Raw genomic sequence first — 55,209 nt, forward strand, 5'->3', positions numbered from 1 at the left:
GGCCCCGCCGAACCGGGCGCCTTGCTCAAGGTGGCCGACCTTTTCGGCTATGTCCGCGAAACCAATTATGGCCGCTATTTCGAGGTGCGAACCGAGGTGAACCCCACCAACCTTGCCTATACCGGGCTGGGCCTTCAGGCCCATACTGACAACCCCTATCGCGATCCGGTGCCGACGCTGCAAATCCTCTACTGCCTGGAAAACAGCGCCGAGGGTGGCGATAGTATCGTCGTTGACGGCTTTCGCGCAGCAGAGCGGTTGCGGGATGCCAATCCCGAAGGGTTCGCGCTGCTTGCAGGCTATCCAGCGCGCTTCGAATACCGGGGATCTGGCGGCGTCTGCCTGCGCGCGCGGCGTCCGATGATCGAACTGTCACCCGACGGTCAACTGATGGCCATCCGTTTCAACAACCGCTCGTCGGCCCCCTTCGTGGATATCCCCTTTGACAAGATGGAGGCCTATTACGCCGCCTATCGCCAACTGGCCGAGCTCATCGACGACCCGGAGATGGGGGTCACGTTCAAGCTGGAACCGGGCGAGAGCTTCATCGTCGACAACACCCGTGTCCTGCATGCACGCACCGGCTATTCGGGCGCCGGGTCGCGCTGGCTGCAAGGATGCTATGCCGACAAGGACGGGCTCCTCTCAACCCTAGCCGCAATGGAGGCCGCCGGGCTGGAGGCCGCGGAATGAACCCTGATTTCACGGCTCTAAACCGCGACAACATCGTCGCGTTCCTTGCCGACATCTTCGCCCGACGGGGAGGCGAGGAATATCTGGGAGAGCCGGTGACCATGGCCCAGCACATGCTGCAAGGCGCTACCATGGCCGAACAGAACGGCCTGCCCGAAGAGATCATCGTCGGCGCTCTCTTGCATGATATCGGGCATTTCACCTCGGAATTCGGCACCTATCACCCCGATGACACCGAAGACCGCCACCACGAGGATGCGGGCGAGGCGGTGCTGGCGCCGTTCTTCCCGCCAGTGATCACCGATTGCGTGAAATATCACGTGGCCGCGAAACGCTATCTCTGTGCCACCAAGCCAGCATATTTCGCGCGCCTGTCACCCGCCTCGGTCCATACGCTGGAGTTGCAGGGTGGCCCGATGAGTACCGAAGAGGTGGCCGAGTTCGAAAGAAACCCGAACATCGAGGCAATCATTCAGGTCCGTTATCTGGACGAGGCCGGCAAGCGAGCCGATATGGAAACCCCAGATTTCGACCATTTCGCGCCGATGGTTCAGCGCATGGTCGACCGGCACTTGCTGGGGTCATAGGATGGAACTGGGGGCCAGCCCCCAGACCCCCGGAGTATTTTCAACCAGAAAGAAGCTATTTCGCTGCTGCTTCTTTCTGGTTTGCAAATACTCCCGCCGGAGGCTCCCGCCCGCACGACAAAGACCCGCGCGGACGAAGGCATGTTGTGCTGCGATCTACTCGGCAGCCCAGCCGCCGACAGCCTTGACCTCAAGGAAGTCTTCCAAGCCCCAGACGCCGCCCTCGCGCCCGTTGCCGGACTGTTTCATGCCGCCAAAGGGCGACCCGGCGGAACGGGATTGGCCGTTCATCTCGACCATGCCAGAGCGCAGCGCGCGCGCCATACGGTTTGCGCGGGCGGCGTCCTGCGTCTGCACATAGTTGGTCAACCCGTAGGGCGTGTCATTTGCGATCTCGATCGCCTCTTCCTCGGTATCGAAGGGGATCATGGTCAGGACCGGGCCAAAGATCTCTTCGCGCGCGATGGTCATCTGGTTGTTGGCATCCGCAAACACGGTGGGGCGCACGTAATAGCCCTTGTTCAACCCTTCGGGCCGACCGGTTCCGCCTGCGACCAGGCGGGCGCCTTCGTCGATGCCCTTCTGGATCAGGTCTTGGATCTTGGACCATTGCAGTTCGTTCACCACCGGGCCGATATGGCGACCTTCGTCCATCGCGTTGCCCACGGTGACCTTGCTGGCCACCTCGGCGGCGGTTTCAACCGCCTGATCGTAGATCGGGCGCTGCACCAGCATACGGCTGGGCGCGTTACAGCTCTGGCCGGTATTGTTCATCATGTGCAGCACGCCGCGCTTGACCGCCTTGTCATCGGCATCGGCAAAGATCACGTTGGCGCCCTTGCCGCCCAGTTCCAGATGCACTTTCTTGAGCGTATCGGCAGCCGCCTTGGAGATCGCGGTGCCCGCTCGGGTCGAGCCGGTGAAGCTGACCATGTCGATATCGGGATGCGATGAAAGCTGCGAACCCACGCCCGCGCCATCGCCATTCACCAGGTTGAACACACCCGGCGGGAAGCCCGCCTCGTCCATCATCTCGGCAAAGATCATCGCGTTTAGCGGGCTTTGCTCGGAGGGTTTCAGGACCATGGTGCAGCCCGCGATGGCGGCGGCGCCGACCTTGAGCGTGATCTGATTCATCGGCCAGTTCCAGGGCGTGATCAGCGCCGCGACGCCCACCGCCTCGTAGATGATGCGGTCATTGGGGGCATGATCGCCCAACGGGCGCTCGAACTGAAACGCCTTGGCAGCGCGGATGAAGTTCTTCAGGTGCCACGTGCCCGCGCCCACCTGTTGGCTGCGCGACATGTCGATGGGCGCGCCCATTTCCAGCGACATCGCCTGTGCCAGATCCTCGCCACGGGTCTGGTAGATCTCGATCAGCTTTTCGACCAGGGCGATGCGCTCGGCGACGGGGGTTGCCATCCATCCCGGCAGTGCTGCCTTGGCGGCGGCGACGGCGGCATTGGTATCTGCCTCGGAGCCGAGGGAGATGACGGCACAGGGTTCTTCGGTCGACGGGTTGATGACCTGGAAATCGTTGCTGACGGCAGGCGCAACCCAGGCGCCGTTGATATAGAAATCACGCTTTTCGATCATGTCTGCCTCTCCTGATCAGACGGTTTTCGACCGGACGGTCGAGAATCGGAGCAACTGTGTCACCCATGACAGCGCGCGGCAAGGGGCGGCCGCAAAATTTGATCAAATTTTGTCGCCGCACAGAATTCTAGTGGCGGCACCTTGTCGCGGGTGATGTAACCGGGTGGACCAGTCGCTAGATTGGACGCGACTGACTCGCACTCACAGCAAAGGAGATCCCCATGGGTTTGCGCATCAACGATATCGTTCCCAATTTCGAGGCCGATACCGACAAGGGGCGTATCGCGTTCCATGACTGGATCGGCGACAGTTGGGCCATCCTCTTCTCGCATCCCAAGGATTTCACCCCGGTCTGCACCACCGAGTTCGGCGCCGTGGCGCAACTGGCCGATGAATGGACCAAACGCAACACCAAGGTGATCGGCGTTTCGGTCGACGGCGTCGAAGATCACAAGAAATGGAAGGGTGACATCGAAAGCTTTGCCGGCGCCACCGCCGGCTTTCCGATCATCGCCGACGAAGGTCTGGCGGTCTCCAAGGCCTTTGACATGCTTCCCGCCGACGCCTATCTGCCCGACGGTCGCACCCCTGCCGACAGCGCCACGGTACGCTCGGTCTTTATCATCAGCCCCGACAAGAAACTGCAACTGTCGATGACCTACCCGATGTCGGTCGGGCGCAACTTTGCAGAGGTGCTGCGCGCACTTGACGGGCTGCAGCGCACCTATCAGCAGCCGCTGGCCACGCCGGCCAACTGGGAAATCGGGCAGGACGTGATTGTCTCGCTAGCGCTGGACAATGCCGCCGCCGAAGAAAAATACGGTGCGCTGGACATCAAACTGCCTTATCTGCGGTTTGCAAAGAACCCGGGCTAAGCCCATCGCGGGCGCGGGGTGACCCGCGTCCGTCAACGATAGAAAGACCTTTGCCATGGCCTCTTTGAAACGCTGGCTCGATCTGCGCCGCAACCCCTGGAAGGCCGAGCATTATGCCGGGCTCAAGGCCTGGCGCACCGACAATGCGCTGAAGACGCGGTTTCATACCTATGACGATCTTGCCCCCGGGGCTGTGGTTCTGGATGTGGGCGGGTTCGAGGGTGGCTGGGCCGATCTGATCCTGTCCGTTCAACCCCAGGCGCGGGTACATGTGTTCGAACCTCACCCCCGATTTACCAATGCGCTGAGGGCGAAATACGCCGACATGCCGAATGTTTCGGTGCATGATTTCGCCATGGGCGGGGCCGAGGGTACCCTGACGCTCAGCGACGATGGCGATGCCTCCTCGGCCTTTGGCGGTCAGGGCGGCGCGCTTGCGGCGCCGGTGCGTCCTGTCGGCGCGGTTTTTGCCGAACTGGGGTTGGACCGGGTCGATCTGATGAAGGTCAATATCGAAGGTGGCGAATACGATCTGCTGCCTGCCCTGCTGGACAGCGGGCTGATGCCCCGCATCGCGCGGCTGCAAGTCCAGTTTCACCTGTTCGAACCGGCGCTGATCGACACCCGCGCGGCGATCTGCGCGCGGCTGGAGGAAACCCATGACTGCGCCTGGTGCTACCCGTTCATCTGGGAGGAATGGCGCCTGCGCTAAGGCGCCTTCAGCCGCGTGACCGCCGCCGCACCGCCGCACGATAGCGCGCGCGATGCCATTCGCGGGTCAACCGCTCACCCAGGCTCTTTTTCGCACCGATAGTGCTGCCTCCGATAGCTCCGGTGCGGTCTGTGAGGCCCGAAGGGCTGACCACTCCCAGCCGCAGCCCGGTATGCCAGTGCATTTGCAGGAACGTGTCGACCGGCCGGTCAAACGGTTCGGTCAGGGCCAGCAGCCGTTCCGCCGCCCAGCGCGCCACCAGCTGGCCCGAGGTGCGCAGCGGTGTCAATTCGGGCTGCATCAACACGGATTGCCCTTGCTGATCTATCGCGGGCGCGGTCACCGGACGGGTTTGAAACTGGATATAGCCCATCTGCGCCACATGGCGCTGCGCCAGCGCCAGCGCATCGGCAAAGCCCGACTCCAACGCCATGTCATCCTCGATGATCAGTGCGGCCTCCGCTTCGCTCTCAACCAGCCGAGACCAGGCGGCGCGGTGGCTAAGGAAACAACCGATCTCGCCCGGACGCAGGTCAAAGGGATAAGCGGGTTGCAGGATCCCGGGCCGAAAGGCCCGGCCCCGCGCCTCTGGCGCCAGTGCAGCACCATCGACCGCAGGCAGCAGCGAAGCGTAGGGCAGTTGCGCCACCAGCGCCTCGGCCTGCGCGCGCCGGTCCTTGGCGCGTTCCAGATGAATGACGAAACCGATCAGATCCATGCCGGACCTCCCTGTCGCCGCCTGTCCAACGCGCGGCCCGAATGGAAAAGGCCCAGACAGGATGTCCGGGCCTTTCCGTCTCTGCAATACCAGAGGCTTATTCCGCCTCAGAGGCCTCTTTCTTTTCCGGAACGATCTCTTCGCCGGTTTCCTGATCGACAACCTTCATCGACAGGCGCACCTTGCCGCGATCGTCAAAGCCCAAGAGCTTGACCTTCACTTCCTGACCTTCCTTCAGAACGTCCGAGGGATGGTTCAGGCGGCGGTTCTCGATCTGGGATACGTGCACCAGACCGTCGCGCTTGCCAAAGAAGTTCACGAAGGCGCCGAAATCGACGATCTTCACGACTTTGCCGGTATAGATCTGACCCTCTTCGGGTTCGGCCACGATGGACCAGATCATGTCATAGGCCTTCTTGATCGAGTCGCCGTTGGGCGAGGCGATCTTGATGATGCCATCGTCGTTGATGTCGACCTTGGCGCCCGACACTTCGACGATCTCGCGGATCACCTTGCCGCCCGAACCGATCACTTCGCGGATCTTGTCGGTGGGGATCTGCATGGTCTCGATGCGCGGTGCATGGACCGAGAAGTCGGCAGCGCCCGACAGCGCCTTGTTCATCTCGCCCAAGATGTGCATCCGGCCGTCCTTGGCCTGCGACAGGGCTTTCTCCATGATCTCGGGGGTGATGCCCGCGACCTTGATGTCCATCTGCAACGAGGTGATGCCGTTTTCGGTACCCGCCACCTTGAAGTCCATGTCGCCCAGGTGGTCCTCGTCACCCAGGATGTCGGTCAGAACCGCATAGGATCCGTCGTCTTCCAGGATCAGGCCCATGGCCACACCGGCGACGGCGGATTTCAGCGGCACGCCCGCATCCATCATCGACAGAGACCCGCCGCAGACCGATGCCATCGAGGACGAGCCGTTGGACTCGGTGATCTCGGACACCACGCGGATGGTATAGGGGAAGTCGGTCGGCGCCGGCAGCACCGCCTGCAGCGCGCGCCAGGCCAGTTTGCCATGGCCGATCTCACGACGGCCGGGCGAACCCACGCGGCCAACCTCGCCCACCGAATAGGGGGGGAAGTTGTAATGCAGCAGGAAGTTGGATTTGAAGTTTCCGTGCAGCGCGTCGATGAACTGTTCGTCATCGCCGGTGCCCAGCGTGGTCACAACCAGACCCTGGGTCTCGCCCCGGGTGAACAGGGCCGAACCGTGGGTCCGCGGCAGCAGGCCGGTTTCGGCCACGATCGGACGCACGGTGGTGGTGTCGCGACCGTCGATCCGCTTGCCACCCTTGACCACGTCGCCGCGCAGGATGCCGGCTTCGAGTTTCTTCAGGGCAGAGCCGAGGTTGCCGTCCGCCAGCTGTTCCTCGGTCAGGGCGGCCTTGATGGCCTCGCGCGCGGCGGCAACGGCTGCGGTGCGCTCCTGCTTGTCGGTGATCGCGAAAGCGGCGCGCATCTGCTCTTCACCGGCGGCTTTGACGGCGGCGTAGAGGTCGGAATAGTCCGGCGGGGTAAAGTCGAACGGTTCCTTGGCGCATTGTTCGGCAAAGGCGATGATCAGGTCGACCACCGGCTGGATCTGCTCATGCGCAAAGGTCACGGCGCCCAGCATCTCGGCCTCGGTCAGCTCATAGGCCTCGGATTCCACCATCATCACGGCGTCCTTTGTCCCGGCGACAACCAGGTCCAGACGCTGTTCGGGGTTCAGGCGCAGGTCCTGCATGTCGTCAACCGTCGGGTTCAGGACATATTCGCCATCAACAAAGCCCACACGGCAGCCCGCGATCGGACCCATGAAGGGAACGCCCGAGATGGTCAGCGCGGCAGAGGCGGCAATCATCGCAACGATATCGGGATCGTTGACCAGATCGTGGCTCAGCACGGTGCACATCACCAGCACTTCGTTCTTGAAGCCCGGCACGAAAAGCGGGCGGATCGGCCGGTCGATCAGGCGCGCGGTCAGCGTTTCCTTTTCGGTCGGGCGCGCCTCGCGCTTGAAGAAACCGCCCGGCACCTTGCCGGCGGCATAGTATTTTTCCTGATAGTGGACCGTTAGGGGAAAGAAGTCCTGGCCCGGCTTCTGCTCGCGGGCAAAGGTCACGTTGGCCATCACGCGGGTCTCGCCCAGAGTGGCGACCACCGAACCGTCGGCCTGACGGGCAATCTTGCCCGATTCCAGTGTCAGCGTTTCCTCGCCCCACTGCATCGATTTCGTCGTTACATCAAACATGTGCGTATCCTAGATGGGAGCACTCCCAGGCGTATCCCGGGTCTCCCGTTTCAATGGCGGCCCCATTGCCGCCGACCCCGTTATCATTTCCTTCACGGTGCCGGGGTCGGGGCACCACGTCTCAGATTTTGCGCCCATACATGAGTTTGGGCCGGATTAAAAGCGAAATGGCGCGCGCCACAGGATGCGGCGCGCGCCTCGGTCTCGTCAAGATCAGGCCGGGCGCACGATCAGTTGCGGCTGGCCGTCCGAGGTGCGCCGGCTGGAGCGGCCATCCCATCCGATCTCTCCGCTGACCCGTTGGCGCAGGGCCGAGAAACTGTCGAACCGGACCACATCGACCGGCTGGTCGAAATGCAGCGTGATGCGACGGTGGCCACCATCGCCCAGCACGGACAGGCCCCGGATCTCGGCGGTGAAGGGCTGGCCCAGATATTCGCCGCGCACCCGATCACCAACGCTGAAATGCAGCCGGTTGCCGGCTTCGGCCACCAGTGTGTTCCAGTCGCGGACACCGTGTTGGTGGGCCACGAGTTCAAGCGCGCGGGAATGGCTGATCGGGGTACCCGCAGCGTGCAGATCGTCGCGCAGGCGACGGGCTTGCGCCTTGTACGCCTCGATGGGCGCGGTGGGAATTCTATGTGTCATCTTTGCCTCGTTTTCCAGAACGGGCGCATCAAAACGGACGGGGCTCGCATTGCCATCCAAGCGCCGGAAAAGGGCAAGGATCGTGATCAAGCGGGTTTCACCAAGGCCAAAAGGCCGCGAGCGGCAGGGAACCCGAACCTGGCGGTTAGATAGGTAAGGGAGCCCGAGCTGTCAACAAGCCCCCATTGAATGGCGTTTGATCCTACACAATTCATCACGGTTTCTTTACTAAGTGCCGAAACCAAGAAGTTTGCATCATGATCACCACCCGCCTGCACGGCCGCCTTGGCAACCAGATGTTCCAATATGCCGCCGCGCGCGGCCTGGCCGCCCGATTGGGCACGCAAGTCGCGCTGGACACCCGGCTGGCCGAGGCCCGTGGCGAAGGGGCGTTGACCCGCGTCTTCGAACTCGACCTAGCCCGCCCGGACCGTCTGCCGCCGCTCAAAGGCGACGGCTTCCTTCGTTATAGCGCCTGGCGGCTGCTGGGTCTGGCGCCGCAGTTCCGGCGCGAGCGCGGGTTGGGCTACAACCCTGCGATCGAGGGTTGGGGCGACGGCAGCTATCTGCACGGATATTGGCAGTCGGAACGCTATTTCGCCCATATCGCCGACCGCATCCGCGCCGATTTCACCTTTCCCGCTTTTTCCAACAGTCAAAACGCGGAAATGGCCGCGCGGATCGGCGAATGCCCTGCAATCTCGCTGCATGTGCGGCGGGGGGACTACGTGGCGCTGGCCGCCCATACCCTGTGCGACCAGCGCTACTATGAGGCCGCGCTGGCCCGGGTACTCGAGCGGGTCGCTGGCAATCCGGTTGTCTTTGTCTTTTCGGACGATCCCGGCTGGGCGCAAGACAACTTGCCACTGCCGGTGCAAAAGGTGGTGGTGGATTTCAACGGGCCCGAGACCGATTTCGAGGACATGCGCCTGATGAGTCTGTGCCGCCACAATATCATCGGCAATTCCTCGTTCTCGTGGTGGGCGGCATGGCTGAACGCAAACCCCGACAAGCGGGTAGCCGGCCCCGCCCGCTGGTTCGGCGATGCGAAGTTGCACAATCCCGACCTCTTGCCGCCCGACTGGCTGAAGATCGAGGTCTGAGCGCGCCGCACATTCGCGGCGGGGGGCGCTGCCCCCATGTCCCCCGGAGTATTTGCGGCAAACTGTAGGGGGTAACGGCGCTTCAGAAGGGCGCGGGCGCACGAAAGGTCATCGAACGACCGCTTTCAGGATGTTTGAGGCGCAGTTCCTCGGAATGCAGCATCAGGCGCGGAAAGGCCTTTGCAGCGCCGGTGGCATAGAACGGATCGCCCAGGATAGGGTGACCCAGCGCCTGACAATGCACCCGCAACTGATGCGACCGCCCTGTGCGCGGCAACAGGCGCACGCGGGTGGTATCCCCTTCGTATCGCAGCACCCGCCAATCGGTGACGGCGGGCTTGCCGGTCTCGTGACAGACCATCTGGCGCGGCCGATTGGGCCAGTCGACGATCAGTGGCAGATCGACGCTGCCCGTCTTTGGCTCCAGCCGCCCCCAAAGCCGCGCGACATAGGTCTTGCGGGTCTTGCGCTCCTCGAACTGGCGGCCGAGGTTGCGCTGCGCGTGGGGCGTCTGGGCAAAGACCATCACCCCGGATGTGTCCCGGTCCAGCCGATGCACCAGCAGCGCGCCGGGAAAAGCAGCCTGCACCCGTGACAGCAGGCAATCGGCCAGATGCGCGCCGCGCCCCGGCACCGACAACAGGCCGGCGGGCTTGTTCACCACGATCAGTTCGGCATCCTCGTGGAGCACGTCCAGCGGGTCTTGGGGCGGATTGTAATCGTCACTCATGGCCGCATGCCCTAGCGCAGACGACGGGTTCTCGCAACGTCGCGCTTGCGCCGGTGGGCGGGCGGCGCAAGGCTGCGCTCAAACCATCGAGAGGAGAACGCAGATGCACCCCACGATCGCACGGATGCAAGAGGTAGTGGCCAAGGGCGACGAAAGCCTGATCCACGCCCTGCTGGCCGAGGATGTCCGCTTCCTGCCGCCGACCTATTACAAAACCTGGACCGGTCGCGACCCGGTCGCCGCGGTTCTGGGCCATGTCGGACAGGTGTTTTCCGAGTTCCGCTATCGCCGCGTCATGGGCGAGGGCAAGGATTGGGCGCTGGAATTCCAGTGCAAGGTCGGCGATCTGGATGCGGTCGGCGTCGACCTGATCACCCTCAACGAGGACGGGCTGATCCAGGACTTCGAGGTGGTCATGCGCCCCTACAAGACCGTGGGCGCCCTGCGCGACGCAATGAACGCGCGGGTGATGACCGATGCACGTTTCCTCAAGTATCGCGAGGCGCTCAGCTGATCGGGATCGACCAGATTCTGCGCCTGCCCCTGTTGCCGGTTCTGGCCGCACAGGGGCTGGCGGTTCGGCGCAAGGCACAGCTCTTGCCCGAACCCGCAGGTCCGCGCGCCGGCAGGGCGGGCAGCGGCCCGCTACTGAGGTTGCTGATCGCGGGCGACAGCTCGGCCGCCGGGGTCGGTGCCGCGACCCAGGACGAGGCGCTGAGCGGCCGGCTGGTGGCGCGGCTGGCCGAGGAATATACGCTCGACTGGCGGATCGAGGCGACGACCGGCCACACCACCCGCGACACGCTGGACCGGTTGGTCCGTCTAACCGGATCGTTCGACATCGCAGTCACGGCGCTGGGGGTCAACGATACCACGCGCGGCACCAGCGCGCGCGGGTTCGCCCGGCGCCAAGCCGCACTGCTCGATCATCTGACAGGGCCACTTGGTGCGCGGATGGTCATCGTGACGGCGGTGCCCGACATGGCCTTGTTTCCGGCCCTGCCGCAGCCGCTGGCCTGGGTGCTGGGTGCACAGACCCGGCGGCTCGACCGAGCCTTGCAGCAGGTCGTGCAACGCAACCCGTCTGCGCTGCATCACCATCCGATCATCCCACCCGACCCGGCAATGGCGGCCCGCGATGGATATCACCCCAGCCCGCTGGCCTATGACCGCTGGGCCGAGGGGCTGGCCGGTCTGATCCGCGATCAGGCCGCGCGCCGCATCTGCCGCAGCATTGGCACCGAGTAGATCACCAGCGCGGCCCAGATCATCGGGAAGGCGATCATGCGGCCACGGTCGATCTCTTCTCCGAACAGGGTGATGGCGGTGATAAAGATCATCGTGGGCGCGATGTATTGCAGGATACCCATGGTCGACAGGCGCACCAGCTTGGCCCCGTTGGCATAGAACAACAGCGGCACCGCCGTCACCACACCGGCCCCGGCCAGCAACAGGCTGTCAGCCCCGAAGCCGCCGAAATGCCCCTGCCCCTGCGCCATCAGCCAGAGGACATAGGCCAGCGCAAAGGGCATCAGGATCAGCACTTCGAGCAGGAAACCCTGGTTCGGACCGATGGGCAGAGACCGCTTGAACAGCGCGTAAAACCCCCAGCTGACAGTCAGGCTGAGAGCGGCCCAGGGCAGTTTCCCGGCCTCGAAGACCAGCACGGCCACCCCTGCGGCCGCCAGCATGATCGCAAGAACTTGTATCCGGGTCAGCCTCTCCCCCAAGATAAGGGCTGCGAGGGCGATGCTGAAGAGCGGGTTTATGTAGTAGCCCAACGCTGCATCTAGCGCATGACCGCTAGTGATAGCCCAGACATAGATGGCCCAGTTGACCGAGATCAGCGCCGCCGTGACACAGGCCATGCCCAGCATGCGCGGGTTGCGCAGCGCGGCGCGCAAATCGCGTGTCCGGCCCAGCGCGATCAGCAGGATACCCGCCACGGGCACCGACCAGACGATGCGATGGGCCACCACCTCGACCGGGGGGATGTGAGATAACGCCTTCATATACAAGGGTAAAAATCCCCAGAGGAGATAGGCCGTGATGGCCAGTGCCAAGCCGCGCGGGGTATCCACGTTCTGGGTCTGGGTCATCCGCGATCTCCTTCACTTGTGCAGGTGTATTGCAGGTGCAGGCCGGAAAAGGAAAGCGACAAAACTGAGTGGGGGTCATCAAGACCCGTGATGGGTCGCGGATCGGGGCGCAGCATTCGAACCGGATTTGTACCGCGAATTGACCGTTTTGTACGCGGCCTAGACCCCTGATTGACCGTTTTGTACAGAGGAGGTCAAACCGCAACGGAGCATCGAAACCGAAGGATCGCGCGGCGGCGCCGCGCGCTCCTGCCCTGGTCAGGGTCGGGTCAGACCTTCACCCTCTCGGATTTCGGATCATACATCGGGGCAAGCGAAGCCTCTGCACGGACTCGGGTGCCCATCACGTCGATCTCATAGGTCGAGGCCAGAACATCCGCCGCGCTTTCGCCTGCGCAGGGGACATAGCCCATGCCGATGGCGCCGCCCAGGTGGTGACCATAGGCGCCCGAGCTGAGATAGCCGACGATCTGACCGTCCCTGAGCAGCGGCTCGTTGTGATAGAGCAGCGGTTCGGCGTCGGTCAGGCGGAACTGGACCATGCGGTTTTTCAGCCCCTCGTCCTTTTTCCGCAGCACCGCGTCACGGCCAATGAAATCGGGCTTGTCGGTCTTGACGGCAAAACCCAGACCCGCCTCCAGCACGTGATCCTCGGGCGTGATGTCATGGCCGAAATGGCGGAACGCCTTTTCGATCCGGCAGCAATCCATCACATGCATCCCGCAGAGTTTCAGGCCCAGATCCTGGCCCGCCTCGAACAGGGTTTCAAACGCGTGGCCCGCCATGTCGGAAGAGACGTAGATTTCCCACCCGAGTTCACCCACATAAGTCACGCGGTGGACGCGGGCGAGGCCCATACCCAGTTCGATTTCCTGCGCGGTACCAAAGGGGTTCACGTCGTTGGAGAAGTCGTTCGGGCTGACCCGCGCCATCAACTCGCGCGCCTTGGGTCCCATCACCGCCAGCACGCCTTCGCCCGCGGTCACGTCGGTGACCACCACGCGGAAATCGCCCACAAGGCGCATCATCCGGGTCTGGTCGGCATAGCGGGTGGCAGCAGGGGTGACGACCAGATAGGCGGTCTCGCTCAGGCGGGTGACGGTAACGTCGGCCTCGATCCCGCCGCGCGCGTTCAGGAACTGGGTATAGACGATGCGGCCCACCGGCACGTCGAACTGACCGCCCGCGATATGATTGAGATAGGCGGTGGCGTCCGGCCCCTCGACCCGGATCTTGCCGAAGGAGGACATGTCATACATGCCCAGCCCGGTGCGGATCGCCCTGTGTTCCTCGGCCACGTTGTCGAAGAAGTTCTGCCGCCGCCAGCTGTAGCGATATTCGCGCTCCTGATCCGGGCGCGCATACCAGTTGGCGCGTTCCCAGCCCGCCAGTTCGCCGAACACGGCACCTTGTGCCTTGAGATGTTCGTGGAACGGGGTGCGGCGCACCCCGCGCGAGGTGGCTTTCTGCCGATAGGGGAAGTGATCGGCATAGAGCAGGCCCAGCGTCTCGGTCGAGCGTTCGACCAGATAGCGCTTGTTGCCCTGGAAGGGCTGCATGCGGGCGATATCGACATCGCCCAGGTCAAAGGGTTTCTCGCCGCTGTCCATCCACTGGCTGAGCGCATGGCCCGCGCCGCCCGCCGACTGGATCCCGATCGAGTTGAACCCGGCGGCGACCCAGACGTTGTCCATCTCGGGCGCGAGACCAAGGTGATAGGCGTCGTCGGGGGTAAAGCTTTCGGGTCCGTTGAAGAAGGTGTGAATGCCCGCGCTGCCCAGCATCGGCATGCGGTTCACGGCGGCCTCGAGGATCGGTTCGAAATGGTCGAAATCCTCGGGCAGCTGGTCGAATTCGAATGTATCGGGGATGCCGTCCATGCCCCAGGGTTTCGATTTCGGCTCGAACGCGCCCAGCATCATCTTGCCCGCGTCTTCCTTGTAATAGGCGCATTCGTCGGGGACGCGCAGAACCGGCATCTGGGTCAGGCCCTGGATGGGTTCCGAGACGATGTAGAAATGTTCGCAGGCTTGCAGCGGCACATTGATGCCCGCCATGCGGCCCACCTGATGGCCCCACATGCCGGCGCAGTTCACGATCATCTCGCAGGCGATATGGCCCTGTTCGCTGCCATCATCGCTGATCCAGTCGACGCCGGTGACCCGGCGGCCCTGTCTGGCGATGTTGGTGACCTTGATCCGTTCCTTGACCACGGCGCCGCGCTGGCGGGCGCCCTTGGCCAGCGCCAATGCGATATTGGCCGGGTCGGCCTGACCATCGGTCGGCAGCCAGACACCGCCGGTGACACCGTCGAGGTTGATGTGCTGATAGCGCTCCTTGACCTCGGCCGGTGACAGTTCCTCCACCGGGACGCCAAAGGCGCGGGCCATGGCGGCGTTGCGATAGAGCTCTTCCAGCCGCTCACCCGTCAGCGCGACCGAGACCGAACCGACCTGACGCATGCCGGTGGCAACGCCGGTCTCGGCCTCGAGCCCCATATAGAGCTCGGCCGAGTAGCGGGCGAGCTTGGTCATGTTGGAGCTGGCACGGAGCTGGCCGATCAGGCCCGCCGCATGCCAGGTGGTGCCCGAGGTCAACTGCTTGCGCTCCAGCAGCACCACGTCTTTCCAGCCGAGCTTGGTCAGGTGATAGGCGACCGAGCAGCCGACGACGCCGCCGCCGATGATGACCACGCGGGCCTTTGTGGGAAGATCAGCCATGTATGTCTCCGGATCTTGGAATTTGCCCGAGAATGCCACGGGAGGGCGACAGGAAATCCATCAAAAACGTCACGCGACTTGCAAAAATCACCGCTGCGCGACGGCTCGTTTCTGTCGCCTGAGGGCAAAGGGAGTAATGCCGTAGAAGCTTTTGTAGACCGCCGAGAAGCCGTTGGGGAAACCGCAGGCGAGGCCAATCTCGCGGACGCTGAGCGTGGTGTTGAGAAGCAGGGTATTGGCCTTGGCCAGCCGCATCTCGCGGTAGAAATTGTTGGGCGTGGTGCCGAGATAGGTCTTGAACTTGCGTTCCAGCGAGCGGTTCGAGAGGGCCAGGGCGGCGACGATCTCGTTGATCGGCAGGGGCTCTTCGATATTGGCCTGCATGATCTTGACACACTGGTCGAGCGCATCGTCGCCGGTGGCGCTGGTCTTGAGGCCGGACACCGGCTGCATCGCGCCAAAATCGCGGATGTGTTCGTGCAGCATGATGTCGGCCACGGTCATCTTGGCCGGACCCGAGATGTGCCGTCCGATGACCGAAAGCGCCACGTCGACCGTGGCCCCCATACCGGCGCAGGTGATCACCGGACCCCGCTGTGTGGCGATGGAAAAGCGCGCGTCGAAACGCGCGCCGCGTTCGCGCAGAAAGGCCGCGTTCTCCCAATGGGTAGCCAGATCAGCGCTGCCGCGTTCGTTGATATAGCGGCTGGCGGCCTCGGCCAGCAGGAACACCTGTGCGCCGCGAAAGGTATAGTCCTGCACCACCCGGCCCAGCGACAGGTCGGGCTGGTCGGGGTCGGTGTTGCCGATGACAAAGAGGTAGTCGGCCTGCGGTTGGCTTGGCACCCGCTCGGTCGCGACCACGGCGCCGCTGCTGCTTTCGATCAGGCCACCGCGCAGGGAACGGTAGGTGAAGGCAAAGGGCGGATTGGGACAGACCCGGTTGGCGATGCGCAGCACATCGACAAGGCCCGCCAGTTCGGTCAGCACAAAGCCGGGGGCGACGAGCACATCGAATTGCCAGGTCTTCTTGTCCGGGTTCACCAGACGCAGGTTGCGTTTGGCCGTCATGGCGGGGGTCCTCAGACGATGCTGTGCCCGGCGGCACGCAGCCGCTGGGCCAGATGCGCGATATGGGCGGGGCCGACCTCGCAACAGCCGCCAACGATGGTGGCGCCCTGATCGACCCAACCCATGGCGAAATCGGCATAGGCCTCGGGCGTCAGGTCGACGCGGGCGGTCAGCGCCTCGACCGTGGGGCGGGATTCAAGGAACGCCTCGCTAATGCGGGTGAAGCCGTTGGCATAGGCGCCAAAAGGCAGACCGAACCCGGCGATGATGTCGAGCGCGGCGGCCACCGCCTCGGGGCGGGAGCAGTTCACGAGTACCGCCTGGGGGCGGTATCGGGCGACGATGGCGGCCAGCTCACCCACCCCTTCGCCCGAGCGCAGGCGGGTGCCGTCATCATCCATCACGGTGACCGACAGCCAGACGGGTTTGGTGCCAAGGGATGCACCCCTCAGCGCGCCCTCGGCCTGGTCGACCGAGGCGGCGGTTTCAATCAGGAACAGGTCGACCCGGTCGTTCATCGCGCGCACGCTGTCGGCATAGAGCGCCTCGGCCTCTTCTGGCGGGGGGCAGATGTCGGGGCGGTAAGAGGCGCCGAGCGGCCCCAGCGCGCCCGCGATGCGGCCCGATCCATGCGCGGCGCGGGCGGTTTCGGCCTGTCTCAGCGCGGTGTCGATCAACGTCTCGAACTGGTCGCCGATCCCGGCGGGTTCCAGCCGGTCGCGCAGCACCGCATAGGTGTTGGTGGTGGCGATGGTGGCGCCCGCGTCGAAATAGTCGCGATGCACGGCGCCGACGTGATCGGGCGCCTCGAGCATGACAGAGGTGGACCAGAGCGGCGTCGGGCGCTTGCCCGCGCGTTTGACAAGTTCCTGGCCGATGGAGCCATCAAGCAGGGTGATGTCGGTCATGGGTGCTCCTGTGCGGGGATGAGGACGATCTTGCCGGGCAGGCGTTTGGTCATGAATTCGGCCTGTGCCTCGGCGATCTGGTGGAGGGGGTAGGTGGCAGATACCAGCGGGCGGATGGCGCCTGCGTTGATCAGGGCGATCAGGTCCGCAAAGATCTCGCGCGGCTGGTAGGTGGCGCCGTGGATGGTGATGTCGGGCAGGTAGATCTGGCGCAGGTCGGCACTGACCATCGGCCCGGCGATGGCGCCCGAGACAGCGTAGTGCCCACCGGGTTTCAGGGCGCGGATCAGGTCGGGCCAGATCGGGCCGCCGACCACGTCGATCACCCGGTCGAATTGGGCGGGTGGAGGGGTTTCGTCGCGGTTCAGGATAGCGGCTGCCCCGGCGGCGGTGACGGCCTCGGCCTTGGCGGGCGCGGTCATCGCGGTAACGGTGGCCCCCAGATGCGCGGCCAGTTGCACGGCGGCGAGCCCGACGCCGCCCGAGGCGCCGGTGATCAGCACCGTATCGCCTGGCCCCACGCCGCAGCGCGCCAGCAGGTTCCACGCGGTGCCATAGGCACAGGGCATGGCGGCGATTTCGATGTCCGAGAGGGGGGAGGCGGTGACGTCGAAGAGGTCATCCGCATCAAGCAGGCAGTATTCGGCAAAGGCGCCGTCCAGTTCCGAGCCGAGGGCCACGAAGCCAAACGGGTTGTCGGGTGCCGGACGCGGCAGATTGATCTGGCAGGTTACCCGCTGGCCCATGGTCCAGCCGGTCACGCCCGCGCCCAGAGCGATAATACGCCCGCAGAGGTCGCCGCCCTGGATGCGGGGGAAGCTGAGCGCCCCGGCCCAGCCGCCCGCCTCGCCCGTCTCGCCGCTGTCGGTGGCGCCGGTCACATCCGAGGAGTACCAGCCGATCCGCGTGTTGATATCGGTGTTGTTGACCCCGGCGGCCAGCACCCGGACCAGCACCTGCCCCGGCCCGGGGGCCGGGACCGGAATGTCATCGCACCACGCCAGCGCCTCTGGCCCGCCGTGGCGGGTCAGCAAGACGCCGGACATGGTGGCGGGGATCGTCATGCGCGCAGCCGCTCGTTCTCCGGATCCCAGAGCGGTGCGTCGGGCTGCACCACGGCGCGGCATTTCTCACCGTAGATCTCGACCTCGAGTTCGGTGCCCGGCACCGCCAGATCGGCGCGCACCATGCCCAGCGCCACGCTGGCGTTGATGCGATAACCCCAGGCGCCCGAGGTGGTCTCGCCCACGATTTGCCCGTCATGCCAGAGGCAGGACATATAGGGCGCGTCGCAATCCCGGGCCTCGACCAGCAGGGTGACAAAGCTTTTCTTCACCCCGCGCTGTTTCTCGGCCAGGATCGCGGCCTTGCCCGGGAAATCCTGCGGCTTGTCGAGCTTGACGAAACGCTCCAACCCGCCTTCGAGCAGGGAGTAGTCGGTGGAAAGATCGCCCTTCCACGCGCGATAGCCTTTTTCCACGCGCAGGGAATTGAGCGCCCACATGCCGAAGGGTTTTGCCCCGGCGGCAAGGATCGCGTCGTAGATCGCGGGCATGTGTTCGTTGAGCGCGTGCACCTCCCATCCCAGTTCCCCGGCAAAAGAGACCCGGATCAGGAAGGCGGGCTGGCCAGCGACGGTGGCGGCCTGATGCGTCAGCCAGCCCTGCGACAGGTCGGCATCGGACAGCCCGGCGAGGATCTCGCGCGATTTTGGGCCGGTGACGATCAGCGTGTCGCGGGTGGTGGTCACATCCTCGACCGTGACTCCGGCGGGCATGGCGCCCAAGAGGATGTCTCGGTCGTGCCATTGCGCGGTGGCCGCCGTGATCATCACGAACTCGTCCTCACCCAGACGGATGCAGGACATCTCGGTCAGGATGCGGCCACGGTTTTCCGAGATGTAGACCAGGTTCATCCGCCCCACCTTGGGCAGGCCGCCGGTGATCAGGCCGCGCAGCGCCTCGGCCGCGCCCTCGCCCTTGACCAGAAAGCGCGAGAAGCCGGGCAGGTCGAGCACGCCGCAATGGTCGCGCACGGCCTCGCATTCCTCCTTGATCCGCTGCTCCCACGGACCGGAGCGGCCCCAGGTGTGGGTGCTTTCCTCGGACGTGTCATCGCCCGGCTGCGCGAACCAGTTCGCGCGCTCCCAGCCGTTATAGACACCCATGACGCCGCCCTGCGCCTTGACCCTGTCATGCACGGGCGAGAGTTTCCTGTCGGGGGCTGCGGGCCAGCGATGCCAGGGGAAGTGCATGGCATATTCGTTGCCATAAACCTCCATCCCCTTTTGCACGCAGTAGTCGTGATCGGTGTAGTCGGTATAGCGGCGCGGATCGCAGGACCACATGTCCCATTCGGTCTGGCCATCGACGATCCATTCCGCCAGCACCTTGCCCGCGCCGCCGCCCTGGGCGATGCCGAAGGTGAAGACGCAGGCCTCGAAAGCGTTTTTCACGCCGGGCATCGGACCGATCAGCGGCAGCCCGTCGGGGGCATAGGGAATCGGGCCGTTGATGATGCGGCTAACACCTGCGGTGGCGGTGACAGGTACGCGTTCCATCGCGTCGGCGACGATATCGGCGATCCGGTCCAGATCGTCGGACCAGAGCTGGAAGCTGAAATCGTCCGGCATCGGGTCGCTGTCCACATCCCAATGGGCGCGACAGTTGGGCTCATACGGGCCGATGTTGATGCCGTTCTTTTCCTGCCGCAGGTAATAGGACACGTCCACATCGCGCAGCAGAGGCAGCTTGCGGCCGTTCTCCTTGGACCAGGCCTCAAGCTCGGGGATCTGTTCGGTCAGCAGGTACTGGTGGCTCATCACCATCATCGGCACGGTGCGCCCGCCATAGGGCTTGAACCATTCGCCGACGCGCTGGGCATAGTAACCGGCGGCGTTGACCACATAATCGCAGGCGATATCGCCCTTGTCGGTATGCACGATCCAGGTGTTGTCGGGCTGCTGGGTGACGCCGGTCGCAGGGCAGAAGCGGATGATCTTGGCGCCCATGTCGCGGGCGCCCTTGGCCAGCGCCTGGGTCAGCTGCGCCGGGTCGATATCGCCATCAGTCGGATCGTAAAGCGCCCCGGCCATGTCATGGGTTTCCAGGAAGGGATAACGCGCCTTGGCCTCGTCGGGCGTCAGCATCTCCATCTTGATGCCCTGATAACGGCCCATGGCACAGGCGCGCTCAAACTCCTGCATCCGTTCCTTGGTGTGGGCCAGCCGGATAGAACCGGTCTGGTGATAGTTCATCGGATAATCGACTTCTTCGCCCAGCCGCGCATAAAGCTCGGTCGAGTAACGCTGCATGTTCATGATCGACCACGAGGTCGAAAAGGTCGGCACGTTGCCAGCGGCATGCCAGGTGGAGCCTGCGGTCAGCTCGTTCTTTTCCAGCAGAACGCAATCGGTCCAGCCCTTCTTGGCCAGGTGATAGAGCGAGGACACCCCCACCACACCGCCGCCGATGATGACCACACGGGCCTTGTTGGGAAAATCGGACATGTTCACTCCCTAGTCCTTGTGCGGCGCATCGTCCGCGATGTCGTAATAATCGCCCTTGTCGGCGACAAAGATGTGCTTGCTCAGGCGCAGGCCGGTGGGGCCATCGACCGATCCAAGCGAAAAGCTGATCGTGTCTTCGTCATTGGCCTTCCAGAACAGGAACGCGCCGCAACGGGCGCAGAACCCCCGCTTGGCGCTGTCGCTGGCGGCAAACCAGCTGACCGGGCCGGTGATCGTCAGGTCGGCCTCGGGTACGAAAGCCGAGGACCAGAGGCCGCCCGATTGCCGCCGGCACTGGCCGCAATGGCACATCGAGGCGCCCTGCGGCTCGGCTTCGGTCGCGTAGCGGATATCGCCGCATAGGCACGAGCCAGATATCATCGTCATCTCCTTAATAAACCGGCGGAGCAATCACCCAGACGGCCACGGCGGGCTCGTCATGGGGATTGGCCCATTGATAGGGTTCATGACGGATGCGGAAACTGTCGCCCGGCCCGACCGAGAAGACGCGCCCGCCGATGGTCAGCTCCAGCCGCCCCGACAGCATGTATCCGACCTCCTGCGTGGGTCGGTTCGCCGGGGTCTGCATCCGCGAATGCGGGGCAAAGGTGGAATGCACCATCTCGAAATCGTCGGTCAGATCCGGCGACAGCAGTTCTTCGATCAGCCCTTCTTCGCCCGAGCCCATGGGCCGCCGCGCGCCTGCCCGCACCACATAACCCTGTTCGGCGGCCGGGGCGGCGGCATGGGCAAACAGCATCGACATCGGCACGCCCAGGCAGCCCGCGATCTGGCGCAGGTCCGAGATCGAGGGTTCGGACATGTCGCGCTCTACCTGACTGAGCCAGCCGACCGAGCGCCCCAGCCGCGCCGCGATCTCGCTCAGCGTCAGGCCACGCGCCTTGCGCAGGGCGCGCAGATCGGCGCCAAGCGTCGCGCTGGACGGGGCTTGCGTATTCACCGGCGCCTCCCAAGCTTCGTGAAAAATCATCCTCAAATTTCATGATGACGCGATTCTCGTGAAATTCTCAACACAAATTTCACGAACCAACAGAACACCGCTTCACTTTGCAGCAAATACTCCGGGGGAGTCGCCGCTTTGCGGCGGCGGGGGCAGCGCCCCCCTTTTCCATCGCCGGTTCTTGCATATCTAACCGGGCAAACGCTAAGACCCGCCCATGTGGAACGCGATCCTCTATCTCTGGGTCCTCAACGGGCTGACGGTGGCTCTGTTCGCCTGGGACAAGCTCTCGGCGCGCTGGAGCCGGGGCCGGGTGCCCGAGCATCTGCTGCTCTGGCTGTCCGCCCTTGGCGGCAGCCCGGCGGCGCTGTTGTCGCGGTGGCTGTTCCGGCACAAGACCCGCAAGCAGCCTTTTGGCCGCTGGCTCTGGTCCATCGTGCTGTTTCAGATCACCGTCCTGGTGATCCTAGTGGGCAAAGACCTGCTCTAGAATTGCCCCCAGCGCTTCGGCATCCGCGACCGTAAAGGCATCCGGCAGGTCGCTGTCGATATCGAACACCGCAATCAGCGCGCCAGTCCCGTCAAACACCGGCAGTACCAGTTCCGACCGGGTGGAAGAGGCGCAGGCGATATGGCCGGGAAAGGCATCCACATCCGGCACCAATTGCACCTCTCCGGTCCGCGCCGCGGCACCGCAGACGCCCTTGTCAAACGGGATTCGCAAACAGCCGTGACCGCCCTGATAGGGGCCGATCTTGAGCACACCGGGCTCTGTCACCCGGTAAAAGCCGGTCCAGTTGAAGCGGTCGTCCGCATGATGAACCTCGCAGGTAACCGTCGCCATCAGCGCCACCTGATCGGTCTCGCCCTCGGTCAGGGCGGCGATGGTCTTGGCGAGGGTGTTGTAGTCAACGGTCATGACAAGGCTCCGCTGGGTCTGGCTTGAAACTAGCCTATCGCGCGGACAAAGGACAAAAGCAAGGCGTGGGTCAGCCCAGCAGGCGGCACAGATGCGTGACCGCTGCCGCGCCGCGCGCCTGGCACGCGGCATCGGACGGGGCGGGCAGGCGGCCAATCACTCGGCGGATCTGCTGGTCGCCCACCAGCAGATCGAGGTAAAGACCCGCCGCCGCCCCGGCATCGTCGAAGCGCAGCAGGCCCTCGCCCCGCGCCGCCTTTAGCACCTGCACAATCAGCGGCATCACGCTGTCGCGCCCCGATTGGCCAATCAGTGCGCCCAGCTCGCCGCTCGGGTCGGCGGCAGCGGCACGGTTCAGCGCCACCGCCCGGTCGCCCAGCAACAGCATCAAGAGCCGTGGCCCGAGCGCATGCAACGTATCGCGGGGCGGGCGGGCGGCGGCCAGATCGGCCTCCAGCTGCGCGCGCACCTCGGCCGCGTTGCGGATCACCAGCGCCCGAAACAGGCCCTGTTTGTCGCCATACCAGCTGTAGAGCGTCTCGTTCGAGGCGCGCGCGAGCCGCGCGATGCCCTGCATCGAGGTACCCGCATAGCCCTTTTGTTCGAGCAGGGCATAGGCCGCTTCCTCGATCTGCTGCTGGCGCTCCGCGCGGCTGTCGTCCTTCATCGGGTTTCCTTTCGCTTGACGCTGACCGTAATCGTGATTACGGATACAGGCAACCGTAATCATGATTACGCTTTTCGATGACACCGAGTTCAGGAGACAGACATGACCCAGACCGACCGCCCCCGCCTTGCTGCCCTTGTGGTACTGATCCTGTTGCAGCTGATCATGCTGTTTTCGCTTTATGCCGGGGTGCCGCCGCACCCGCCCGTTGCAACGCCGCTCTTTGGCATCGGGCCGTTCATCGGCGTCTCGGTCTCGGCGGCGGTTGCGGCGATTGTGCTGGGAGAGAGCCGCGCCGGGCGGGTGATGGCCCTGCTCGCCGTTTTGGGTGCGCTGGTCTCGTTTGGGCCGCAGAAATACCTCGACCCGCAGTTCCCGCTGATCTGGCCCGCCGTGATCGCCGCGCAGCTGGCCGCGATCACGGTGTTGGTGCGCCTGTTCCCTGCGATGTCGCGGCAAGGGGTCTGAGCTGATGGACCTGATGCTTGTCGGTTTCGTCCTGACCGCCTTGGCCGCCATCGCCACCCCCGGGCCGACCGTTTTGCTGGCACTGGGCAACGGGGCGCGGGGCGGCATGCGCGGCGCGGCGCCCGGGATCGCAGGAGCGGCCCTGTCGGACATCCTGCTGATCACGGCGGCGGCGCTGGGCCTGGGGGCGGTTCTGAGTGCCTCGGCCCTGCTGTTCGGTTTGGTGAAATGGGCGGGCGTGGCCTATCTCGCCTATCTCGGGTTCCGGTTGATACGAGGGGCGCCGCCGCCCGGCGCGACGGAGAGCGTCCCGCAGGAGCCGGCCGCAACAGTGTTTCGCCGCAGCTTTCTGGTCGCGGTGACCAACCCCAAGGGCTATCTGTTCTTTGCGGCTCTGCTGCCGCAGTTCATTGACCCCAGCCAGCCTGCGACCCGGCAATATCTGGTGTTGGCGGCGCTCTTCGTGGCGACCGATCTGCTGGTGATGAGCCTTTATGCCGCTGTTGGCGCCTGTTCGCGGCACCAGGGCGGACGCGTGGCGGGGCAGCGGCTGGGCCGGTTCTGCGGGCTGGCGATGATCGGGGTTGCCGGGTCGCTTGCGTTGATGCGCCGCGCCGAGATCTGAGGAACGCGCCGGATCGCTCCGGCGCGCCACGTTTCCAAAGGGTCAGACCCGCTCGATGGCGATGGCGGTGCCTTCGCCGCCGCCGATGCAGATCGCGGCAACGCCACGCTTCAGCCCGCGCTTTTCCAACGCATTGAGCAGCGTCACCATGATCCGTGCGCCCGATGCGCCGATCGGGTGACCCAGCGCGCAGGCGCCGCCGTTGACGTTCACCTTGTCGCGGGACAGGCCCATTTCATGCATGAAGGCCATCGGCACCACGGCGAAGGCCTCGTTCACTTCCCACAGGTCCACATCCTCGACGCTCCAGCCGATATTGGCGAGCAGCTTCTTGGCGGCCGGAACCGGGGCGGTGGTGAACCAGCCCGGCGCCTGGGCATGGCTGGCATGCCCCAGGATGCGGGCGCGCACGGTCAGGCCCTGGGCGGCGGCGGCCTCGGCCGAGGCCAGCACCAGGGCGGCGGCACCGTCCGAGATCGACGAGGCATTGGCCGCGGTCACGGTGCCATCCTTGCGGAAGGCGGGTTTCAGCGTCGGGATCTTGTCGGGCCGGGCGCTTTTGGGTTGTTCGTCGGCATCGGTCACCACCTCGCCCTTGCGGGTCTTGACGGTAACGGCGGCAATCTCGCCGTCGAAGGCGCCCGAGGCCTGCGCATCCAGCGCGTTTTGCAGCGAGCGCAGCGCATAGTCGTCCTGCGCCTCGCGGGTGAACTGGTAATGTTCGGCGCAATCCTCGGCAAAGGTGCCCATCAGGCGGCCTTTATCATAGGCGTCCTCCAACCCGTCGAGGAACATGTGGTCGATCACCTGACCATGGCCGATGCGGGCGCCGCCGCGCATCTTGGGCAGCAGGTAGGGCGCATTCGACATGCTCTCCATCCCGCCCGCAATCATTGTGTCGGTATGGCCCAGCGCGATCTGGTCAAAGGCAATCATCGCCGCCTTCATGCCCGAGCCGCACATCTTGTTGAGCGTGGTGGCGGGCACCTCTTCGCCCAGGCCACCGGCAAAGCCTGCCTGGCGCGCGGGGGCCTGTCCCTGACCGGCGGGCAGGACGCAGCCCATCAGCACCTCGTCCACGGTGGCGGCCCCTGCCCCGGCCAGCGCGGCGCGAATCGCGGCGCCGCCCAGTTCGGCGGCACTGACACCGTCATACATGCCCTGAAACCCGCCCATCGGTGTGCGCGCGGCACCGGCGATGACAACTTCTTTCATCCTGTCCTCCTGAGGAAAGCTCTGTGCCTGAATACCGAATGGTAAGAATTGCCGTCTACCCTCGTGCGGCGAAAAGTAGCCACCCGAGGAGTGGGAGTATGAGTCTGACCAGCACCGTGGCCGGTGACACAAGGGTGATCACCGTGAATGTAGAACGAATAGATGCCGCCATGGCGATCCAGTTCAAGGAAGACATGCGCAGCGAAACCGAAGCGGGACCCGATCACGTGATTCTCGACCTGTCGCAGGTCACCTTCATCGATTCGAGCGGGCTGGGCGCGATTGTCGCTTCGATGAAGCAACTCGGCGGCAACCGGCGGCTGGACCTCGCCGGGCTTACCCCGGTCGTGGACAAGGTGTTTCGCCTGACCCGCATGGATACCGTGTTCAATCTGTTCGCAACGCTCGACGACGCGCTTGCGGTACGCCCGAATTAACCCGCCCGGGAGGCTGGCGCCGTGCAGTTCAACGCGGATCGGCAAGGCTTTGCCCTGAATTTCCGAGCCACCGAGATGGAGGCGCGAGAGGGGATTCGCGCGGTTGCGACCCAGCTGCGCCAGCGCGGCCTGTCCGAGGAACGGGCCGGCGATGTGGAAATCGCGCTGGCCGAAGCGATCAACAATGTGGTCGAACATGCCTATGCCGACATTGAACCGGGTCAGGTCCGCATCCGGTGCCAGATACGCAACGACAAACTGCTGATCCGTATTTCGGACCACGGCCGCCCGCTACCCGACGGACAGTTGCCCAAAGGTGAGCCCGCCAGTGTCGAGACCGACTTAGCCGATCTGCCCGAAGGGGGCTTTGGCTGGTTTCTGATCCGCCAATTGGTCAGCGAGATTCGATATGAACGACGCAAGAACAGCAATCTGCTGTCCCTGCGGTTCGACCTCCCGCAGATTTCGTGAACAAACTCTGGCGCGACACAATCTTGCCTTATTGACTCCGAACTCATGCCGCAATGGCAGGTCAGAAACGAACCTGTAGCTGCATATGGCTTCCCTCGGCGTTGCGCGTTTCAGCCCCCACCCAGTGCGCGGCGCCGAGGACTACCCTCCCCCAGGACATTGCCGGTTTCTCAGCCTGTCGCGCCCGTTCATACGGAACAACGGATTGATTTCCTGTGCTCGCCGCCTAGTGTCGCGAAAGCACGAGGGAGACACCGCAATGCGCGATTTTCACATGCCGGGACGATCCCAGGTTTTCGCCACCGAGGGAATGTGCGCCACATCGCACCCACTGGCCGCCCAGGTGGCGGTCGATCTGCTCAGACGGGGTGGCAATGCTATGGATGCGGCGCTGGCGGCGGGTCTTGTGCTGGGCATCTGTGAACCACAGATGACCGGCATCGGCGGCGACTGTTTCGTGCTGTATACCCGTCCTGGCGAGGACCAGATCCGCGCCCTGAACGGCTCGGGTCGCGCTGCGGCCGGGGCCAACGCCGCTGCCTTGCGCGATCAGGGACTGGATCGGGTACCGCTTCGCAGCCCCCATGCGGTCACCATTCCCGGCGCCATCGACGCCTTCTGCCATCTGGCCGAAACCGAGGGCAAGCTGAGCCTCGACACCCTTTTGCAACCCGCCATCGAATATGCCGAGCGCGGCGTTCCGGTGGCCCCGCGCGTGGCGTTCGACTGGGCACGGGATGCAGGCATCCTGCAGGGCGCGGCCCGCAAACACTATCTGGTGGACGGGCGCGCGCCGGTGACAGGCCAGATCTTTGCCGCCCCCGGTCAGGCCGAGGTGCTGCGCCGCATCGCCCGCCACGGGCGCGACGGGTTCTATACCGGCGAGGTGGCCGAGGACATGCTTTCGGCACTGAACGCCCTGGGTGGTCCGCACCGGGCCGAAGATTTCTCGGCCACGACCTGCACCCCGACCAAACCCGTTTCCGGCCCCTACAAATCGGCCGAACTGGTCGAGCATCCGCCCAACGGCCAAGGCGCCACGGCGATCCTGCTGCTCAACATCCTGTCGCATTTCGACATCGCAGCGATGGACCCGCTGGGCGCCGACCGCATCCATATCGAGGCAGAGGCCGCCAAGCTGGCTTATGACGCTCGCAACCGGTTTCTGGCCGACCTCGACCACACCAAGGGCCTTGCACACATGCTGTCCCCGGACACCGCGGCCAGGCTGGCGGCGCTGGTCGACCCGAACCGCGCCATGGCTTCTGCCGCGCCGCTGACCGAGGCAGTGCACAAGGACACGATCTATATCACCGTGGTGGACCGCGACCGTATGGCGGTGTCGCTGATCTATTCCATCTTTCACGGTTTCGGGTCTGGCATTGCCTCCGAGAAATTCGGAATTCTGCTGCAAAACCGCGGCGCCGGGTTCACCCTGCAAGCGGGCCACCCGAACGAGATGGCGGGCGGCAAGCGCCCCATGCACACCATCATTCCGGGCATGCTGCGCGAGGGGGCAGATATCTTGACCCCGTTCGGCGTGATGGGTGGTGCCTTTCAACCGTCAGGTCATGCGCGCTTCGTCTCGAACCTGGTCGACTTCGGGATGGACCTGCAAACCGCCATGGATGCGCCCCGCGCCTTTGCCGATGCAGGCGAGTTGAAGCTGGAACGCGGATACGCAGCGGCGGTGCGCCAGACGCTGGCCGACAAGGGGCACAAGATCGTGACACCCGAGGTACCGCTGGGCGGCGCACAGGCTATTCGCATCCGCCCAGACGGCGTGCTGGAGGCCGCAAGCGACCCACGCAAGGATGGCTGCGCGCTGGGGTATTGACCCCCGCGCGCACAGCCCCAATCGGACAAGCCGTCAATTTAACTGGAAGTGTAACGGATAGGTTCCGTCCTGAAATGGCCCGAACATGTCGGGAATATCCGGGTGGTCCACCGGCTCGCCAGAATAGTCGGCGATCAGGTTCTGCTCGGACACATAGGCCACATAGTAGCTCTGGTCGTTCTCGGCGAGCAGGTGGTAGAACGGTTGCTCTTTGAGCGGCCGGCTATCCTCGGGGATAGCCTGGTACCACTCTTCGGTGTTGGCAAATTGCGGATCCACATCGAAAACGACACCCCGGAACGGGTGTTTCCGATGACGGACCACTTGCCCCAAATGATATTTGGCGTGTGATTTCATCATTGTCATTTCAGCCCCTAGTGCAATTAGTACCGTCAACCGTCACCCGGTGTCCAACAATTGATCGAAAATTAAGGGAAACAGTCTGTGAACCTTGCCGTGACAGTGCTTGAAATCGTTGCCCCTGTCTTTCTGCTCGCCGCGGTCGGGTTTGGCTGGGTTCGGCTTGGCTTCGAGTACCGGCTGCAATTCGTCACCCGGTTGGGCACCATGCTGGCTGTGCCCTGCCTGATCTTCGTCGCGCTGATGAAGACAGACATACCGGGCGGAGACCTCAGCCGCTTCACGCTGGCCTCGGCGCTGGCGATTCTGGCGCTGACCGTGGTGTTCGGACTGATCGTGCGGGCCAGCGGGCTGGACCGGCGTACCTATCTGCCGCCGCTTCTGTTCGGCAATACCGGCAATCTGGGCCTGCCATTGTGCATGTTCGCCTTTGGAGTCGAAGGGTTGAGTTATGCGGTGGTGTTCTTTTCGCACAGTGCGCTTTGGTCGTTTTCCTATGGCATCCACGTCGTCGCGGGTCAGGGATCGCTGTCCAAGGTCGCGCGCGAACCGATGGTCTGGGCAACGCTGCTGGGGGCGTTGTTCCTGACCCAGGGCTGGCAGACCCCGCGCTTTCTGACCAACGCGCTGGAACTGATCGGCCAGATGGCGGTACCGCTGATGCTGATTACGCTGGGTGTGGCGATTGCCCGCCTGTCGATCCGACGGATCGGACAGGCGGTCGGACTCTCGGTGCTAAAACTGGCGGTCTGTTTCCCGATCGGCTGGCTTGTCGCGCAAGGCTTTGGGCGAAGCGGCCCTGCACTTGGGGTACTGGTGGTTCAGATGTCGGTCCCCGCGGCGGTTTCGGCCTATCTTCTAGCCGAACGATTCGGCGCCGATGCCGAGGCGGTGGCCGGGATGGTAATGGTCTCGACCCTGCTGGCGGTCGGGGCCTTGCCTCTGGTTCTGGCTGCTGTGCTCTAGCGAATGTGATTCCATCGCCCACCCGAATGCGCTAGAATGCCGGAAAAAAGGCAAGAGGCAGATGAGCAGATCTCTTTGCGCGCTGGTTGCGGTGCTGTTGCTGGTATCGTGCAGCGGTGGGTCGAAAAACCCGCCGCGCAATCTGGATGATGCATGCAGTATCGCGGGCGAGCGCCCCGAATACATGAAGGCGTTCAAGCAGACGGAACGCAAATGGGGCGTGCCCGTGCATGTCCAGATGTCGACCATTTATTACGAAAGCCGGTATCGATCCGACGCGCGCACGCCGCACCAGTTCGTGCTGGGCGTCATCCCGGTTGGCCGGCAAAGCAGCGCTTTCGGCTACAGCCAAGCGCTGGACGGAACCTGGGATCAGTATCGCAAGGAAACCGGGCGGCGCGGCGCCAAACGCGACCGGATCAAGGACGCCTCGGATTTCATCGGCTGGTACATGAACAAGACGCGCGAGAAGAACGGCATTTCGCTGGGAGATGCGCGCAACCAGTATTTGGCTTATCACGAAGGGCATGCAGGATATGCCCGTGGCAGCCATAACGGAAAGTCCTGGTTGCTGCGCACTGCCGACGATGTAGCGGCACGGGCCAACATGTATCAGCGGCAGCTGTCGAGCTGCCGCCGCTATCGGAATTGATCCGGCAGTCTCTGTCAAAGCTCAGCGGTTGACCGAGATGCCCGGCTGACCGTCGATGAACAGGTTCTGATTAAGGCTGTTGCCCTTGGTCAGTTGCCCGAGGATCACCGTGGTGCGCGACCCGGCGCCATCATGGACCACCCATTTGCGCAATTCGACCGGATCGCCGGTAAAGCTGAGGTCGATACGCCCGTAATCGGGGTTCTCTGGGTCCTGCGCGGTGACCACGGTGGCGGTACCGTCAAAGGCATGCCCCACCACCATATTGGCTCGGTCCAGGTCCACCGTCCGCGCCAGCACGATCGACAAGGGCGTGCGGTTCAGCGGGTATTGCTCGGGCGGCTGGTTCGACTTGGGGTCGTGGATGATCACGGTGCCGCCCTTGGCCAGCACCACCGAACGGTCGGGCGGGTCGTATTCGAACCGCATTCGTCCAGGCCGTTGCAGCCACAGTTTGCCGGTACTCAGCGAGCCGTCATCGTTGATCTGGGTGAACGTGGTCTGAACGGTTTTGAGACCGTTCAGATAGGTCGATATTTCAGCCAAAGGCAGCTTGTCCGCCGCCCAGGCTGCCGGCGCGACCAGGGTCAGCGCAAGTGCGATTGCAATCCGTTTCATGTCACCCCAGATAAGCATTCACCCGGCGCCGGAGAAGATCACCCCTGCTCCGGCACCAGGATTTCGCGTTTGCCCACATGATTTGCCGAAGAAACAACGCCTTCGTCCTCCATCTGCTCGACCAGCCTGGCGGCCTTGTTATAGCCGATGGCGAGTTTCCGCTGAATGTAGGAGGTCGAGCACTTGCGGTCCTTGATGACGATGGCCACCGCCTGATCGTACAGCGCGTCCTCACCATCGGTGTTGCCGCCAGTGTTCAGCCCCAGCACCGCGTCGATATTGTCTGCCTTGTCATCGTCCGGGCCTTCGACCACGCCACCGATATAGTCGGGCGGGCCGAACTGCTTCAGGTGGTTGACGATCTCTTCGACCTCTTCGTCGCTGACAAAGGGGCCGTGGCAGCGGGTGATCTTGGCCCCGCCCGCCATATACAGCATGTCACCCTGCCCCAAAAGCTGTTCGGCGCCCATCTCGCCCAGGATGGTGCGGCTGTCGATCTTCGATGTCACCTGGAAGCTGATCCGGGTGGGGAAGTTGGCCTTGATGGTACCGGTGATCACATCGACCGAGGGGCGCTGGGTCGCCATGATCAGGTGGATACCCGAGGCCCGCGCCATCTGGGCCAGACGCTGGATACAGGCCTCGATCTCCTTGCCCGCGACCATCATCAGGTCGGCCATCTCGTCGACGATGACGACGATATAGGGCAGCGGGATGGGCTGGAATTCCTCGGTCTCGAACACCGGTTCGCCGGTCTCGTCGTCAAAGCCGGTCTGCACCGTGCGGCTGAACATCTCGCCCTTGGCCAGTGCCTCGCGGACGCGGCCGTTGAAGCCTTCGATGTTGCGGACGCCCATCTTGGACATCTTGCGATAGCGGTCCTCCATCTCGCCCACCACCCATTTCAGGGCAACGACGGCCTTTTTCGGGTCGGTCACCACGGGAGAGAGGAGATGCGGAATGCCGTCATAAACCGAGAGTTCCAGCATCTTGGGATCGATCATGATCAGCCGGCATTCGGCGGGCGTCAGCTTGTAGAGCAGACTGAGGATCATGGTGTTGATCGCCACCGATTTACCCGAACCGGTGGTGCCCGCGATCAACAGGTGGGGCATCTTGGCAAGGTTGGCCACAACCGAGTCACCGCCGATATCCTTGCCCAGCGCCAGCGGCAGGCTCATGTTGCTATCGCCGAAATCGCGGGAGGCGAGGATTTCGCGCAGCACCACCTTTTCGCGGTGTTCATTGGGCAGTTCGATACCGATGACCGAGCGGCCCGGCACGGTCGAGACCCGTGCCGAAAGCGCCGACATCGAGCGCGCGATATCATCGGCCAGACCGATGACGCGGCTGGCCTTGAGACCCGGCGCTGGTTCCAGCTCGTACATGGTGACGACGGGACCGGGCCGGACCGAGACGATCTCGCCCTTCACCCCATAATCGTCCAGCACGTTTTCCAGCATGCGCGCGTTTTCTTCGAGCGCCTCGTCGCTGAGGTGGTGACGCTGGATGCTGGTGGGGCTGGCCAGCAGGTTCAAGGGCGGCAGTTCAAAGGCGACGGCGGGTTCTTCAAAGGCAAGCGTCGGCTGCGCCTCGGCCTGCGCACGGCGCGAAGGTACCGGGTTGCGCCGCACCGGCTGCGCCACGACCGGCTTGCGTGGCTGTGCTGCCGGAATGTTGGGTATCGGTTGCGGTTGAATGGTCCTGGCTGTCGCTTGCCCCGGTGCATCGTTCGCGGGTGGCTGTCCGGCTTCGAAACTGTCCACGGGTTCCCAATCCTGGTCGAACTCTTCCGCGGTCAGATGTTGAAAGTCCGAGGCCCGGACCATGTCAGGGACCACCGAAAGCGGGGTGGACAGCGGCGCGGCACCCGGCGCCGGAGCGCGCAACTCGGGCGTTGCCGGGCTCTTGACCGGCGGGAACACCGGCGCTGCCTGCGGGGCCTGAGGGGCAGTCACCGGGGGCTCGGCCGGCAGATCACCCCGGCGACGGGTGTCCAGCAAAAGCGGGTCGGGACCGCGCCCGCGTCCCTTGGTCAGCGGTCGCTGCGGATCGGGCGGCGGCGCGACCACGCCAGCGGCCTCCTTGCGGCTGCGCACGGCGGCAGCGATCTTGGACTGGATACGCTCGGTCCCCGGCATCTTGTCATAACCCTGCACCGGTTCGGGTTCGACCAGTTCCGGCTGCGGCATCGGTTCGGGTCGACGGATCAGCCCCGGCACCCGCGCCAGCAGGCTGGGCTTGGGTTGCGGCGCCGGTTCGGGAACCGTCTCTTCCTCTACCAAAGTCTCGGCATAGGCGGCCTCTTCGGCGAACCTGGCCTCTTCGGCGGCCAACCGCGCCGCCTCGCGCCGTTCGGCCCGCAACGCCTGACGCGCCCGCGCCGCCGCGACCCCGGCCGATGCGCCACGACCCAGCAGCGTCATCAAGCCGCCGTAGACAATGATCGCCCCCACCATCGCGTGACGCAAGCCGCGCCGTATCTCGGGCCAGGTGAACCCCAGCACAAAGGCCGCCATCGCAAGCATGACCACAGCCATTGCCAGCGAGGTCAACTTGACCATCAGATGTGACCCCAGCGGAACCAGCGTCAGCAGCGCCCCCATCACGGTGTCGCCAAACAGACCACCCAGTCCGAAACTGTGCGTCGCGCGCCAGGCCTCGCCCGGAACAAGAGTGGCGGCATAGACAGACACGACCGCGATCCAGATCGGCATGAAGACCAACCGGCCCATCGCCCGATCCTCGCCCGAATGCAGGGCAAAGCGCAGCCCCCAGGCGACCAGCACCAGCGGAATGCCCCAGGCGCCGCCACCGACGATCATGAACAGCGGCGCCGCGATCGACGCACCAATCCTCCCGGTCCAGTTCTGCACTGGCGCATCGGTCGATACCATCCAGTTGGGGTCGTCGGGCGTATAGGTGCCCACCATCGCCGCAGCAAGGAGGCCCAGCACGATCAGCGCCAGCCCCAGCAACTCTTTCCCGCGCCGCTCGATGGCGGCCTGCATGTTGCTGTCCAGAAGCGGATCGCGATTGCGTGCGTGATATGATGCCATGCTACCCTCGAACCTCAGCGATAGATGCAGTCGCGAAGGGCGATCAGCCCGCGCTGCAAGTCTTGTTTTGGGGCCACCATTGCGACCCTGATATATGTCTCTCCGGGATTCTGCCCCGGTTTTCCCTGTGCCAGATAGGCGCCAGGGAGCACCCGGACGCCGGTTTCGCGCCATGCCTTGAGCGCCGCCGCCTCGCCGTCATCGACCGGCAACCAAAGGAAAAACCCGGCCTCGGGCGGCTGATAGCCCTGCACCCCGGCAAAGACCTGATCGGCCAACGCGTATTTCTCCTGATAGAGCAGGCGGTTCTCGGCGACATGCGCCTCGTCTGCCCAGACCCGCGCCGCGGCTGCCTGCAACGGCCCCGGCAGTGGCGCGCCGGAATAGTTGCGCAACTGCTTGACATGTTTCAGCGTTTCCGGCCCACCTGCGATCAGGCCCGAGCGCAGGCCCGCCAGGTTCGAACGTTTCGACAGCGAGTTGAACAGCACCACCCGTTCGGGATCGGCGCCCATCTCTTGGGCGACGGTCAGCGCGCCCGTGGGCGCCGTGTCACGGTAGATCTCGGAGTAACACTCGTCGGCGAGAATGCGGAAATCGTATTGTTCGGCCAGACCGATCAGTTCCATCCAATATGCGCGGCTGGCGACTGCACCCTGCGGGTTGGCCGGAGAGCAGATATAGGCCACGGCGGTGCGGTTCAGAACCTCGGTGGGCAGGCTGGCGTAGTCGGGCAGATGGCCGGTGGCGGCGGTGGCGGGCACGAAATGCGGCTCGGCACCGACCGAGATCGCAGCCACCATATAGACCTGATAGAACGGGTTCGGACACAGCACGATTGGCCGCTGTCCGTTCTTCTGCTCAGGGCAGAGCGCCATGGCAGCGTTGTATAGACCCTCGCGCGTGCCATTCAGCGCCATCACGTTTTTCTCGGGGTCGAGCGTCACGCCATAGCGGCGCGCGATCCAGTCCGTGATCGCGCCGCGCAACTCGGGTGAGCCCTCGTTCGGCGGATAACTTTGGAACAGATGGGCATTCTCGACGATCACTTCGGTAACCCAGGCCGGGAAATCGTGCTTGGGCTCGCCGATGGTCATATGCACGACTTCGCCGCCCGCCGGATGGTGGTCGAGCAACGCACGCAGGCGCGGGAATGCATATGCCGGTAGGTTCGAAAACCGCTCGGGGAAATTCATCTGGTCTGCCTCGTGTCGGGATCGTCAACGCCCCGTTTGCAAACCAAAGTACAGACGATCCCCGCGTGCGTCCAGACAAAGCGTTGCCTGCGCAGGGAATTGTGGCATTCAGGTCAGCGCGTGTTCTGCCGCCGCGCCCACGCGCAACAGCGCCTCTTCGCCGTCCGGGCGCCCCAGCATCATCAAACCGCAGGCCGGCATGCCCGTGGGCAGGCTCAGCCCACACAGGCCCATCAGGTTGCCGATGCGGGTATTCCGCAGCGCCAGCAGGTTTTCGGACACGTAATAGTCGTGGTCGCTGAGCAGCCGGTCACGGTCGGGCGGCAGGATTGGTGCGGTGGGCATAAGCACCGCGTCGAACCCGGCAACCGCACTGTCCCAAGCGGCGCGGTAGGTTTCCAGCCGCGCCCAGGCGGCCACATAATCAGGGCCGGAGAAACCAGCACCGGCGCGGAACCGTTCCAGAATCTGGTCATACATGGCATCCGGATTGGCCTCGATCACATCGCGCCACAGGCCATAGGCCTCGGCGGTATAGAGAACACCCGACAGGGCCATCGCATCGACCAGTTCGGGCACATCGAGGGGCACGATCTCGGCCCCTGCGGCGGACAGACGCGTCAGCGCCGACTCGAACCCCGCGCCCGGCGCCTCACGCAGATCATCCAGCGCCACGGTTTGCAGCACGGCCAGACGGCACCCTTTGAGCGATACGCCCCGCAGGTCGGCGGCGCGCCCTCCCTCAAGCAGAGCCAGCGCCTCGGCCGCATCCTCGACCGAGCGGGCCAGCGGGCCGACCGTGTCGAATTTCAGGCAGAGCGGCACCACCCCTTCGAGGCTGAGCCGCCCCGAAGTGGTCTTGAGCCCAACCAGATCGTGCCAGGCCGAGGGGATGCGAACAGACCCACCGGTATCCGAGCCGATGCCACAGGCGGCAAGACCAAACGAGACCGAGGCCGCCGCACCCGAAGAGGACCCGCCCGGCACCCAGGCCGGATCATGCGGGTTGGGCGGGGTTGCGGTGACAGGGTTGAGGCCCAGACCGGAAAAGGCCAGCTCGCTCATATGGGTCTTGCCCAGGCAGACAGCGCCGGCAGCGGTGGCATTGCGCAGCACCAGGGCGTCCGCCTCGGGCACGCGTCCCGCGAGCAGGGCCGAACCGGATTCGGTGGCCACGCCCGCGCTGTCGAACAGGTCCTTCCAGCTGAGCGGTACGCCATCGAACAACGACCGGCGCAGGCCCAGCCTGGCGCGCTCGGCGGCGGCGCACGCCTCGGCCCGGGCGCGGTCGGCGGTGATGCGGGCATAGATGCGGTCGCGGTCGGGATGGGCCTCGATCGCGTCCAGATAGCATTCGGTCAAAGCGACCGGGTCGATCCGGCCCGCCGCGATACCGCGCCCCAGATCGCTTGCCGTCATGGTCAGCCAATCGCTCATCTTACCCTCCCGCTTGCTGTTGCCGCGACGGTAGCGACAGGACTGCGCATGGACAATCCCGAACCGGCGCGCATATTGCGACTCATGGAACATAGAGCCGATATCGCAATCGTGGGTGGCGGGCTGAACGGTCCGGTGCTGGCCCTGGCACTGGCCCAGAGCGGGCAAAGCGTTACCTTGGTGGATGCCCTGCCCGACCCGCTGCGCACCGACGCCGCATTCGATGGCCGCGCCTATGCGCTGGCGCTGGCCTCGCAACGGCTGCTGGCCGCTGTGGGTGTCTGGGATCACGTGGCGGGTGCCGCCCAACCGATGCTCGAGATCAAGGTCAGCGACGGTCATGCCGGCGCCGGCCCCTCCCCCTTCTTCCTGCATTTCGACCATGCCGAGATCGAAGAAGGGCCAATGGGCTATATGGTCGAGGATCGCTATCTGCGGCGTGCGCTGCTGGCCGCGATGGAGGCGGAGCCGGGCATCACCCGGCTGAACGGCACCGCCGTTATCGCCCAACAGACGGATGGAACCGGCGTTACGCTGACACTGGCCGACGGCTCGCACCTGCGCGCCGGGTTGGTGGTGGGCTGCGACGGGCGCAAGAGTGGCACCGCCGCGCGCGCGGGCATCAAGCGGACCGGCTGGGATTACGGCCAGACCGCGCTGGTCTGCGCCATCGCGCATGAGCGGCCCCATCATGGGATCGCGCATCAGTTCTTCATGCCGCCGGGGCCGCTGGCGATCCTGCCGCTGCCCGGCAATCGCAGCTCGATCGTCTGGAGCGAACGGACGGAGGCCGCCGCCCGCATCAACGCCCTTCCCGAGGCGGAATACCTGGAAATCCTGCGGCCCCGGTTCGGCGATTTTCTGGGCGAGATCCGGCTGGAGGGTGCCCGGTTTACCTATCCGCTGAACCTGACGGTCGCCAATGCCTTTGTCGGCGAACGGCTGGCGCTGGTGGGAGATGCGGCGCACGGGATGCATCCGATTGCCGGTCAGGGGCTGAACGCGGGCCTGCGCGACGTGGGCGCGCTGGCCGAGGTTCTGATCCTGGCCGTACGCCGGGGCGAGGATATCGGCGCAGCCCCAGTGCTGGAGCGCTATCAGCAGTGGCGCCGGTTCGACACGGCGACGCTGGCACTGGCGACCGATGCCTTCAACCGGCTGTTTTCCAACGACAACCCGCTTTTGCGGTTGGGCCGCGATGTCGGCATGGGCGTGATCGGCGCTTTCCCCGGCCTGCGGCGCGGTTTCGTGCGCGAGGCGGCTGGGCTGACCGGTGACCTGCCGAAACTGATGCAGGGCCGCGCGATCTGAGTGCGGCTCCTCCGCCCTGGCAGGCGTCCTCGCCTCAGGCGCGTCCTTCGCGTTGCGCCCGGTACCGGTGCGCCCAGTCCCGGCTTTCTTCGCCGGAGAGTTTGGCAACCGCCGGGGTCAGGCCCTGCGCCCGCTCCGGGTCCTGACCCAGATGCGAAAGAATGGCCGAGACCACCTCTATCGGCGTGTCCGCGAGGTCCTCATAGTCGATGCCCTGCGGAGTGATACCCTGGGCGAGGAACCAGTCGGTCCAGCCCGCTTCATAAGTCTCAAGCGCGCGCACATGGCCGTCGATCGCGTCGAAATCGTAGACCGGGTCGCGATGGGGGGCGAGCCGTTCGATCTCGCGCCCATCGGGCGCAATATGCCAGAGCCCCGATTGCTCGGCCCGCACCCGCGACACTGCTTGCGCCACCTTGTCCCGGCGGCGCAGGTGCAGATAGCGGGTTAGTCCGAATGCCGCCTCGATCAAGGCAGTATCGCCGGGCAGTCCGGGATAGAGATGGTCCAGCATGCCCAGCATATCGCCCAGATTCTCGAGCATCAGGCGCAGCCCGAATACCGGCGTCCCGCCTCGCCCCTCGACCAGCGCCGAATCCAGATACGCACGGTCAAATCCGGCCGCGCCAGGGCGCAGCGTCTCGGGCAGGCCCCAATCCTGGGCCCACCAATCAACGGATTGTGTGCGAAAGAAGGAATCGGGGGCTCCGGCCACGCCGGTGGCCGCCAGATAGCCGCAAAGGAGGGTGCTGCCGCTGCGCGGCGTCCCGCAGAGGATATAGGCCGCAGGCCGTTCAGTCATCCAGCGGGCGCGCCTCGTCCACCAGCATCACCGGGATCCCGTTGCGGATCGGAAAGGCCAGCTTGGCCCCCTTCGACACCAGTTCCTGCGCCTCGGCATCGTATTCCAACGTGGCATGAGTGACGGGACAGACCAGCGCCTCGAGCATACGGCGGTCAAAGGAAGTGGCGGTTTCACTCATTGCAGGGGATCCTTGCCACTGTTACCGCAGAGGGCGAATTCGATCAGGGTGACCAGCGTTTCGCGCCGCGTCTTGAGGCAGGGTGCTTCGAGCAGGGCCTGTTTGTCCTCGGGCGTGAAATCCAGCAGCATCGACAGCGAATTGACCAGCAGCTCATCATCGGCCTGGGTCAGGCTGTCCCAGTCGGTGCACATGTCGCGCGCCTCGAAAAACCTTTGCAGCAGTCGCAGGAAGGCATCCCGGTCGAACCGGGGATCGGGCGCGCAGGAAGAAGCCAGATCGTGATCGAAGCTTTTCCAGCAGACGGTGCAGCGGCGATAGGGTGCAAACCCGTCAACCTCGGACTTTATCCGAAAGCGCGACACACCGGTCAGGGTGATCATGTACCGCCCGTCCTCGGTTTCCGAAAACTGAGTGACCCGCCCGGCACAACCGATCTGGTGCAACTTGCCGCCATCCTGACGACAGGGATTGGGCTGTACCATACCGATCAGCCTCTGCGGCGTGCGCAATGCGTCATCCAGCATCTGCAGGTAGCGCGGTTCGAAAACATGCAGCGGCAGCCGAGACCGGGGCAGCAGCAGCGCTCCGGGAAGCGGAAAAACCGCCAACGTGTCGGGAAGGTCAGCGGATTGCATCATGCCTTCAACTGTAGCTCTATCGCGGGATTAGGCAAATATCATCGAGCTGAGTTTGCGCCGGCCATTGAGTACGATCGGATCGTTGGGTTTGAGCGCATCGAAGATGGTGAACAGCTGCGCCTTGGCGGCGCCCTCGTTCCACTCGCGGTCACGGCGGAACAGGTCGAGCAGTTCGGCAACCGCCTCTTCGGTCCGGCCAGCAGCATGCAAAGCCTGAGCCAGATCAAACCGGGCCTGGTGGTTGTTCGGATCGGCCTCAACCGCAGCGGCAAGTTCGGCGACAGGACCAGCATTCGACGCCTGACGCGCCAGTTCCAGCTGGGCATGCGCGGCCTCAAGCTCGGGCTTGGTCGAGATCGCCGCGGGTGCGCCGTTCAGGATTGCCTCGGCCTGATCCAGATCGCCCAGCGCGATATGGGCGCGCACCAGCCCGCCATAGGCGGCGGCATGGTCGGGCTCTTCGCCGAGGATCGCGGCAAAGGTTTCTGCCGCATCGGCGGCGGCGCCCTGCTCCAGCATCTCTTCGGCGGCGGCAACCGCCTCGTCAAGCTGGGCGCCGGGGGCCTCTCCACCGGCGGCGGCGACCACACGGTCGATGAAGCCCTTGATCTCAGACGCGGGCAGCGCGCCCTGAAACCCGTCGACCGGCTGGCCCTGATAGAACGCATAGACGGTCGGTATCGACTGGATCCGCATCTGGCCTGCGATCATCTGGTTTTCATCGACATTGACCTTGACCATCTTCACCGCGCCCTTGGCGGCGGTCACGGCGGCCTCAAGCGCGGGACCCAGCGTCTTGCACGGGCCGCACCAGGGCGCCCAGAAATCGACGATCACCGGAACCGTCTGGCTGGCCTCGACCACGTCGGCCATGAAGGTGGCTTCATTCGTGTCCTTGATCAGATCGCCTGCGGGGGCTGCGCCCGCGCCATTCAGAAGTTCCATCGTCTCTTTTCTCCGGTTCGGATTTGGCCCCTATATGCGCCTGACATGCAGGGAAACCAAGGCCTCAGTTCTCTCCTGGGGCCGGATTCTATTCGATCAAAGGTCGAAACTAGCAAAAACCGGGGCGTGGTCGCTGGGTTTCTCCCACCCGCGCGCGTCGCGCAGGATACGGCTGGAATGGCCCGCACTCGCGATATCCGGCGTGGCCCAGACATGATCCAACCGGCGACCCTTGTCAGCGGCATCCCAATCCTTGGCCCGGTAGGACCACCAGGAATACAAAAGACCCTCGGGGATGTCCTGGCGAGTGATGTCGACCCATTTGCCTGCATCCATCACTTGGCCCAGGTGATCGACCTCGATCGGCGTGTGCGACACGATCTTGAGGAGTTGCTTGTGGCTCCAGACGTCATCCTCGCGCGGGGCGATGTTGAGATCACCCACCAGAATGGATTTCTCGGGACTGTTTGCGTGGAACCAGTCGCGCATTTCGGTCAGGTAGTCTAGCTTCTGGCCGAACTTCTCGTTCACCTCGCGGTCGGGCACATCACCACCGGCGGGGACATAGAAATTGTGGATGGTGACCCCGCTTTCCAGCCGCGCCGCGACATGGCGGGCATGGCCGAGGGTGGCGAAATCCTCGCGCGCGACTTCCTCGATCGGCAGGCGCGACAGGATGGCGACTCCGTTATAGCCCTTTTGCCCGTGCGCAACGACGTGCCGGTAGCCCAGTTCGGCAAAGCTTTCGACTGGCATCTTGTCGACCGGCGACTTGATCTCTTGCAGGCACAGGATGTCAGGCCCTTCCTCGGCCAAAAGCTTGCACACGATGGGTTCGCGCAGGCGGACCGAGTTGATGTTCCAGGTGGCAAGGGTAAAGGGCATGGCGCGTCTCGCTTTCATCCAGTCCGGCGAAACCTATCGCCTGACCCGGCGATGTCCATGGCCTGTATAAAAAAAGGGCCGGGCACAAGGCCCGGCCAGTCCAACAGGGAGGTGCATGTCATGACCCGGACATGCGCGGGTTGGGGTCAGGTTAAAGGTACCACAAAGATTCCACTTTGACCTGAATCAATATCTCAATTTACGCCACGAGCCTGTATCCGCCGGATTCGGTAACCAGAAGCCGCGCGTTCGACGGGTCTGGTTCGATCTTCTGGCGCAGGCGATAGATATGGGTTTCCAGCGTGTGGGTGGTGACCCCGGCGTTATACCCCCAGACCTCGTGCAGGAGCACGTCGCGCGGCACCACGCCATCGGTCGAACGGTAGAGATACTTGAGGATGTTGGTCTCTTTCTCGGTCAGCCGAATCTTGCGCTCGTCTTCGGTGATCAGCATCTTCATCGCCGGTTTGAACGTATATGGCCCCAACTGAAAAACGGCATCTTCGGATTGCTCGTGCTGACGCAATTGCGAACGGATACGAGCCAGAAGAACCGGAAACTTGAACGGCTTGGTCACGTAATCGTTGGCACCGGCATCAAGACCAAGAATGGTATCGGCATCGCTGTCATGACCGGTCAGCATGATGATCGGGCTCTTGACGCCCTGCTTGCGCATCAGGCGGCACAACTCGCGCCCATCGGTATCGGGCAGACCCACATCCAGAATCACCAGATCATAGATCGCCTCTTTGGTCCGCTCCGATGCCGCATGACCGGTCTCGGCCTCGAAGACATCGAAATCCTCGGTCATGACCAGCTGTTCGCTCAGCGCCTCGCGCAGGTCGTCGTCGTCATCTACCAGCAGGATTTTTTTCAGCTGCGCCATACCCGCATCCTCCAGATTTCGTTTCGCAACAGGTGAGGGCGCAGCACGAATTCGGCAAGTTTTGCTGCATATCTCTCACGCGGTCGTGTTTTACTTGCGAGATTTATTTCACATTTCCGCCGACAGCGACTAGGTAAATGCCGTGAACGTTATAGGATAACACCCGATGAGTCTGATCCCGGATGTCACCGAGCTTCTGGCGCGCGCCCGTGCCGACCTGCGCATGGGGGTGCCTGTCGTGTTGCGGGACGAGGACGGGGATTGCACTCTGGCGCTGGCGGCCGAAACGCTGACTGCGGAGCGACTGGCGGATATGCGGCAATTGGGCGATCCGGTCATTGCCATCACCGGGCGCCGCGCGGAAACGCTCAAGGCGCGCGCCTATGACGGCGATCTAGCGCGGGTAAGCCTGCCCGCCGGGGCCGATCTGCGCTGGGTCCAGGCGGTGGCCGATCCATCGGACGATCTGAACACGCCGATGAAGGGGCCGCTGACCACGTTGCGGCAAGGCAAGGCCGGGTTGCACCGACTGGCGATCAGCCTGACGAAATCCGCGCGCCTGCTGCCGGCGGCGGTGCTGGTGAATTTGCCCGAGGGGCGTGATTTCGCCGCCGCGCACGGGCTGACCACGATCGACCACGCTTCAGCCGCGCCTCACCTGTCCGAACGCAGCCCGCTGCACGTGGTCTCGGCCGCGCGCTTGCCGATGGAGGTCTCCGAGGCCGGGCGCCTGCATGTGTTCCGTCCCGAGGATGGTGGCGAAGAGCATTACGCGGTGGAAATCGGCCGCCCCGACCGGGACAAGCCGGTTCTGGCGCGATTGCATTCGGCCTGTTTCACCGGCGACCTGATGGGCAGCCTGAAATGCGATTGCGGCCCACAGTTGCGCGGCGCGCTGGCACAGATGGGCGAAGAAGGTGCGGGCGTTCTGCTCTATCTCAACCAAGAGGGGCGCGGCATTGGCCTTGCCAACAAGATGCGCGCCTATTTCCTGCAAGATCAAGGATTTGATACGGTCGAAGCCAACCACAGGCTGGGGTTCGAGGATGACGAGCGCGATTTCCGGCTGGGCTCGGACATCCTGAAGTCGCTGGGCTTCAAATCGGTTCGCCTGCTCACCAACAACCCCGCCAAGATCGCCATGATGGAACGTACCGGCATCGCGGTGACGGAACGGGTGCCACTCAAGGTAGGCGAGACCGCGCATAACCGGGGCTATCTGGCGACCAAGGCGGCCAAATCGGGCCATATGTTGTGAACCCGCAGGATTTGGTCCTGACTCCGCGCGGGGTGCGGTTCTGGGGCCGCTATCTTCCCTGTTCCATCGGCAAGGGCGGCATCCGGACCGACAAGCGCGAGGGCGACGGGGCGACCCCCGTCGGTATCCATCGCATCGTCGGCATGCTGTATCGCGCTGACCGAATCGCGCCGCCTGCCCCATGGGCACGGCCCATCGGTCCGGGCGATCTGTGGTCGGATGATATGGGCGATGCGGCCTATAACCACCTTGTAGGCAAGCCCTACGGGCACAGCCACGAACGGCTGCGCCGCGCGGATCCGCTTTATGATCTGGTGCTGGTGACCGACTGGAACTGGCCCGAAGCGGAACCTGGGCGCGGCTCAGCCATTTTTGTCCATCAATGGCGAAGGCCCGGCTATCCGACCGAGGGCTGCGTGGCCTTCAACCGCCCCAATCTGCATTGGCTCGCGCGCCGGGTGCGGCCCGGAACGCGGTTGATCATCCCGCCGCTTTGACCCGGTCGCCGAAAATGGCAGAGCCGACCCTGACATGGGTTGCCCCCAGCGCGATGGCGCTTTCGAAATCGCCACTCATCCCCATGCTGAGACCACTCAACCCATTGCGCGCCGCGATCTTGGCCAGCAACGCGAAATGCAGCGCGGGTTCCTCTTCGACCGGGGGAATACACATCAGCCCATGCACCGGCAGGTCAAGCGCGCGGCACTCGGCGATGAAGCCGTCCGCCTCTGCCGGCATGATCCCGGCCTTCTGATCCTCTTCGCCGGTGTTGACCTGAATGAACAGGTCGGGACATTTGCCCAGTTCCTGCGCCAGCCGGGCAAGCGTGGTGGCCAGCTTGGGCCGGTCGACCGAATGGATGGCGTGCACCAGTTCCATCGCCTGACGTGCCTTGTTGGTCTGCAACGGGCCGATCAAATGCAGTTCCACACCCTCGTACCGCTCCATGAAGGCAGGCCATTTTCCTGCCGCCTCCTGCACGCGATTCTCGCCGAAGATGCGATGCCCCTGCTCCAGCACCGCCTCGACGCGCTCGTTGGGTTGCACCTTGGACACCGCGATCAGCTTGACCGACCCCTCTGGCCGGTTCGCGGCCTGTTCGGCCCTGGCGATGCGGTTCGTTATCTCTTGCAGTGACATGTCGTCCCCCGATCTGGCTTGCCGCAGAAAAACACCATGTCGGCGCAAAAGAAAAGGGCAGGTCCGAAGACCTGCCCCCATTCGATACCGTCAAGCGGTGTACAGCTTAGAAGCTGAAGTACACACCGGCCTGGAAGGTGTCGTTGTCGTTCGACGCACGACGGTAGCCTGCTTCGAAGGAAGCGCCGCCGCCCAGGTCGTACGAGTAGTGGATACCATAGGAACCACCTTCGTTCTGGTTCGAACCGGCGATGTTGTCGCGGTTGTCGCCACGACCGGCCAGAACGTCAGCTGCGCTGACTGCGTCTTCGTCGGTGTAGAAGACCAGCAGGTTCGAAGCCGAGCCGATGTCCATGTTGCCATAGATGCCGAACTTCGAGATGCCGTCGTTGTCAGCATATGCGACGCGTGCGCCGAACTGGCCACCGTCCCATGCGACCGACACCAGGGTCTTGTCTTCCCACATGGCGTCCGACGACTGGTGCGCAGCTGCGACAGTCCAGTCACCGAAGTTGTAGGCCAGCATCACGCCGATACGGTCCGAAGCAACGGCGCCGTTACGGGTCGAGTACGACAGGTGGCCGGTGAAGCCGCCGGTCGAGTACAGAGCTTCGATGCCGTTCACACCGGTACCTGCCGACGAGTATGCATCCCAGTTGAAGAACTCGTTGTTCACGTTACCAACGTGCGAGTAGAAGCTGGCGCCGTCGATACCGATACCTGCGGTACGGGTCTCGAGGTAGGTGCCGGGCATGTTTTCAATTGCGCCGATGATGTTGCCGACGTTCACGCGGAAGCCCTGGTACGACACACCAAAGCGAGCGCCGTTGAACATTGCACCACCCGGGGTGTTGTCACGGCTTTCGGCCTGTGCACGGAAGCGAGCGTCGAACGCAACACCGGCGTCGGTTTCTGCCGACATGTCGAACTGCAGACGCAGACGGCTGGTGATGGTGGTCTTCGAGACACCGTTCACGGCGCGGTCGTTGGCGTCGTTGTAGTCCAGACCGAAGCGGCCGTAACCGCTGAGACGAACGTCTGCTGCTGCGACGCTTGCGGTAGCGATCAGCGCAGTCGTTGCGAAGAGAACTTTTTTCATCGTGTTTCCCTCGGTTTTCATTCATACGCCCAAACCAGTGAATCCGGCGTGGGTATGGACAGGGGTTTCGCTCTTTCGCCCCCCTGTTTGCAAGTCTTGGCGGCAAGCCCGGCGCAAAGTCGTCACGGATGGTGCAGCTTTGCCACAGTCCGGTGACCCGGCAGCGGATTTTCCCCCTCACGGCCCATCAGAAAGCGGACAAATCCGCCTCGTACGCGCGCGTTCCCCCTATAGAGGCTTGCCCCCCTTACGCGGCTTGGGTAGGACATTTCCCAACAGAAAGCAGTGGGACCGTCCAATGACCTTGCAGAACGCGTTCAAAACCACCCTCGTGCTTGCCTTGGGCCTGGGCCTGGCCGCTTGCGGCAACCGTGGTGGTGGCGTGCGGATCGCCGATGCGCCTCCGGCGGACGATTCCTATATCACCAACAACCGCGAAAGCGCGCCTACCAACTACGAGAAATCATCGATCTGGGACGTTTTCGGCCCCTCCAAGGCTGAACAGACCGTCCAGGTGAACCGCTATCTCTGGGCGGCATCGCTGGATGTGCTCAGCTTTCTGCCGATTCAGTCAGTCGATCCGTTCACCGGCGTGATCGTCACCGGCTATGGCACGCCGCCGGGCGGCGGACGCTCTTATAGGGCCACCGTGCACATCAAGGATCCGGCGCTTGAAGCTCGCGCGCTGAAAGTGTCGCTGCAAACCAGTGGCGGTGCTCCGGTCAATGCTGCGACCGCCCGCGCGGTCGAGGACGCGATTCTATCGCGCGCGCGTCAGCTGCGCATCGGCGACGACAAACTCTAGAACCTCGCGCCAATTCGCTTTATCACCACGCCGGGTTCACGCCCGGCGTTTGCATTCATCAAGGACCAGAACCGCCATGTCGCGCTATTCCGCCACCGAAATCGAAGCCAAATGGCAAGAGGCCTGGGACAAGGCCGGTATCTTCAAGGCCGTGCGCACCGCGGACAAGCCGAAATACTACGTGCTCGAGATGTTCCCCTATCCGTCGGGGCGCATCCATATCGGCCATGTGCGCAACTACACGATGGGTGACGTGATCGCGCGTTACAAACTGTCGAACGGGTTCAATGTGCTCCACCCGATGGGGTTCGACGCCTTTGGCATGCCGGCCGAGAATGCAGCCATGGCCAGCGGCGGCCATCCCAAGGACTGGACCTACACCAACATCGACACGATGGTCGCGCAGATGAAGCCACTGGGCTTTGGCCTCGATTGGTCGCGCATGTTCGCCACCTGCGACCCGGAATACTATGGCCAGCAGCAAGCGCTGTTCCTCGATTTCCTCGAAAAGGGATTGGTTTATCGCAAGAACGCGGTGGTGAACTGGGATCCGGTCGACATGACCGTTCTGGCCAATGAACAGGTCGAGGACGGGCGCGGCTGGCGCTCGGGCGCGCTGGTGGAACGGCGCGAACTGACGCAATGGTTCTTCAAGATCTCGGATATGTCGGGCGAGTTGTTGGACGCGCTCGACACGCTGGATGACTGGCCCGCCAAGGTGAAGCTGATGCAGGCCAACTGGATCGGTAAATCGCGCGGGCTGCAATTCTCGTGGGCGCTGACCGAACCCACCCATGGCATTGACACGCTCGACGTCTATACCACTCGCCCCGATACGCTGATGGGGGCCTCGTTCCTCGGCATCTCGCCAGACCACCCGCTGACCAAGGCGCTGGAGGCGGAAAACCCCGACCTTGCCGCCAAGGTGGTCGAGATGCGCAAGGGCGGCACCACCGAGGAAGCCATCGAAAAAGCCGAGAAGCTGGGCGCAGATACCGGGCTGCGCGTGCGTCATCCGCTGAACCCCGACTGGGAACTGCCGGTCTGGGTCGCCAACTTCATCCTGATGGATTACGGCACCGGTGCGATCTTTGCCTGCCCGGCGCATGACCAGCGCGACCTCGATTTCTGCCGCAAATATGACCTGCCAGTGATCGACACCTTTATGGCGCTCGACGATCCCAAGCCGGTCGCGACCGAGGCCTTTGTGCCCCTGAAAACCGAAAAGGTGAAATGGATCGACCATTTCGCCGGGCTGGATGTAGCCACCGGACAAGAGGCGATCGACGCCACCATCGACTGGATGGAGGCCAAGGGCTTGGGCACTGGCGTGACCAAGTTCCGCCTGCGTGACTGGGGCCTGTCGCGCCAGCGTTATTGGGGCTGCCCGATTCCCGTGGTCCACTGCGATAGCTGCGGCGTGGTGCCCGAGAAAAAGGAAAACCTGCCCATCCGGCTGCCCGACGATGTCACCTTTGACGTGCCCGGCAACCCGCTGGACCGTCATCCGACCTGGCGCGACTGCGCCTGCCCGTCCTGCGGTCAGCCCGCCCGGCGCGAAACCGACACGATGGACACGTTTGTTGACAGCTCGTGGTATTTCGCGCGTTTCACCGCGCCGCGCGCCGAAACGCCCACCGATATGGCCGAGGCCGAGTACTGGATGAATGTCGACCAGTATATTGGCGGCATCGAACACGCGATCCTGCACCTGCTCTATTCGCGTTTCTTCGCCCGCGCGATGCATATCTGCGGCCATCTGCCCGAGAAATCGAAAGAACCGTTCAACGCGCTCTTTACCCAAGGCATGGTGACCCATGCGATCTACAAGACCACCGGCGCCGATGGCCGCCCGGTCTATCACTACCCCGAGGCTGTGCGTCTCGAAGGTGGCAAGGGCTATCTGGAAGATGGTACCGAGGTCGAGATCATCCCCTCGGCCAAGATGTCGAAATCCAAGAACAACGTGGTCGACCCGGTGGCCATCATCGACCGCTTCGGCGCCGACACCGCGCGCTGGTTCGTGCTGTCCGACAGCCCGCCGGAACGCGACGTTGAATGGACCGATGCCGGTGCCGAGGCCGCGCACAAGCACCTGAACCGGGTCTGGAACCTGTGCGACAGGATCGCCGCGATGGACACCACCGCGCCCGGTGAAGGTGACGACGACCTGTTGCGCGAAATGCACAAATGCATCCGCGACGTGACCAACGGGATCGAAAGCTTTGGCTTCAACGCCTCGATTGCCAAGCTCTATGCCTTCACTAACACCCTGGCGAAATCCAAGGCCGGTGCAACAGCGCAGAGGCAGGCAATCATGACGCTGGCGCAACTGATGTCGCCGATGACCCCGCACCTGGCCGAGGACATCTGGGCTCATCAGGGCGGCGAAGGTCTGATCGCGGCAGCCCCGTGGCCGGTCGCGGACGAGGCGATGCTGGTCGATGCGCTGGTTACCCTGCCGGTGCAGATCAACGGCAAGCGCCGCGCGGAAATCAGCGTGCCCGCCGATATGGACAAGACGCAGGTTGAAAAACTGGCGCTCTCCACCGATGCTGTGCAAAAGGCGCTGAATGGCGCCGCACCGAAAAAGGTGATCGTCGTGCCGGGCCGGATCGTCAATGTGGTCGTTTAATCGCAGAACCCTGCTGATGCTGCCGCTTGCGCTGGCCGCCTGCGGCTTTCAACCAGTCTATGGCCCTGGGGGCGCGGGCGATGCGCTGCGCGGCCGAGTCGAGGTTTCGGCCCCCGATGATGTCGAAAGCTATTGGCTGGTGCAGAATCTGGAACAGAGCCTGGGCCGGACCGCCGCCGCCGGCACCGACTATCTGCTGGACGTCAAGGTGCGCACCGCCTCTCAGGGGCAGGCGATCACCGCCTCGAACGACACCACGCGCTATTCCATCGTCGGCACCGCCGCCTATACCTTGACCGACAAGGAAAGCGGCGCGGTGATGGCCTCGGGCGAGGTCCGCAATTTCACCGGCTATTCCGCCACCGGATCGACCGTCGACACGCTGGCGGGGGAACGGGACGCGCGCCAGCGCTTGATGGTGATTCTCTCGGATCAACTGGTCACCCAGCTTTACGCAACGCTGGACCAACCGGCATGAAGCTGTCCCCGCGCGAGGCGGATGGCTATTTCGCCCGACCCGACGCGGGCAAGACGGGCATCCTGATCCACGGGGCCGATGCCATGCGCATCGCGCTGAAACGCCAGCAGATCATCGCGGCTCTCCTCGGCCCAAATGGCGAGGAAGAGATGCGCCTGACCCGGATGCCCGGGGCCGAGTTGCGCAAGGACGCGGCACAACTCTTGGACGCGGTCAAAGCGGCCGGTTTCTTTCCCGGCCCGCGCGTTGTCTTTGTCGAGGATTGCCCCGAAACCTCGGCCCCCGCGGTTCTGGCGGCGCTTGAGGACTGGCAGCCGGGCGATGCGCAGATCGTGTTGACCGCCGGTCAGCTGAAGCCCAGTTCCAAGATCCGCAAGGCCTTCGAAACCCATCCCAACGCCTATGCCGCCGGCATCTATGACGACCCGCCCTCGCGGGCCGAGATCGAACGGATGCTGACCGCCGCCGGCATCCGCGACGTCCCGCCCGAGCCGATGACAATCCTGTCCGATCTGGCGCGCGATCTGGGGCCGGGCGATTTCGCGCAGACGATGGAAAAGCTTGCGCTTTACAAGCTGGGAGATGCGACCCCACTCGGGCTCGAGGACATCGCGGCCTGTGCCCCCCGCTCGACCGAGGCGGCGCTGGATGACGTTCTGAACGTGGTAGCCGAGGGCAAGGAGGGTGAGATAGGACCATTGATCCGTCGTCTACAGGCCCAGGGCACGACACCGGTCAGCCTGTGTATCGGGGCAACCCGACATTTCCGCACGCTCTATGCCTGTGCGTCGGCGCCCGGTGGCCCGGCGCAGGGCATCGGCACATTGCGCCCGCCAGTCTTTGGTCCGCGCCGTGACCGTATTCTGAACCAGGCGCAGCGATGGGGCGCAAGGCGGCTGGAGGCAGCTTTGACGGTGCTGACCGATACCGACCTCGCCCTGCGCTCGGCCGGGCAATCGGCGCCCCAGATGGCGCTGGTCGAGCGGGCGATGATCCGGTTGGCGTGGCTGTCCCGGTCACGGTGACGTTACGGCCTCGCACGCAGGGCTTGACCCCGCGCCCGCCGGCCCCATCCTGCATCGGGATCACCAAAATGGGAGACGATCATGTACAAGGTCTATGGGCGGGTCAAAAGCCGTGCCTCGCGTGTTTTGTGGCTGCTCGAAGAATTGGGTCAACCCTACGAATTCGTCGATGTCGGCCCGCATGACCCGCAGGTCGCGGCCCTGAACGGCAGCGGCAAGATCCCGGTGCTGGTCGATGGAGAGCACGTGATCACCGACAGCTCTGCCATCATGACCTATCTTACCGACAAGCATGGCGATCTGACCTATCCCGCCGGAACGCCCGAGCGCGCCAAGCAGGACGCGCTGTTCCACACGATCCTTGACGAGATCGACGGGGTGCTATGGGTCGCCGCCCGCCACGGGTTCATCCTGCCCGAGGACAAGCGCGTGCCCGCCGTCATCGACTGTGCCAAATGGGAGTTCGAGCGCAATCTGGCGCGTCTGGAATCCCGTCTGGGCGACCCGTTCGCAATGGGAGACAAGATGACGATCGTCGACATCCTGTTGGTGCATTGCCTCAACTGGGCCTTTGGTGCCGGTTTCCCGATCACCTCGGACCGGATCAAGGCCTATGGCAAGAAGGTACGCGCGCGCCCCGCGTTTCAGCGCATGGGTGCATTGACCCCGGCCTGAGCCCAGGCCACCGCCCTGCGACCGGCCCAGCGGCCGGTCGCCAGGCAACCGGTCAGGAGGTAGCCGCCGGTCGGCGCCTCCCAATCCAGCATCTCGCCCGCACAGAATGTGCCGGGAATCTCATTGAGCATCAGCCCGTCGTTCAGTGCCGCGCGCGCCACCCCGCCCGCCGTAGAAATCGCCTCGTCCATCGGGCGCAGGCCCGCATGCTGGACGGGCAGTTGCTTGAGTAGCGCCGCCAATCCCTCTGGCACCTGCGGCAACGGGCGGCCGAACTCCATCAACAGTGAGCGGCTTTCAGGGTTCAATTTCAAAATCTTGCGCAGATGCGACGACAGGCTGGCCTTACCCCGCGGACGCGCCAATCGAGCGGCCACCTCTTCCAGCGGCAGGTCGGGCAACAGATCGAGAAAGAGGGGAGCGCCCTGCCGAACCGCCGCCGAAACCGCATAAATGCCGCCGCCCTCAAGCCCCCGTGTCGAAATCACCGCCTCGCCCCGGCTGTTGAGCGCGCCTGCCTGCCAGGCCACACCCTTGACCGGGTGTCCGGCCAGCGGCGCCATATGTGCGGACCAGTCGACCAGCAGCCCGGCATTGGCAGGCGCAAAGGGTGTCAGCTCGACCCCGCGCGCCTTGAGCAACCCAGCCCACGCCCCGTCCGAGCCGAGCCGGGCCCAGCTGGCCCCGCCCAGCGCAAGCACGGTGACCAAAGGTTCGATCCGCTGCGCACCATCGGACGTATCGAAACTGAGCGCACCACCCTGCCAACCGGTCCAGCGCCAGCGAGTGCGAATCTCGACCCCTAGCCCCGCCAGTTCCGCCAACCAGGCCCGCAACAGCGGAGAGGCCTTCATCGCGGTCGGAAACACCCGCCCGGTCGAGCCGGTAAACAGGTCCTGCCCCAGGTCACGCGCCCAATCCTGAACCGCATGGGCATCAAAGGCCGCCAGCATCGGGCGCAGCCAGTCGGCCGCATCGCCATAGGCGACAAGCAGCCGCTCAAGAGGTTCGTCCTTGGTCAGGTTCAGACCCGACTTGCCCGCCATCAGGAACTTGCGCGCAACCGAGGGCTTGGCCTCGGCCACCAGCACCGGCAGGCCGGCGCGGGCCAACTCGCCCGCGGCCATCAGACCCGCCGGTCCTGCCCCTATCACGACCGCCGGTTTCATGCCTGCCGCGTCTCGATACTGCCGGAAAGTTCCACCACCCGATGCGGATAGGGGATTTCGATGCCGTTCTCCTTGAGCGCGTTCCAGATCAAGAAAAGCACATCGGACATGAACTTGTTCTTGCCGTCATCGATGCCCTCGACCCAGAATTCGACCGCGAAATCGACCCCGTTATCGCCGAAACCGCGCAGCTCGCAATCGGGTGGAAAGGGGCTTGCCAGCACACCGGGATGTGTCGCCACCGCCGCTTCGATGATCGCGGGCACCCGGTTGATATCCGTGTCATAGCTCACCGAAAACGGCGCCTCATACCGGTTGGCGCTTCCCTGATCCGAGAAATTCACCACCCGCGTGGTGATGAAATCCTCGTTCGGGACCACGATCCAGCGCCCATCGAACGTCTCGAGGATGGTGGCGCGCGCGGTCATCTTGATGATGGTCCCCGCCTCGCCCCCATCGAGTTCCACGTAATCGCCGACGGTCGCCTGCCCTTCGAGCAGCAGGATGACGCCCGAGATGAAATTCGACGCGATCTTTTGCAGGCCGAAGCCGAGACCGACGCCGATGACCCCGCCCAGAACCGCCAGCGAGGTCAGGCTGATCCCCATGATGTTCATCACCAGCAGGAAGGCGATGCCGAAGATACCGATCTCGACCGCCTTGACGGTCAGTTCGCGCATCGCCGGGCGCATTTCACGCTGTTGCTTGATGAATTGCGCCGACTGGTCGTTGGACCAGCGCCCGAGCCAGAAAATGGCGCCGCCCACGACAAGGAAACGCAACGCGAAGAGCAGCGAAAAGGACAGGTTGCCCAGCGGCACCACGGTCTGGTCCAGCCTGGCCATGGCCGGTTCCAGAAGGCCCAGTGCATAGAGCGCCGCCACCGGGATCAACACGTAACGGCCCAGCAGCTTCATCAGCGGATCGTCGAGGATTTCGCGCACCAGAATGCGGGCGGCTAGGAGCAGGAACACCCGCTTGCCAAAGGCAATTACCGCGCCCGAGCCGAACAGCGAACGGGTGACGCTTTCGCCGATGCCGGTAAAGACATAGGCCAAGAGAGGCAGCAACAAAGGCACGAAAATCAACACGAAACGGCGGGTCCGCGACAGCGGGTCCATCTGCTCCTCGGGTGGGGTCAGCAGGCGTGATAGCGGCCCGCGCAACCGGCGCGCGGCATAGAGTGCCGCCAGATAGGCCACCATCAACAGGGCGAATTGCGACCAGGCGGCCGGGCTCGACAGCCAACCCAGCGCAATTATCCAGAGACGCTCGCCCTGTTCGATCAGGCTGTTCAGCAGCTCGGTCTGGGCCTGTGTTCCGAATTCCATGGGTCTCTCCACTTGCGCCGTTTGCACGGTGGTGCATCCTCTTGCCCATGACAGACAAGGAAAACAAGTGCCCGGACTTCCCCCTGCCCGAAGGGGTCTGCCCGTTATGCGAACGGCCGATACCCGAAGGCGACGGCAGCCAGCACCACCTGATCCCCCGGTTGAAGGGTGGCAAGGGAGGGCCGACGGTCCTGTTGCATGTCATCTGCCACAAGGAGGTCCATGCCACCCTGACCGAGGCGGAACTGGCGCGCAGCTTTCACACGGTAGAGGCTCTGCGCGCCCATCCCCGGCTGGCGAAGTTCCTCGCCTGGGTGCGCAAACGACCCCCCGGGTTTCGCTCGAAAGTGCCGGGCGGGCGGCGCAAACGCTAGCGATTCACAGCCTTGACGCGCGACGGCGACCGGAAACCTGCAAGGTTTCCGGCCCGGTTTCGTTGCACGAAACCGGCGCTCTCCTGAAGGGCTGGTCAGGAACAGAGCCGGGAAATACCTGCCGCAACCGCCGGATCGGCGGCCAGGGAATCGGCCACCAGCGCGCGGGCGGTCTCCATCAACTGTTCGGCGGGTACGATCCGGTCGATCAGGCCGAAGTCATAGGCCTCCTGCGCGGTGATCTTTTGGCCCGCCATCAGGATCAGCCGGGTCCGCGCCGGGCCGATCAGCGCCGCCATGCGGGCCGGATCGGAAGGTTGCGGCAGAAAGCCAAGCTTCATCACCGGGTAGAAGACCTTGGCCTCGGGCACCGCGAGGCGCAGGTCGCAGGCCAGCGCCATGCCGTTGGCGCCCCCCGCCAATGTGCCGTTCAGGGCCGCGACCGTCAGGCAAGGCAGCGCCGCGATCGCGCCCGACAGCCGCTCCCACAGGTCCGAGGTCGCGAGCCCCGCCCGTGCGGCCTCAAGATCAGCGCCTGCGCTGAACACCCTACCGCGCCCGGTCAGGATCAGCGCCCGTGCCTCGCCCGCCGCCTCGGCGATCTCGACCAGCCGTTCCAGCATGGCCACGGTCAGCGAATTGGCCTTGTCGGGGCGGTTCAGGGTGACGGTCCACAAACCGCCCTCCTTTTCCAGCTCGATCATGCCAGTCCCACCCGCTTGCGGATATCCTCGTCCCTGAGCGAGATTTCGGTTCCCAGAAACGGGTCCGCCTCGGCCCCGCACATCCACAAAAGGGTGCGTGCCGGCCAGTCGGCGGGAATATGCGCCGACCAGTCCAACTGGCTGACCGGGTTGATGCCCGAGCCCTTGATCTCGCGCTGCATCTGGGTGGCCACGGTGCCCGGCGACAGGCCCATGGCGCGGATGCCATGATGGCCCTCTTCCAGATGCAGGCAGGCGGTCAGCATCGCTGCCCCGGCCTTGGAGGCGCAATAGTGGCTCCAGGCCTCGACCGGGTTATGGGCGGCGCCCGAACTGACGGTCAGAATGGTGCCGCCGCCCCCCTTGCGCATCACCGGCAATGCTGCGCGCATGCCGTAGTAGACGCCCTTGAGGTTGATATCGATGGCGTGCCCCCATCCTGACGGGTCCGAGTTGGCCAAATGCGAGATCGGCTCGATCACACCTGCGTTATTGATCAGCACGTCGAGCCCGCCGAACCGCGACACCGCCGCGTTCACCGCACCCGCCACCTGCGCCGCGTCGGCGACGTCGCAAGCCAGTGCCAATGCGGTCTCGCCGATCTCGGATGCCTGCTCGGCCAGCGCCTCGGCGCTGCGTGCCAGCAAGACGACATTGGCCCCGGCTGCGGCAAAGACGCGCCCGGCCTCGGCCCCGATCCCACGGCTTGCGCCCGTGATCAGAACGGTTTTTCCTTGCATTCCGGTCATCCACCTTCCTCCCGTATC

At 64.2% G+C, this 55,209-nt stretch carries 57 protein-coding genes (1 of these 57 cut by a window edge); 24 read left to right on the top strand and 33 right to left on the bottom strand.

The window, feature by feature from the left end:
• A protein-coding gene (tmpA, locus tag AC2FNA_RS11355; protein ID WP_496826562.1) for a 2-trimethylaminoethylphosphonate dioxygenase crosses the window boundary here: on the top strand, positions 1-693 show its 3' portion. 444 nt of this gene lie to the left of the window's left edge; only the last 693 of its 1,137 coding nucleotides appear in the window; the start codon falls outside the window, past its left edge; the stop codon is at positions 691-693.
• Positions 690-1,280 carry a (R)-1-hydroxy-2-trimethylaminoethylphosphonate oxygenase gene (tmpB, locus tag AC2FNA_RS11360; protein WP_496826564.1) on the top strand — a complete coding sequence of 197 codons (591 nt, stop codon included), beginning with the start codon at positions 690-692 and terminating at the stop codon, positions 1,278-1,280. Before tmpA ends, tmpB begins: the two co-directional genes overlap by 4 nt.
• A gap of 156 nt (positions 1,281-1,436) precedes the next feature.
• Here tmpB and AC2FNA_RS11365 read toward each other — a convergent pair whose 3' ends face one another.
• Positions 1,437-2,876 carry an aldehyde dehydrogenase family protein gene (locus AC2FNA_RS11365; RefSeq protein ID WP_496826566.1) on the bottom strand — a complete coding sequence of 480 codons (1,440 nt, stop codon included), beginning with the start codon at positions 2,874-2,876 and terminating at the stop codon, positions 1,437-1,439.
• 221 nt (positions 2,877-3,097) lie between these two features.
• Between AC2FNA_RS11365 and AC2FNA_RS11370 the strand changes: the two genes are divergently transcribed.
• Positions 3,098-3,751, top strand: a complete 654-nt coding sequence (locus AC2FNA_RS11370) for a peroxiredoxin (protein ID WP_496826568.1) — start codon at positions 3,098-3,100, stop codon at positions 3,749-3,751.
• A gap of 55 nt (positions 3,752-3,806) precedes the next feature.
• Positions 3,807-4,463, top strand: a complete 657-nt coding sequence (locus AC2FNA_RS11375; RefSeq protein ID WP_496826570.1) for an FkbM family methyltransferase — start codon at positions 3,807-3,809, stop codon at positions 4,461-4,463.
• A 7-nt stretch (positions 4,464-4,470) separates the two neighbouring features.
• On the opposite strand, the gene AC2FNA_RS11380 is transcribed toward AC2FNA_RS11375, so the two are convergent.
• From AC2FNA_RS11380 to AC2FNA_RS11390, 3 genes are all read right to left on the bottom strand, one after another.
• On the bottom strand, positions 4,471-5,181 hold the full coding sequence (locus AC2FNA_RS11380; protein WP_496826572.1) for a glycosyltransferase family 25 protein: 711 nt from the start codon (positions 5,179-5,181) through the stop codon (positions 4,471-4,473).
• A gap of 97 nt (positions 5,182-5,278) precedes the next feature.
• On the bottom strand, positions 5,279-7,423 hold the full coding sequence (gene pnp / locus AC2FNA_RS11385; protein WP_234138490.1) for a polyribonucleotide nucleotidyltransferase: 2,145 nt from the start codon (positions 7,421-7,423) through the stop codon (positions 5,279-5,281).
• Between the two features lie 213 nt (positions 7,424-7,636).
• Complete coding sequence (locus tag AC2FNA_RS11390) at positions 7,637-8,071, bottom strand: glyoxalase superfamily protein (RefSeq protein ID WP_234182647.1); 435 nt, start codon at positions 8,069-8,071, stop codon at positions 7,637-7,639.
• A 257-nt stretch (positions 8,072-8,328) separates the two neighbouring features.
• Between AC2FNA_RS11390 and AC2FNA_RS11395 the strand changes: the two genes are divergently transcribed.
• Positions 8,329-9,174 (top strand): alpha-1,2-fucosyltransferase, encoded by an 846-nt coding sequence (locus AC2FNA_RS11395; protein ID WP_496826575.1) that lies wholly within the window; start codon positions 8,329-8,331, stop codon positions 9,172-9,174.
• 82 nt (positions 9,175-9,256) lie between these two features.
• On the opposite strand, the gene AC2FNA_RS11400 is transcribed toward AC2FNA_RS11395, so the two are convergent.
• Entirely contained in the window at positions 9,257-9,904 is a 648-nt protein-coding gene (locus AC2FNA_RS11400; RefSeq protein ID WP_496826577.1) for an RluA family pseudouridine synthase, read from the bottom strand.
• Between the two features lie 103 nt (positions 9,905-10,007).
• Here AC2FNA_RS11400 and AC2FNA_RS11405 point away from each other — a divergent pair, with 103 nt between their 5' ends.
• Together AC2FNA_RS11405 and AC2FNA_RS11410 are read left to right on the top strand one after the other, a co-directional pair.
• Complete coding sequence (locus AC2FNA_RS11405) at positions 10,008-10,418, top strand: nuclear transport factor 2 family protein (RefSeq protein WP_496826579.1); 411 nt, start codon at positions 10,008-10,010, stop codon at positions 10,416-10,418.
• Between the two features lie 32 nt (positions 10,419-10,450).
• Positions 10,451-11,152, top strand: a complete 702-nt coding sequence (locus AC2FNA_RS11410; RefSeq protein WP_496826581.1) for an SGNH/GDSL hydrolase family protein — start codon at positions 10,451-10,453, stop codon at positions 11,150-11,152.
• Here AC2FNA_RS11410 and rarD read toward each other — a convergent pair.
• The 8 genes from rarD to AC2FNA_RS11450 form a co-directional block, all read right to left on the bottom strand.
• Positions 11,110-12,003, bottom strand: coding sequence for an EamA family transporter RarD (gene rarD / locus AC2FNA_RS11415; RefSeq protein ID WP_496826583.1), 894 nt, complete (start codon positions 12,001-12,003; stop codon positions 11,110-11,112). The two genes, AC2FNA_RS11410 and rarD, sit on opposite strands and share 43 nt — an antisense overlap.
• A gap of 269 nt (positions 12,004-12,272) precedes the next feature.
• Complete coding sequence (locus AC2FNA_RS11420) at positions 12,273-14,723, bottom strand: GcvT family protein (protein WP_496826585.1); 2,451 nt, start codon at positions 14,721-14,723, stop codon at positions 12,273-12,275.
• An 87-nt stretch (positions 14,724-14,810) separates the two neighbouring features.
• On the bottom strand, positions 14,811-15,794 hold the full coding sequence (locus AC2FNA_RS11425; RefSeq protein ID WP_496826587.1) for a GlxA family transcriptional regulator: 984 nt from the start codon (positions 15,792-15,794) through the stop codon (positions 14,811-14,813).
• Between the two features lie 11 nt (positions 15,795-15,805).
• Entirely contained in the window at positions 15,806-16,702 is an 897-nt protein-coding gene (locus AC2FNA_RS11430) for a homocysteine S-methyltransferase family protein (RefSeq protein ID WP_496826589.1), read from the bottom strand.
• Positions 16,699-17,766: an alcohol dehydrogenase family protein gene (locus tag AC2FNA_RS11435; RefSeq protein ID WP_496826591.1), complete on the bottom strand. Its 1,068-nt coding sequence runs from the start codon at positions 17,764-17,766 to the stop codon at positions 16,699-16,701. The genes AC2FNA_RS11430 and AC2FNA_RS11435 overlap by 4 nt, the downstream gene beginning before the upstream one ends.
• Positions 17,763-20,210: a GcvT family protein gene (locus AC2FNA_RS11440; RefSeq protein ID WP_496826593.1), complete on the bottom strand. Its 2,448-nt coding sequence runs from the start codon at positions 20,208-20,210 to the stop codon at positions 17,763-17,765. The genes AC2FNA_RS11435 and AC2FNA_RS11440 overlap by 4 nt, the downstream gene beginning before the upstream one ends.
• A gap of 9 nt (positions 20,211-20,219) precedes the next feature.
• Positions 20,220-20,591, bottom strand: a complete 372-nt coding sequence (locus tag AC2FNA_RS11445) for a GFA family protein (RefSeq protein ID WP_496826595.1) — start codon at positions 20,589-20,591, stop codon at positions 20,220-20,222.
• A gap of 10 nt (positions 20,592-20,601) precedes the next feature.
• On the bottom strand, positions 20,602-21,171 hold the full coding sequence (locus AC2FNA_RS11450; RefSeq protein WP_496826597.1) for a helix-turn-helix domain-containing protein: 570 nt from the start codon (positions 21,169-21,171) through the stop codon (positions 20,602-20,604).
• A 217-nt stretch (positions 21,172-21,388) separates the two neighbouring features.
• On the opposite strand from AC2FNA_RS11450, the gene AC2FNA_RS11455 reads away from it, so the two are divergent.
• Positions 21,389-21,661, top strand: a complete 273-nt coding sequence (locus tag AC2FNA_RS11455) for a DUF1294 domain-containing protein (RefSeq protein ID WP_496826599.1) — start codon at positions 21,389-21,391, stop codon at positions 21,659-21,661.
• Here AC2FNA_RS11455 and AC2FNA_RS11460 read toward each other — a convergent pair.
• Both AC2FNA_RS11460 and AC2FNA_RS11465 read right to left on the bottom strand, forming a co-directional pair.
• Positions 21,638-22,090, bottom strand: coding sequence for a GAF domain-containing protein (locus tag AC2FNA_RS11460; RefSeq protein ID WP_496826601.1), 453 nt, complete (start codon positions 22,088-22,090; stop codon positions 21,638-21,640). The two genes, AC2FNA_RS11455 and AC2FNA_RS11460, sit on opposite strands and share 24 nt — an antisense overlap.
• A 70-nt stretch (positions 22,091-22,160) precedes the next feature.
• The gene (locus tag AC2FNA_RS11465) at positions 22,161-22,757 is read right to left on the bottom strand and encodes a TetR/AcrR family transcriptional regulator (protein ID WP_496826603.1); all 597 of its coding nucleotides are present in this window, start codon (positions 22,755-22,757) and stop codon (positions 22,161-22,163) included.
• 102 nt (positions 22,758-22,859) lie between these two features.
• On the opposite strand from AC2FNA_RS11465, the gene AC2FNA_RS11470 reads away from it, so the two are divergent.
• Together AC2FNA_RS11470 and AC2FNA_RS11475 are read left to right on the top strand one after the other, a co-directional pair.
• Positions 22,860-23,225 carry a hypothetical protein gene (locus AC2FNA_RS11470; protein WP_496826605.1) on the top strand — a complete coding sequence of 122 codons (366 nt, stop codon included), beginning with the start codon at positions 22,860-22,862 and terminating at the stop codon, positions 23,223-23,225.
• A gap of 4 nt (positions 23,226-23,229) precedes the next feature.
• On the top strand, positions 23,230-23,850 hold the full coding sequence (locus tag AC2FNA_RS11475) for a LysE family translocator (protein ID WP_496826607.1): 621 nt from the start codon (positions 23,230-23,232) through the stop codon (positions 23,848-23,850).
• Positions 23,851-23,892: 42 nt separating this feature from the next.
• Here AC2FNA_RS11475 and AC2FNA_RS11480 read toward each other — a convergent pair whose 3' ends face one another.
• Positions 23,893-25,065 (bottom strand): acetyl-CoA C-acyltransferase, encoded by a 1,173-nt coding sequence (locus AC2FNA_RS11480; protein WP_496826609.1) that lies wholly within the window; start codon positions 25,063-25,065, stop codon positions 23,893-23,895.
• A gap of 98 nt (positions 25,066-25,163) precedes the next feature.
• On the opposite strand from AC2FNA_RS11480, the gene AC2FNA_RS11485 reads away from it, so the two are divergent.
• The 3 genes from AC2FNA_RS11485 (at position 25,164) to AC2FNA_RS11495 (ending at position 27,810) form a co-directional block, all read left to right on the top strand.
• On the top strand, positions 25,164-25,502 hold the full coding sequence (locus AC2FNA_RS11485; protein ID WP_496826611.1) for an STAS domain-containing protein: 339 nt from the start codon (positions 25,164-25,166) through the stop codon (positions 25,500-25,502).
• A 21-nt stretch (positions 25,503-25,523) separates the two neighbouring features.
• Positions 25,524-25,973: an ATP-binding protein gene (locus AC2FNA_RS11490; RefSeq protein WP_496826613.1), complete on the top strand. Its 450-nt coding sequence runs from the start codon at positions 25,524-25,526 to the stop codon at positions 25,971-25,973.
• Between the two features lie 259 nt (positions 25,974-26,232).
• Positions 26,233-27,810: a gamma-glutamyltransferase family protein gene (locus AC2FNA_RS11495; protein ID WP_496826615.1), complete on the top strand. Its 1,578-nt coding sequence runs from the start codon at positions 26,233-26,235 to the stop codon at positions 27,808-27,810.
• Positions 27,811-27,843: 33 nt separating this feature from the next.
• Here the strand turns inward: AC2FNA_RS11495 and hspQ are convergent, their stop codons facing one another.
• Complete coding sequence (hspQ, locus tag AC2FNA_RS11500) at positions 27,844-28,170, bottom strand: heat shock protein HspQ (RefSeq protein ID WP_044028741.1); 327 nt, start codon at positions 28,168-28,170, stop codon at positions 27,844-27,846.
• A gap of 84 nt (positions 28,171-28,254) precedes the next feature.
• On the opposite strand from hspQ, the gene AC2FNA_RS11505 reads away from it, so the two are divergent.
• On the top strand, positions 28,255-29,136 hold the full coding sequence (locus AC2FNA_RS11505; protein WP_496826616.1) for an AEC family transporter: 882 nt from the start codon (positions 28,255-28,257) through the stop codon (positions 29,134-29,136).
• Positions 29,137-29,197: 61 nt separating this feature from the next.
• Complete coding sequence (locus AC2FNA_RS11510; protein ID WP_496826618.1) at positions 29,198-29,788, top strand: transglycosylase SLT domain-containing protein; 591 nt, start codon at positions 29,198-29,200, stop codon at positions 29,786-29,788.
• Positions 29,789-29,809: 21 nt separating this feature from the next.
• Here AC2FNA_RS11510 and AC2FNA_RS11515 read toward each other — a convergent pair whose 3' ends face one another.
• From AC2FNA_RS11515 to AC2FNA_RS11530, 4 genes are all read right to left on the bottom strand, one after another.
• Positions 29,810-30,406: a LolA family protein gene (locus AC2FNA_RS11515; RefSeq protein ID WP_496826620.1), complete on the bottom strand. Its 597-nt coding sequence runs from the start codon at positions 30,404-30,406 to the stop codon at positions 29,810-29,812.
• Positions 30,407-30,444: 38 nt separating this feature from the next.
• Positions 30,445-33,465, bottom strand: coding sequence for a DNA translocase FtsK (locus AC2FNA_RS11520; protein WP_496826622.1), 3,021 nt, complete (start codon positions 33,463-33,465; stop codon positions 30,445-30,447).
• 14 nt (positions 33,466-33,479) lie between these two features.
• Complete coding sequence (locus AC2FNA_RS11525; protein WP_496826624.1) at positions 33,480-34,661, bottom strand: aminotransferase class I/II-fold pyridoxal phosphate-dependent enzyme; 1,182 nt, start codon at positions 34,659-34,661, stop codon at positions 33,480-33,482.
• 108 nt (positions 34,662-34,769) lie between these two features.
• A complete protein-coding gene (locus AC2FNA_RS11530; protein WP_496826626.1) occupies positions 34,770-36,098 on the bottom strand; it encodes an amidase in 1,329 nt (442 codons plus the stop codon).
• Positions 36,099-36,146: 48 nt separating this feature from the next.
• Here AC2FNA_RS11530 and AC2FNA_RS11535 point away from each other — a divergent pair, with 48 nt between their 5' ends.
• Complete coding sequence (locus AC2FNA_RS11535) at positions 36,147-37,409, top strand: FAD-dependent monooxygenase (RefSeq protein ID WP_496826628.1); 1,263 nt, start codon at positions 36,147-36,149, stop codon at positions 37,407-37,409.
• Between the two features lie 34 nt (positions 37,410-37,443).
• Here AC2FNA_RS11535 and AC2FNA_RS11540 read toward each other — a convergent pair whose 3' ends face one another.
• The 6 genes from AC2FNA_RS11540 to AC2FNA_RS11565 form a co-directional block, all read right to left on the bottom strand.
• On the bottom strand, positions 37,444-38,211 hold the full coding sequence (locus AC2FNA_RS11540; RefSeq protein WP_496826630.1) for a Stf0 sulfotransferase family protein: 768 nt from the start codon (positions 38,209-38,211) through the stop codon (positions 37,444-37,446).
• Positions 38,204-38,392, bottom strand: coding sequence for a Trm112 family protein (locus AC2FNA_RS11545; protein WP_496826632.1), 189 nt, complete (start codon positions 38,390-38,392; stop codon positions 38,204-38,206). Before AC2FNA_RS11545 ends, AC2FNA_RS11540 begins: the two co-directional genes overlap by 8 nt.
• On the bottom strand, positions 38,389-39,033 hold the full coding sequence (locus AC2FNA_RS11550) for an LON peptidase substrate-binding domain-containing protein (RefSeq protein ID WP_496826634.1): 645 nt from the start codon (positions 39,031-39,033) through the stop codon (positions 38,389-38,391). Before AC2FNA_RS11550 ends, AC2FNA_RS11545 begins: the two co-directional genes overlap by 4 nt.
• Positions 39,034-39,060: 27 nt before the next feature.
• On the bottom strand, positions 39,061-39,978 hold the full coding sequence (gene trxA / locus AC2FNA_RS11555; protein ID WP_496826636.1) for a thioredoxin: 918 nt from the start codon (positions 39,976-39,978) through the stop codon (positions 39,061-39,063).
• Between the two features lie 96 nt (positions 39,979-40,074).
• Positions 40,075-40,863 (bottom strand): exodeoxyribonuclease III, encoded by a 789-nt coding sequence (locus tag AC2FNA_RS11560; protein WP_496826638.1) that lies wholly within the window; start codon positions 40,861-40,863, stop codon positions 40,075-40,077.
• Positions 40,864-41,062: 199 nt separating this feature from the next.
• Positions 41,063-41,749, bottom strand: coding sequence for a response regulator transcription factor (locus AC2FNA_RS11565; protein WP_496826640.1), 687 nt, complete (start codon positions 41,747-41,749; stop codon positions 41,063-41,065).
• A 166-nt stretch (positions 41,750-41,915) separates the two neighbouring features.
• On the opposite strand from AC2FNA_RS11565, the gene ribA reads away from it, so the two are divergent.
• Positions 41,916-43,007 carry a GTP cyclohydrolase II gene (gene ribA, locus AC2FNA_RS11570; protein WP_496826642.1) on the top strand — a complete coding sequence of 364 codons (1,092 nt, stop codon included), beginning with the start codon at positions 41,916-41,918 and terminating at the stop codon, positions 43,005-43,007.
• A complete protein-coding gene (locus tag AC2FNA_RS11575) occupies positions 43,004-43,504 on the top strand; it encodes a L,D-transpeptidase family protein (protein WP_496826644.1) in 501 nt (166 codons plus the stop codon). Before ribA ends, AC2FNA_RS11575 begins: the two co-directional genes overlap by 4 nt.
• Here AC2FNA_RS11575 and AC2FNA_RS11580 read toward each other — a convergent pair.
• Positions 43,488-44,147 carry a YggS family pyridoxal phosphate-dependent enzyme gene (locus AC2FNA_RS11580; protein ID WP_496826646.1) on the bottom strand — a complete coding sequence of 220 codons (660 nt, stop codon included), beginning with the start codon at positions 44,145-44,147 and terminating at the stop codon, positions 43,488-43,490. The genes AC2FNA_RS11575 and AC2FNA_RS11580 overlap by 17 nt on opposite strands.
• A 106-nt stretch (positions 44,148-44,253) precedes the next feature.
• Positions 44,254-45,246, bottom strand: a complete 993-nt coding sequence (locus tag AC2FNA_RS11585) for a porin (RefSeq protein WP_496826648.1) — start codon at positions 45,244-45,246, stop codon at positions 44,254-44,256.
• A 298-nt stretch (positions 45,247-45,544) separates the two neighbouring features.
• Between AC2FNA_RS11585 and AC2FNA_RS11590 the strand changes: the two genes are divergently transcribed.
• From AC2FNA_RS11590 to AC2FNA_RS11610, 5 genes are all read left to right on the top strand, one after another.
• Positions 45,545-46,051: a DUF3576 domain-containing protein gene (locus AC2FNA_RS11590; protein WP_496802546.1), complete on the top strand. Its 507-nt coding sequence runs from the start codon at positions 45,545-45,547 to the stop codon at positions 46,049-46,051.
• Between the two features lie 76 nt (positions 46,052-46,127).
• A complete protein-coding gene (leuS, locus tag AC2FNA_RS11595) occupies positions 46,128-48,686 on the top strand; it encodes a leucine--tRNA ligase (RefSeq protein ID WP_496826650.1) in 2,559 nt (852 codons plus the stop codon).
• Positions 48,673-49,164 carry an LPS assembly lipoprotein LptE gene (lptE, locus tag AC2FNA_RS11600; protein WP_234138389.1) on the top strand — a complete coding sequence of 164 codons (492 nt, stop codon included), beginning with the start codon at positions 48,673-48,675 and terminating at the stop codon, positions 49,162-49,164. The genes leuS and lptE overlap by 14 nt, the downstream gene beginning before the upstream one ends.
• Positions 49,161-50,189: a DNA polymerase III subunit delta gene (gene holA / locus AC2FNA_RS11605; RefSeq protein WP_496826652.1), complete on the top strand. Its 1,029-nt coding sequence runs from the start codon at positions 49,161-49,163 to the stop codon at positions 50,187-50,189. The genes lptE and holA overlap by 4 nt, the downstream gene beginning before the upstream one ends.
• 81 nt (positions 50,190-50,270) lie before the next feature.
• Positions 50,271-50,864 (top strand): glutathione S-transferase family protein, encoded by a 594-nt coding sequence (locus tag AC2FNA_RS11610; RefSeq protein WP_496826654.1) that lies wholly within the window; start codon positions 50,271-50,273, stop codon positions 50,862-50,864.
• Here AC2FNA_RS11610 and AC2FNA_RS11615 read toward each other — a convergent pair.
• Positions 50,834-52,033, bottom strand: coding sequence for a TIGR03862 family flavoprotein (locus AC2FNA_RS11615; protein WP_496826656.1), 1,200 nt, complete (start codon positions 52,031-52,033; stop codon positions 50,834-50,836). The two genes, AC2FNA_RS11610 and AC2FNA_RS11615, sit on opposite strands and share 31 nt — an antisense overlap.
• Entirely contained in the window at positions 52,030-53,364 is a 1,335-nt protein-coding gene (locus tag AC2FNA_RS11620; protein ID WP_496826658.1) for a mechanosensitive ion channel family protein, read from the bottom strand. Before AC2FNA_RS11620 ends, AC2FNA_RS11615 begins: the two co-directional genes overlap by 4 nt.
• A gap of 47 nt (positions 53,365-53,411) precedes the next feature.
• Between AC2FNA_RS11620 and AC2FNA_RS11625 the strand changes: the two genes are divergently transcribed.
• On the top strand, positions 53,412-53,738 hold the full coding sequence (locus tag AC2FNA_RS11625; RefSeq protein WP_496826660.1) for an HNH endonuclease: 327 nt from the start codon (positions 53,412-53,414) through the stop codon (positions 53,736-53,738).
• 95 nt (positions 53,739-53,833) lie between these two features.
• Here the strand turns inward: AC2FNA_RS11625 and AC2FNA_RS11630 are convergent, their stop codons facing one another.
• Both AC2FNA_RS11630 and AC2FNA_RS11635 read right to left on the bottom strand, forming a co-directional pair.
• Positions 53,834-54,442: an enoyl-CoA hydratase/isomerase family protein gene (locus tag AC2FNA_RS11630; protein ID WP_496826661.1), complete on the bottom strand. Its 609-nt coding sequence runs from the start codon at positions 54,440-54,442 to the stop codon at positions 53,834-53,836.
• Positions 54,439-55,191: an SDR family oxidoreductase gene (locus AC2FNA_RS11635; RefSeq protein WP_496826663.1), complete on the bottom strand. Its 753-nt coding sequence runs from the start codon at positions 55,189-55,191 to the stop codon at positions 54,439-54,441. The genes AC2FNA_RS11630 and AC2FNA_RS11635 overlap by 4 nt, the downstream gene beginning before the upstream one ends.
• Positions 55,192-55,209: the final 18 nt, after the last annotated feature.

The sequence above is a fragment of the Ruegeria sp. YKSD163 genome, assembly GCF_059612905.1.

Excerpts from the sequence above, each read along its gene's own strand:
- tmpB (WP_496826564.1), top strand. The coding sequence starts at position 690 with ATGAACCCTGATTTCACGGCTCTAAACCGCGACAACATCGTCGCGTTC.
- AC2FNA_RS11365 (WP_496826566.1), bottom strand. The coding sequence starts at position 2,876 with ATGATCGAAAAGCGTGATTTCTATATCAACGGCGCCTGGGTTGCGCCT.
- AC2FNA_RS11370 (WP_496826568.1), top strand. The coding sequence starts at position 3,098 with ATGGGTTTGCGCATCAACGATATCGTTCCCAATTTCGAGGCCGATACC.
- AC2FNA_RS11375 (WP_496826570.1), top strand. The coding sequence starts at position 3,807 with ATGGCCTCTTTGAAACGCTGGCTCGATCTGCGCCGCAACCCCTGGAAG.
- AC2FNA_RS11380 (WP_496826572.1), bottom strand. The coding sequence starts at position 5,181 with ATGGATCTGATCGGTTTCGTCATTCATCTGGAACGCGCCAAGGACCGG.
- pnp (WP_234138490.1), bottom strand. The coding sequence starts at position 7,423 with ATGTTTGATGTAACGACGAAATCGATGCAGTGGGGCGAGGAAACGCTG.
- AC2FNA_RS11390 (WP_234182647.1), bottom strand. The coding sequence starts at position 8,071 with ATGACACATAGAATTCCCACCGCGCCCATCGAGGCGTACAAGGCGCAA.
- AC2FNA_RS11395 (WP_496826575.1), top strand. The coding sequence starts at position 8,329 with ATGATCACCACCCGCCTGCACGGCCGCCTTGGCAACCAGATGTTCCAA.
- AC2FNA_RS11400 (WP_496826577.1), bottom strand. The coding sequence starts at position 9,904 with ATGAGTGACGATTACAATCCGCCCCAAGACCCGCTGGACGTGCTCCAC.
- AC2FNA_RS11405 (WP_496826579.1), top strand. The coding sequence starts at position 10,008 with ATGCACCCCACGATCGCACGGATGCAAGAGGTAGTGGCCAAGGGCGAC.
- rarD (WP_496826583.1), bottom strand. The coding sequence starts at position 12,003 with ATGACCCAGACCCAGAACGTGGATACCCCGCGCGGCTTGGCACTGGCC.
- AC2FNA_RS11420 (WP_496826585.1), bottom strand. The coding sequence starts at position 14,723 with ATGGCTGATCTTCCCACAAAGGCCCGCGTGGTCATCATCGGCGGCGGC.
- AC2FNA_RS11425 (WP_496826587.1), bottom strand. The coding sequence starts at position 15,794 with ATGACGGCCAAACGCAACCTGCGTCTGGTGAACCCGGACAAGAAGACC.
- AC2FNA_RS11430 (WP_496826589.1), bottom strand. The coding sequence starts at position 16,702 with ATGACCGACATCACCCTGCTTGATGGCTCCATCGGCCAGGAACTTGTC.
- AC2FNA_RS11435 (WP_496826591.1), bottom strand. The coding sequence starts at position 17,766 with ATGACGATCCCCGCCACCATGTCCGGCGTCTTGCTGACCCGCCACGGC.
- AC2FNA_RS11440 (WP_496826593.1), bottom strand. The coding sequence starts at position 20,210 with ATGTCCGATTTTCCCAACAAGGCCCGTGTGGTCATCATCGGCGGCGGT.
- AC2FNA_RS11445 (WP_496826595.1), bottom strand. The coding sequence starts at position 20,591 with ATGATATCTGGCTCGTGCCTATGCGGCGATATCCGCTACGCGACCGAA.
- AC2FNA_RS11455 (WP_496826599.1), top strand. The coding sequence starts at position 21,389 with ATGTGGAACGCGATCCTCTATCTCTGGGTCCTCAACGGGCTGACGGTG.
- AC2FNA_RS11460 (WP_496826601.1), bottom strand. The coding sequence starts at position 22,090 with ATGACCGTTGACTACAACACCCTCGCCAAGACCATCGCCGCCCTGACC.
- AC2FNA_RS11465 (WP_496826603.1), bottom strand. The coding sequence starts at position 22,757 with ATGAAGGACGACAGCCGCGCGGAGCGCCAGCAGCAGATCGAGGAAGCG.
- AC2FNA_RS11470 (WP_496826605.1), top strand. The coding sequence starts at position 22,860 with ATGACCCAGACCGACCGCCCCCGCCTTGCTGCCCTTGTGGTACTGATC.
- AC2FNA_RS11475 (WP_496826607.1), top strand. The coding sequence starts at position 23,230 with ATGGACCTGATGCTTGTCGGTTTCGTCCTGACCGCCTTGGCCGCCATC.
- AC2FNA_RS11480 (WP_496826609.1), bottom strand. The coding sequence starts at position 25,065 with ATGAAAGAAGTTGTCATCGCCGGTGCCGCGCGCACACCGATGGGCGGG.
- AC2FNA_RS11485 (WP_496826611.1), top strand. The coding sequence starts at position 25,164 with ATGAGTCTGACCAGCACCGTGGCCGGTGACACAAGGGTGATCACCGTG.
- AC2FNA_RS11495 (WP_496826615.1), top strand. The coding sequence starts at position 26,233 with ATGCGCGATTTTCACATGCCGGGACGATCCCAGGTTTTCGCCACCGAG.
- hspQ (WP_044028741.1), bottom strand. The coding sequence starts at position 28,170 with ATGATGAAATCACACGCCAAATATCATTTGGGGCAAGTGGTCCGTCAT.
- AC2FNA_RS11510 (WP_496826618.1), top strand. The coding sequence starts at position 29,198 with ATGAGCAGATCTCTTTGCGCGCTGGTTGCGGTGCTGTTGCTGGTATCG.
- AC2FNA_RS11515 (WP_496826620.1), bottom strand. The coding sequence starts at position 30,406 with ATGAAACGGATTGCAATCGCACTTGCGCTGACCCTGGTCGCGCCGGCA.
- AC2FNA_RS11520 (WP_496826622.1), bottom strand. The coding sequence starts at position 33,465 with ATGGCATCATATCACGCACGCAATCGCGATCCGCTTCTGGACAGCAAC.
- AC2FNA_RS11525 (WP_496826624.1), bottom strand. The coding sequence starts at position 34,661 with ATGAATTTCCCCGAGCGGTTTTCGAACCTACCGGCATATGCATTCCCG.
- AC2FNA_RS11530 (WP_496826626.1), bottom strand. The coding sequence starts at position 36,098 with ATGAGCGATTGGCTGACCATGACGGCAAGCGATCTGGGGCGCGGTATC.
- AC2FNA_RS11535 (WP_496826628.1), top strand. The coding sequence starts at position 36,147 with ATGGACAATCCCGAACCGGCGCGCATATTGCGACTCATGGAACATAGA.
- AC2FNA_RS11540 (WP_496826630.1), bottom strand. The coding sequence starts at position 38,211 with ATGACTGAACGGCCTGCGGCCTATATCCTCTGCGGGACGCCGCGCAGC.
- AC2FNA_RS11545 (WP_496826632.1), bottom strand. The coding sequence starts at position 38,392 with ATGAGTGAAACCGCCACTTCCTTTGACCGCCGTATGCTCGAGGCGCTG.
- AC2FNA_RS11550 (WP_496826634.1), bottom strand. The coding sequence starts at position 39,033 with ATGATGCAATCCGCTGACCTTCCCGACACGTTGGCGGTTTTTCCGCTT.
- trxA (WP_496826636.1), bottom strand. The coding sequence starts at position 39,978 with ATGGAACTTCTGAATGGCGCGGGCGCAGCCCCCGCAGGCGATCTGATC.
- AC2FNA_RS11560 (WP_496826638.1), bottom strand. The coding sequence starts at position 40,863 with ATGCCCTTTACCCTTGCCACCTGGAACATCAACTCGGTCCGCCTGCGC.
- AC2FNA_RS11565 (WP_496826640.1), bottom strand. The coding sequence starts at position 41,749 with ATGGCGCAGCTGAAAAAAATCCTGCTGGTAGATGACGACGACGACCTG.
- ribA (WP_496826642.1), top strand. The coding sequence starts at position 41,916 with ATGAGTCTGATCCCGGATGTCACCGAGCTTCTGGCGCGCGCCCGTGCC.
- AC2FNA_RS11580 (WP_496826646.1), bottom strand. The coding sequence starts at position 44,147 with ATGTCACTGCAAGAGATAACGAACCGCATCGCCAGGGCCGAACAGGCC.
- AC2FNA_RS11585 (WP_496826648.1), bottom strand. The coding sequence starts at position 45,246 with ATGAAAAAAGTTCTCTTCGCAACGACTGCGCTGATCGCTACCGCAAGC.
- AC2FNA_RS11590 (WP_496802546.1), top strand. The coding sequence starts at position 45,545 with ATGACCTTGCAGAACGCGTTCAAAACCACCCTCGTGCTTGCCTTGGGC.
- leuS (WP_496826650.1), top strand. The coding sequence starts at position 46,128 with ATGTCGCGCTATTCCGCCACCGAAATCGAAGCCAAATGGCAAGAGGCC.
- lptE (WP_234138389.1), top strand. The coding sequence starts at position 48,673 with ATGTGGTCGTTTAATCGCAGAACCCTGCTGATGCTGCCGCTTGCGCTG.
- holA (WP_496826652.1), top strand. The coding sequence starts at position 49,161 with ATGAAGCTGTCCCCGCGCGAGGCGGATGGCTATTTCGCCCGACCCGAC.
- AC2FNA_RS11610 (WP_496826654.1), top strand. The coding sequence starts at position 50,271 with ATGTACAAGGTCTATGGGCGGGTCAAAAGCCGTGCCTCGCGTGTTTTG.
- AC2FNA_RS11615 (WP_496826656.1), bottom strand. The coding sequence starts at position 52,033 with ATGAAACCGGCGGTCGTGATAGGGGCAGGACCGGCGGGTCTGATGGCC.
- AC2FNA_RS11620 (WP_496826658.1), bottom strand. The coding sequence starts at position 53,364 with ATGGAATTCGGAACACAGGCCCAGACCGAGCTGCTGAACAGCCTGATC.
- AC2FNA_RS11625 (WP_496826660.1), top strand. The coding sequence starts at position 53,412 with ATGACAGACAAGGAAAACAAGTGCCCGGACTTCCCCCTGCCCGAAGGG.
- AC2FNA_RS11630 (WP_496826661.1), bottom strand. The coding sequence starts at position 54,442 with ATGATCGAGCTGGAAAAGGAGGGCGGTTTGTGGACCGTCACCCTGAAC.
- AC2FNA_RS11635 (WP_496826663.1), bottom strand. The coding sequence starts at position 55,191 with ATGACCGGAATGCAAGGAAAAACCGTTCTGATCACGGGCGCAAGCCGT.